The organism is Neobacillus sp. SM06, from assembly GCF_050496765.1.
Taxonomy (GTDB): domain Bacteria; phylum Bacillota; class Bacilli; order Bacillales; family Cytobacillaceae; genus JAEVLT01.
Genome location: NZ_JBNWEO010000007.1, coordinates 245,686 through 303,356, shown reverse-complemented (window position 1 = coordinate 303,356; position 57,671 = coordinate 245,686). Strand labels below are relative to the sequence as shown.

Here is a 57,671-nt window from a genome sequence, read left to right as displayed (position 1 = left end):
CACCCTGTTCGGGTGCGTGGATTGAAATTGGCTGTGTAACTAAATTTGGATAGCCGGTACGAGTCGCACCCTGTTCGGGTGCGTGGATTGAAATAACATAAGCAAGGACGTCTCTAAGCATTTGATCGGTCGCACCCTGTTCGGGTGCGTGGATTGAAATCGCAGGTGCAAGTCGTTGCCTGTGACCTGCTAGAGTCGCACCCTGTTCGGGTGCGTGGATTGAAATACTCATGTCAATCAACCTCCGACATGAATGTGATGTCGCACCCTGTTCGGGTGCGTGGATTGAAATAAATCCAAACGAATTGATGGTAAGACCAATTCAAGTCGCACCCTGTTCGGGTGCGTGGATTGAAATATCGTAATCAAGGTCTTCGATTGCCTTGCCTGTTGTCGCACCCTGTTCGGGTGCGTGGATTGAAATGAGAGGGCGAACTAGTCAAATGGAATCGTTTGACGTCGCACCCTGTTCGGGTGCGTGGATTGAAATAAGGATGACAATATCCAAAACAAATAGCAGAGAGGTCGCACCCTGTTCGGGTGCGTGGATTGAAATAAATACTCATATCAGAGTATCACGCGGCTGTTTTAGTCGCACCCTGTTCGGGTGCGTGGATTGAAATAACAATTTCATGCACCGGAATTGGATGGATCAAGGTCGCACCCTGTTCGGGTGCGTGGATTGAAATTCTAACCTCCTTAATTTCGCAATCCAACAGCTACTGTCGCACCCTGTTCGGGTGCGTGGATTGAAATCATAGAATACGATCCTTTTATCTGTTGCAAAAAGGGTCGCACCCTGTTCGGGTGCGTGGATTGAAATCAAGCCAAGGAAATGTGCTAGCGGTTGCGGACTTGTCGCACCCTGTTCGGGTGCGTGGATTGAAATTGTCTGCCCCTGTCGGTGTAGGCGCTTGTTGGCGTCGCACCCTGTTCGGGTGCGTGGATTGAAATGAATAGTCTTGAGCATTTTGACGGAAAAGAAGCGGCGTCGCACCCTGTTCGGGTGCGTGGATTGAAATGATTCAACCTCGACAAATGAATGAGTGCCAATAAGTCGCACCCTGTTCGGGTGCGTGGATTGAAATAATAAAAAATATGGATATCAAATAAAAGACTGGGTCGCACCCTGTTCGGGTGCGTGGATTGAAATCGAAAGAAACGGTCTTGCGTAAAAGAGTTTTCGTCGTCGCACCCTGTTCGGGTGCGTGGATTGAAATAGCCACGCGTTGTTGACGTGCCTGTGCTCATTAGTCGCACCCTGTTCGGGTGCGTGGATTGAAATAACAAGCAACGATCCAGCAACAAGCGCCGATCACACGTCGCACCCTGTTCGGGTGCGTGGATTGAAATTTGGACAACATTATTCTTTGGAGGTTGGGTTGCAGTCGCACCCTGTTCGGGTGCGTGGATTGAAATACTTATGGTGTTTGTAACCTCACAACAGTCAATGTCGCACCCTGTTCGGGTGTGTGGATTGAAATAATCCCCTATAACGGGTCATCTGTTTTGTTACATGTCGCACCCTATTCGGGTGTGTGGATTGAAATCTATATCGAAAACTACGAGAGTACCAAAATTACTGTTTACCCTATACGTGGTTGAAACGAATCATTAAACTAAATGATTGCTGCTTCATTTTCATATCTACTACGGGTGCATGGATTGAAATCATAACAGGTTATCTGCTTTATTCGGTGCGTGGATTAAAAATAAAAAGGGTTATTTTATTGTCTCACAGTAAAAATTCATAGTTTACAAAAAAATGTTAATTATAAGAAGGATATCGGCTGATTATTCTGCACAAAAAACGATGAGTGAAAACGTATTCATAATTGCTTAAGTTTATAGGAAAGTTAGTTTTTATATCTCGTATGCTGCGGCCTTAATTATACTACGAGTACAAATGATTGCTATATAAATGGAATTAAAGGATTTTAAGAAAATTTGTCCAATTCTTATAGGTAAATAAAACCTTTAGGAAGGCGGACACATAATGAAAATCCTTCAAAATGAAAACATGGATTCAATTCAGGAAGTTAAAGCTTGTATGCATGGTTTAAGGGATCTACGGATGTTTAAACGTTATCAGGCTATCCTCATGCATTTAAAAGGACGGACTTATGTAGAAATCGCTGACCTTTTAGAATGTACGGAGCAAACTATATATAACTATGTTCGAGCCTATAAAACTAACGGTTTGGAGGGATTAGTTCCCGGACAATCTCCCGGACGCCCTTGTCAACTAACAGAGGAACAAGAAAAGGAACTCTATCAGTTAATTGTTGAAAAAAAGCCAGCTGCTGTTGGATTTCCCGCAGAAATGAATTGGACTTCATTTCTTGTTCGCGATTGGATTAAGCAAACATTTGACATTGTTTATACGGACCGGGGTGTAAGGAGATTGTTGACTCGTTTGGGATTTAGTTACACAAAACCAACGTATACCCTAGCAAAGGCTGACCCCGAGAAACAGGAAGCGTTCAAACAAGAATTTGAAACGATTAAAAAAAATGATGAATGACGAAATTGATCGAATTCTGTTTCAAGATGAATCCATGATCAGGGACTACCAAGCTTTAGCCAATACATGGTTTCCTAAAGGGCAACAAAAAGTGATACCTACTTATGGAAAACATCACGGGGTTAAATTAATTGGTACCCTCGATTACGAAACAGGCGAAGTGTTTGTCACAGAAGAAGAACACTATGATGCTCAAGTTTTCCTATCTTTTCTTGAAAAAGTTGTAGTCAGATACAAGGGTGAGAAGATTGTAATGATACTGGATAATGCTAGAATCCACCACTCGAAACTGATTCAACCTTTTCTCGAAGCCCATAAAGATCATCTGCAACTTGTTTTTCTCCCACCATACAGCCCAGAGTTAAACCTAATTGAAGGACTGTGGGGATGGTTAAAAAAATCAATTATTTATAATGTTTTTTATAAAACGGTAGAAGAAATTAGAGTGGCTGTCCAGACATTCATTACACAAATCAATAAAGACCCTATGAAAATCGTTAATCGTCTATGTCTTAAGCTTTAACTATTGACTCAATTACACCTTTAGCCAGATTGCCAGGATCGGATTGAGCAATAAATAGCCTAAAACGATATTCGACAAACTCCGATGATTGCAGGTATATTGTGCTTAAATTTTGTAGAATATTGTCATTAATCTAGGAAATCGTTACAGAACCAAATTGTTTAGTTCCATATATATAGTATATTTTGTTTTAACCGGCATTGCAGTTAAGACGAAAGCATAGGGAATTATTACATAGAAGGATTAAGCGATTGCTATAAAAGTACTCTAAAATAAACAGAACTATTTTAGGCTAGGCAACTAGATTGAGAATGGAAGTAGTAGAATTATAATCATTGTTATAAAAATTCATGATTAATCGTTTGTAATTTAAAAAGGTATTTTTGGAGGAACGAATAGTAAAATCCCCTCGCAAAGTAGTAAGAGTTGCGAGGGGATTCATGTAATCCATTAGTATATAAGTCGTTTATTTTATCCCTTTCATAAACCCCTGAAGTTTCGGTGAAAGGGCGAATAAAATGATGCCTAGCACGATGGATGCTGCGCCGATGACGCCGAAATAGGTCATTTCGGTTGCGGGGGTGTAGAATTTAACGAGCTGCGCATTGAGCGCTTGGGCAGCAGCGTTGGATAAAAACCATAGGCTCATGGTTTGCGCTGAGAAAGCGGCCGGGGCTAGTTTGGTTGTTGCTGAGAGACCGACCGGTGACAAGCTCAACTCCCCGATCACAACAATAAAGTAACTAAGCACAAGCCATAATGGATTGACGAGGGCATCCTTGCCGCCAATGTAGGCTGGTAACAGGATGACCAGGAACGATAATCCCGCAAACAGCAGCCCAAACGAGAATTTTTGCGGAATCGTTGGGTTGCGATCGCCCAATTTCACCCAAATTGAACCGATGATCGGTGCCAGTATAATGATAAACAATGGATTTAATGATTGGAACCAGGCTGGTGAGATATGGATTCCGGCAAAGTCCAGCTGGGTACGTTTATCTGCAAAATTTGCAAGAATGGTTGAACCTTGTTCTTCAATCGCCCAGAACATCACAGATGCAATAAAAAGTGGAATATAGGCGATAATTCGCGGACGTTCTTCACTAGTTGTTTTCGGGCTGCGATACATGACGACAAAATAAATGATCGGAATAACAAATCCTAAGATTCCAATAAGGGTAATAAAGGATTCCACAGTTAAAATACCTGCAGGGATCGCAACTGCGATGAGAATGGCAAGAAGAACAACCCCAATTGCAAATTGAGTAAAAACCTTTTTCTTTTCTGACGGTGAGAGCGGATTGGCAACAGTCGTTCCAGCCAGTCCTAAACTTGACTTCTTTGTAAAAACGAAAACTAAAAGTCCAAGGAACATCCCGATGGCAGCCAAGCCAAAGCCTAGGTGGAAATTATATTTCATTCCGATTGTTCCGACAATTAACGGTGAAATAAAGGCTCCAAGGTTGATCCCCATGTAAAAAATGCTGAACCCTGCATCGCGGCGAACGTCTTTTACACTATACATTTCTCCTACAACCGTCGACACGTTTGGTTTAAGCAAACCGGTACCTAGCACAATAAGGATCATAGAAACAAAAAACATCGTAAAGCTTCCCGGAATGGCCAAGGCGATATGGCCAAGCATGATGAGGATTCCGCCATAAAATACGGCTTTCGACGTACCGAAAATCCGGTCAGCCAGCCATCCGCCAATAACTCCGGACATGTACACCAATGATCCATAAATAGACATAATGGCAAGGGTAGTTTGCTGGTTAATCCCAAGACCACCTTTGGATACTTCGTAGTACAAATAATAAACTAGAATTGCTCTCATCCCATAATAAGAGAAGCGCTCCCAGAATTCTGTGAAAAACAGTGTAAATAACCCTTTAGGATGTCCGAAAAACCCCGTTTGTGGGACGCTTTCCACAATTTTCTGTTTATTCAGGTCTGACATCATACAACCTCCTTTTTTCTATATCATACTATACGTTTAATAGAGATCGCTTGTCAATTGTTCTTCTTTCCTCTCAAAAATTACCAATAGGTAAATGTTCTCATTTCTTTTGAGACATACTTTTAATCCATTTGTAACATTCCTGGTACATTGATTTGGTATAAATGGGGTATAGGAGGATTTTATATGCCAAATTTTAAGCGTATGGTTCTTACCGTAATGACAGGTGCATTGTTCATTGGCGGCACTACTTCCGTATTTGCACAATCATCTGCACAAGATTTACAAAACATTCAGCAAGACCTTAACCAAAAGGCACAAGAAAAGCAAGCTGTTAGCAACGAGATTAGCAGCATTCAACAAGAAATGAACTCTCTGAATACATATATTTCTCAAAATCAAGCGGCAATGGCTGAAACACAAAAGCGGATGGCTGCTGCCAATCAACTGATTGAAGAGAAAAAAGCAGAGATTGTTAACTTAGAAGATACGATTCTTTCCCGCAAGGATGTTATGAAAAAACGGCTCGTGGCACTCCAGCATGATAACAACCTTACACTGGCTATTAAAGTGTTCTTGGATTCAAAAAGTTTGAATGATTTCATTCAACGGGCCAGTGCAGTAACGGCACTTTTTAGCGCAGATAAAAATATTCTGGATGCCCAACAAGCAGACCTTAAAAAAATTGAAAATGATAAAAAAGAAATTGACCGCCAGCAGCAAACGCTCGTTGAGGAGCAAAAAACGTTAGCTCAGCAGCAAGCAGAGTTAAGCCAGAATTTGCAAAAGCGCCAGGATGCTTTGACGGCGATGCAGGCGAAATACAATCAAATAGATCAGCAAATGGCTTTGGCAGAGCAACAAAAAGCTAGCATTCAAGCAGAGCTGAAGGCTGCCCAAGACCGAATTCGTCAAGAACAACAAGCGGCAAAACAGCGAGCTGCCCAAGCAGTTGCAGCCATGCCGGTTCAAGCCAGTGCACCGGCACCGGTTCAGCAAGCGGCGAACGGGCAAGAGCTATATGTCACAGCAACGGCCTACAGTCCAGAGGAATCGGGAGCAATCACGACACTGGGCTATAATATTAAAGCCAACCCGAATATGAAATTGATTGCCGTCGATCCGTCTGTTATTCCGTTAGGGAAAAAAGTATGGGTTGAAGGGTACGGGATTGCGATTGCCGGGGATACTGGCGGCGCCATCGTCGGCCATAAAATTGATGTGTTGATGCCAACGAGAGCGGCTTCGTTAATTTGGGGAAGAAAAACGGTAAAAGTTGTTGTTTTGAATTAATACGATTACAATAAAAATAGATGACTGAATGGAAAAACTGCCTCTTAACCAAGGCAGTTTTTCTTTTACGAGGAGGGGGTTCGGTGCACCATCGAGTTTGGACATTTGTAAACCTAGCGTTGATTGGCTTTTCGATCGTCTATATTTGGTTTTTTCGGCCGCATACTACTTCTGTGCTAGTATGGAGCCAGCTTTTTGCCCAGGCGGCAATCCTGCTTTTCTTCATTAACATCAATATGTACTTTGTTTTCTTGCTGATTCGAAAAACGTCTGTACGGAAGGTAAAAATTCGTCTCGCCAAAATTTCACGGTTTTTAATGAAATGGCATATTAAAATGGCGTTACTCGGGACACTGGCAATCGTCGGGCATGCCGCGATCAATCTCAGCAAATTGGCTCCGATCATCGGATTTTTTCATGTAAAAGTCCTAACAGGCTATTTTGCGTTTGCACTTCTGCTGGTGACCTTGTTTGCCGGGTATTTAAGGCATAAGAGGGCTTCGGGCTTTCGAAGGCGGTTTCATTTGATCAGTGCGATGATTTTTTTACTTGCTTTTCTTTTACATATGTTTACATGGGTGTAGAAAAAGGGGGAGTCGTCAATGTATATCGCAGGGCAGAAGGAAATGCAGCAGATGGATCACTTTACAATAGAGAAGTTGGGCTTGCCGGGCGTCGTCTTGATGGAAAATGCAGGAGCAAGAGTGGCGGAAGAAATCGTCGCGAGCGTACCGTGTGGAAATCCCCGGATTCTTGTTTTGGCAGGCGGCGGGAATAATGGCGGGGATGGTTTCGTGATTGCCCGGAGGCTGGCTGATTTAGGAATGGAGGTTCTTTTATGTTTGCTCGTTGACCCAGAACGGATCAAAGGGGATGCCAAAATTCACTTTGACGTCTATGTCCATCGCGGTCTCCCGCTTTTATTTTTCCCAAAAAGTTCTCTTACAAGTATTGCGATTGAATTGCAAAAAGCGGATCTGATTGTCGATGCTATGTTAAGCACGGGAGTTGCTGGCCCTTTGCGTGAGCCATTTAATGAAATCATTCCAATGGTAAATGCGGTTGCAGCCAAAAAGCCCGTCATTGCAGTGGATATTCCGTCAGGTGTGAATAGTGAAACGGGGAGAGTAGAAGGCGGAGCGGTTAAAGCGACAAAAACGGTTACGTTTGTTTTTCCGAAAAAAGGTTTTTTCCTGAATGAAGGTCCGCAATATGTCGGGGAATGGAAGGTGGCAGATATCTCCGTTCCGCCTTCGATTGTGCAAGAATTGGGCTTGAAGATGCCGAAGTTATTGACGGAATCAACAGTAAAAGCGTCTGTACCTGTTCGTCCATTAAGCGGTCACAAAGGGACGTTTGGTCACGCTCTCATGATTGGCGGTTCGCGGCAGTATGTTGGTGCACCGATTTTTGCAGCGAAGGCAGCGTTGAATGCTGGAGCGGGTCTTGTTACATTAGCTGTTCCAGAAGGGATTTATCCTTTGGCCGCTGCCCAAAATCCGGAATCGTTGTTTTTGCCCCTGCCAGAGGAAAATGGTCATTTTTCGAAAAAAGCGCTTGCTGAACTTGTTCCGAAGCTCGATCAGTTTGATGCGATTGCCATTGGGCCGGGAATGAGCCGGTTTCAAGGAGGAGAAGAATGGCTTCGAACATTGATTGGTTCATTGACGGGCCAGCCGATTGTTTTGGATGCAGATGCGTTGTACTTAGTCAGAAACAACTTGGCATTGATTCGGCAGTACAAAGGAGCTGTTCTTTTTACCCCGCATCCGGGTGAAATGGCGCGTTTGGTTGGGAAAACGGTGAAGGAAGTCGAGATGGAGCGGATTGAAGTAGCGAAGAGCTTTTCGGAAAAGCATCATGTATTTTTGCTGTTAAAAGGCCATCGCTCGATCATTGCTGCTCCACATGGCGAGGTGTTCGTTAATCCGCTCGGCCATGATGCGCTTGGAAAGGGCGGCAGCGGCGATGTTTTAACCGGTGTTGCGGCTTCGTTTCTTGCCCAAGGTGCAAAACCGATCGATGCCCTAGTTGCGGCTTGTTTTTTGCATGCAAAGGCCGGGGAAGCCCAGGCGAAAAAAGTTTCCCATTATGGAGTGACACCCAGCGATCTTATTGAAGGCGTGAGGGAGGAATTAAATCGGCTATTTCTGTAGTTTCCCGTTTTTCGAAAAAAATGGTGGCGTGGCACAATCAGGTGGCCGCAATTCTTTTTTAGTAAGGCCGGCGCAAAGCCTGAAAAAGCGTGAAAAAAGGAGCCGCGGTCAATAAAAAGCGTTTAGAGAGCCTGATGAAGCGAAAAAAAGGTGCGAACGGTCAATAAGAGAGGTTCATAAAGCCCATGGAAGCGGAAAAAAGCTGGTGACGGTCAATAAGAAAGGTTCATAAAGCCCATGGAAGCGGAAAAAGGCTGGTGACGGTCAATAAGAAAGGTTCATAAAGCCCGTGGAAGCGGAAAAAGGCTGTCGACGGTCAATAAGAAGGGTTCAAAAAGCCCGTTGAAGCGGAAAAAGGTGTGAACGGTCAATAAGAAGGGTTCATAAAGCCCATGGAAGCGGAAAAAGGCTGGTGACGGTCAATAAGAAAGGTTCATAAAGCCCGTGGAAGCGGAAAAAGGCTGGTGACGGTCAATAAGAGAGGTTCATAAAGCCCGTGGAAGCGGAAAAAAGCTGGTGACGGTCAATAAGAAAGGTTCAAAAAGCCCGTGGAAGTGGAAAAAAGGTGCGAACGGTCAATAAGAGAGGTTCATAAAGCCCGTTGAAGCGGAAAAAGGCTGGTGACGGTCAATAAGAAAGGTTCATAAAGCCCATGGAAGCGGAAAAAAGCTGGTGACGGTCAATAAGAGGGGTTCATAAAGCCCATGGAAGCGGAAAAAAGGTGCGAACGGTCAATAAGAGAGGTTCATAAAGCCCGTTGAAGCGGAAAAAGGCTGGTGACGGTCAATAAGAAAGGTTCATAAAGCCCATGGAAGCGGAAAAAAGCTGGTGACGGTCAATAAGAGGGGTTCATAAAGCCCATGGAAGCGGAAAAAAGGTGCGAACGGTCAATAAGAAGGGTTCAAAAAGCCCGTTGAAGCGGAAAAAAGGTGCGAACGGTCAATAAGAAGGGTTCATAAAGCCCATGGAAGCGGAAAAAGGCTGGTGACGGTCAATAAGAAAGGTTCATAAAGCCCGTGGAAGCGGAAAAAGGCTTTCGACGGTCAATAAGAAAGGTTCATAAAGCCCGAAGAGGACTCAAATGGCTGTAAATGGTCAATAAGAATTATTCTCAACTCAACCGACGCCTCAAAATAAAAATTAAACCAACAACAAAAGGCTCCTCTTATCGTAAGAGGAGCCTTCAAACAGTATAGCTATTATTTTTTCAACTTAGCCCATGTTGCGTCAAATGCTTTTTCGGTTTCTTCTTTTGATTTTTGGCCGCCGACATATGCTTGAAGGGCTGCACCGAATTCTTGGCCTGCACCATCAGGATATTTCATAAACTGCCAAGAGTAAGTTTTGCCATCTTTCAAGTATTGTTGAAGCTCGGCACCTAGAGGACCAATGTCTTTCGGATCAGCTGTGATCGTTTTGAATGCCGGGATATACTTAAAGTCTTTGACTAAAGCTGTTTTGCCTTCTTCAGATGAAACCATCCAGTTTAAGAAGTCTTTTGCTGCTTTTTTGTCTGCTTCAGGAGCTTTGTTGTAAACAACCCAGTTACTTGGCACGTCTAACATGAGTTTATCGGCTTGCGCAGGATCATCTGTTAAAGCAAGTGGAATGAAGCCAACTTCCATGTTTGGTGTAAGTTTATCAAGCATTGGCTGGATCCAGTTACCTTGCTGAATCATTGCTGTTTCGCCTTTTGCAAATTGGGTTACTTCTGTATTGTAGTCAGTTGTTAATGGATTTTTGTTGCCATACTTAATCGTTAAATCCAGAAGTTTAAAGTAATCATCAAAATATTTGTTGCCTGTTATTTTTTCTGTACCGTCGTTAAGGCCTTTGATAAATTTATTCGGATCTGCCTGGTAGGCAAATGGAACGTTTAAGCCATGGTTTGCCAGTACCCACCATTCAGCATAACCAACGGAGAAAGGTGTAATTCCGGCAGCTTTTAGCTTTTTAGCCGCATCTTCTAATTGAGTGAAGGTTTTAGGTAGATCTGTAATGCCAGCTTTTTTAAATAATGCTTTATTGTAGGCGAATCCATAACCTTCAAAGTTAACAGGCATACCGTAAATTTTTCCGTCTAAGGTTGTTGGTGTTAAAGCATTTGGATAAGCATCTTTTACCCAAGGCTGATCGGATAGATCTTCTAATTTATCTTTCCATGTAATCACATCTTGATATCCTTGACTTGTAAAAATATCTGGCGCTTTATTGGAAGCAAATTTTGCTTTTAGAGCTGCTGCACCATCTGCGCCGCCGCCAACTGTTTCAATATTGAAAGTTACATTTGGATGCGTTTTTGTATACTGATCTGTTAATCTTTTCAACTGGTCAGCAATTTCAACTTTTCCTTGGAAAATATCAACGACTACTTTTCCGTCTTTGCTGCCGCCGTTATTACTTTTGTTACTTGATGCGTTGTTGCTTGAACATGCAGAGACAAACAGTAGTGATGCTGAAAGTACCCCTGCGACTAATGCCGTTTTTTTAATAGTAAAAGCCATGGTTTTCCCTCCTGAAATTTGTTTCTTTTTATAATTGACCCCTGTTGGCTGCCGCTTTTTTCAAAAGAAGGGCTGCAGCCGGCAGAGAGTGAACCCGAAAATTCATTACTTAATGGAACCGCTTGTAATCCCTTTAATAATATGTTTTTGCATCGCAAAGAAGAAAATCAACAGCGGTACAATTCCCATTACTAAAGCGGCCAACGCTAAATCCCACTGTTTCGTATATTGGCCAAAGAAGAAGAAGGTGGCCAATGGAATGGTTCGAAACTCAGGATTTTGCAACGTAAGGGATGGCAATAGGAAATCGTTCCAGATCCATAGGCTGTTTAGGATAACGATTGTAACTGTAATCGGTTTCAATAGTGGGAAAACGATTCGGAAGAATACGCCAAATCGGGAACAGCCATCAATGATTGCTGCTTCTTCCAACTCCAACGGAATTCCCTTAATAAAACCGTGATACAAAAAGATCGTCATTCCGGAACCGAAGCCAAGATACATGATGACAAGACCCCAAATGCTGTTTAAAAGTCCAAGGTTTCCGGCTGTTTTAATCAGCGGAATCATAATCGACTGAAACGGAATGATCATCGCCGCAACGAAAGTCATAAAGATGATATTGCTGATTTTCTTTTTTGTTCTAACCAGCATGTAGGCGGCCATTGAACAAAAGATGACAAGAACAACATTGCTTGCGACGGTAATAATTAAAGAGTTGCTAAACACCTTTAAATAATCCAATTTTTCAAAAGCACTGACATAGTTTTGAAATTGCATTACTTTTGGCAGCGCTGATGTATTCGATAAAATATCGGCAAATGGTTTTAAGGAGTTTGAAAGAATGTAATAGAATGGTACCAAAAACACGAGTCCAAGCAAGACAGCGAAGATTTCGCCAATAAAGGTTTTGCCTGTATATCGGTTTCCCATTAGGATTCAACCTCCTTTTTCTTCGAAATGGTTACTTGAAGAATGGTAATGGCTGCAACAACGATGAAGAAAAGTAACGCTTTTGCTTCACCAAGACCATAGCGATTGTTGACAAATGCTTCAGTATAAATGTTAAGCGCTAACATTTCGGTCGATTTAAATGGTCCGCCGTTTGTCAGCGACAAGTTTGCATCAAAAATTTTGAAAGATGATGCTGTTGTTAAAAATAAGCTGATCGTAATGGCTGGTGCGACAAGCGGCATTGTGATATGGCGCAAAATTTGCAATCGATTGGCACCATCAATTTTCGCTGCTTCAATTAATTCCTGCGGTACATTTTGCAATGCCGCAACATAGATGATCATGATATAGCCGGCACCTTGCCAAACGCTGACGATCACAATTCCCCAGAAAGCAGTGTTGGCGTCGCCTAACCATGCCAAGTTGAAAAGGGGAATGCCTGTTAGCTGGCCAATGGATGCAAATCCTTTAATAAAGATGAACTGCCAGATAAAACCGAGCAACAGTCCGCCGACCATGTTTGGCATGAAGAAGATCGTACGCAGCACATTGCGCGTTTTTAATTTTTGCGTCACAAGAAGCGCTAACGCAAAACCGATGACGTTTGTTAAAATGATGGCAACCACCGTATATTTGGCGGTTAGGATAAAGGAACTCTGAAATTGCTTGTCCTGAGTAAATAGATATTTAAAGTTATCCAACCCAACCCATTTTATGGAACCGGTTACACCGTTCCAATCAGTAAAGGAATAGTAGATACCAGTTAAAAAAGGAACCAATACGATTAGTAGAAAGGCTAAAAATACAGGGCCGACAAAGATCGCAAAATAACCTGCATCCTTAAGTTTCTTGCTGTTAAAGGAAGAAACCGGCTTGGCAGCCTTTGTTTCCATTTCCGTAAAAACTGTGCTGTTTACGTTTTCCAACTTGCTTTCGCTATTCATTGACTGCACCTCCTATACCTTCATTTTAATGATTCAGCCAGTTTATGAAACGGCTTACATTGACCAATAGGGTGGAAAATATTGAAGTGTTATATGACAGTCATCCAAATTGACCCGAGTTTCGTACGGACCCGCCATTTTTTTGCACCAAATTCTCCGTGGCCCATTGGTAGTGAAAGAAGGAATCCACATATGCTACAATGAAGAAAATCCGCTTAAAGGTACGGAAAAACAAGGAGGAAGGTTCGTTTGCTGATTAAATGAACCGAAGGACATGAAGTGGGGCATCCGCAAAAAATTAATTATCTTTTTAATGCTGGCAACTGTCCTTCCGTTCGGGACATCCATTGCCTTGTCTTATTATCAAACAACCAAATCGCTGAATAATCGGTTTGTGTCGACGAACCATGAGTTAATTCAAAAAGGGGAGGCGGAACTGAGTGTCTATTTGCAGGATGTCGCCCAAATGTCGACTGTTCTGTACCGATATACTCCGTTTATGAATGTGATGAGGGATGGAATTTCACAGGATATTGCGAATAATCAGGAAGAGGTTCGCCGGGCATTGGCCTATTTATTTAATTCACGTCCTGAAATTGAGCAAATGCATTTATATATTGACAAGGGAAGAGATTCTTACACCAACTATCACTCAAGGATTAGCGGCAGAGGAAAGTATGAGAATGTTTTTTCCCATCCTTACTATGCTCGATTGAAGCAATCGAATCAGTTTTCAATCATCGAACCGCCGCATAAAATCTATAGTTATAATCAAATGTCTGTCATTCCTGATTCTCAAAAGAAATACGTTTTAAGTTTTCACACGATTTTAAGAGATGTTCCCGCCAAGACTTTATTGGGCTTTCTATCGATCGATATCAATCTTTCAAAAATTCGAGCGATTACCGAAAGATTGTATACGAAAAACGTAGAAGACTTGTATATTATGGATCAAAATGGAGTTGTGATTTACTCTTCGAATGATAAGGAAATCGGACAAGCAAACCATGAAAAATGGTTTGAAAAGGTAAAAGTCGCACCGAAGGAAGGAAAAAGCCTTGAATGGAGAGATCCAAATTTTTCCGGTGTGATCGTGTATGATCCATTTCCCGCTCCGTATAATGGCTGGTACATTGTCAAAAGAATTCCGTATGATGTTCTTTACGAAAGCGCCAGAGAAACGGCTTTGATGAATATTTTAATTGGAATCATTACCATGGTCATTGTGTTGGTGGCAACGATGAGTGTTTCTTTTAAGCTTACGGCGCCAATCAAAGTGTTGATTGACAATATGAAAAAGGTGGAAAAGGGCAAATTTGAAGCGGATTTTGATTCTCTCGGAAATGATGAAATCGGCATGCTCGGAAGGCATTTTAAGTTGATGATTGCAAAAATCAATGAACTGATTTTACGAGAATATAAGCTCGAGATAGAAAATAAAGCTTCCCAGCTGCGGGTGCTGCGCTCGCAAATTAACCCGCATTTTTTATATAATGCATTTCAATCCATTGGAACGCTTGCGCTTAAGTCAAATGCGGTGCAAGTGTACTCCTTGCTGACAAAATTATCGTCTATGATGCGTTATAGTATGAATATGAAGGAAGATATTGTGAAATTGAGTGCGGAAGTGGAACATGTAAAAGCGTATCTGCTTTTGCAAAAACAGCGGTTCGAGGAGCAGCTGGAATTTGAAGTGAATGTACAAAAAGAAGCAGAAACCATCTTTGTGCCGAAAATGATTTTGCAGCCGATTGTGGAAAATTGCTTTAAACACGGTTTTGATCAATTGCTGGAACAAGCGTTCATTCAAATAACGGCCATGTTGCAAGGCGAAAACGTTCAGATCACTGTCTTGGATAATGGGAAAGGAGCCGGTGAAGAGCAGCTGAACTTATTAAAGGAACATTTAATGTTTGACAAACCTGAGACTGCCAGCAACCGGGAGGCAATCGGATTAAAAAATATTTACGACCGCCTGCAGATTTATTATCGCAATCAAGCAAAATTGACAGTGGCTGCCAGAGAGGAAGGCGGGTTTTCTGTAACCATCGTCGTTCCAAAGGAAATGCCAAAAGGGGTGAAACCAGAGTGAAAGTGTTACTAGTCGATGATGAAAAACATGTTCGTGAAGGAATGAAATTGCTGGGAGCTTGGGAGCAGAACGGGGTTGATGACATCCTTGAAGCGGGAAATGGCGAAGAGGCGGTTCGTCTAATCGAGGAGTTTCGGCCAGAAATTATTTTTACAGATATGAAAATGCCGCGAATGGATGGTACCCGATTGTTGGAGTGGATGAAAGAAAATGCCCCTACAAGCAAGACGATCGTTGTCACCGGTTATGATGACTATCATTTTATGCGCAAAGCCATCCACTTTGGCAGTTTCGATTATTTATTAAAACCGATCGATCCGGAGATTTTGAATGAAACGCTAGAGAAAGTGGTCAACGAATGGAAAAAAGAAGAGGCACAGCGGCAGACACATATGAGCAGCCATCAATTAATAAATGAAATGAAACCGGTCTACCGCGACCGGAAGCTTACCCAACTGATGAACAGCGACATTGCGACGGAAGATTTGTATGAAATGTTTGGTTTTCATCTGTCGGGACATTACAATATTGGCCTTGTTAGGGTAAACGGGAAAACGATCGAATCGTTTCATGGAGATCGGGATTTAGCCTATTTTACCATTTTAAATGTTATTAATGAGATATTAATGCAGAAGCAATGCGGAATCGGGTTCCGTTATTTATCAAACAAAGGTGAAATCGTCATCATTTTTTGGGATCAATTGGATAAAGTGGCGGAACAGCTTGTGATGATTTACGAGACGATCAAAAAAGCATTAAATGTCTCTTGTTCGATTGCTCTTGGAAAACCTGTTCAATCAAGTGCGAAATTGCAAGAGTCGTATCTCCATGCGAAACAGCTGCTGGTTCACCAAAATGTCCTTGAAGAAAAGAATGTCAGGGTGTATCTTCAGGAAAGCACCCCGGAACCGCCGCTAAAAAGTTTGATGGCGTATTCTTCCAATATTGAACTGGCTGTCCAGACAGGGGAGCTGCGCGCATTCGAAGAGTTGACCCGGCAAATTGTAGCAGAGTATACGGAAAACCATTATTATACCCATTCCTCTCGCTTCGCTCGAGGCACAAAACGTAATGAAATATGTTTTGTGCCTTGAGCGTTATTTTATTAATCTATTGCCATAGGGATAACAATTAACTACAAATCACGTGGAGGTGAGTGGGCTGCTCCAGTTGTGGAGTGACCGCATTATTATATGTGTAGATTGTCTTTCCAAGCACAAATAAGTGTGTCTTCGAGCACGCAGACTTATCTTTGTATAAACATTACTCGTTTATAGCTGGACAATCAGTCAATGTTGTCTATCCCTATAATTTGTGAAAGGAGTTCTCCCTATGGCTTTAAAAATTGTTTACCCAATTTGTTGTGGAATCGATGTCCACAAAACCTTTGTTGTTGCCTGTATTGCTTCTACCAATGGCAAAGGGGTCACCACTTACAAACGCCATCGCTTTTCAACCTATACCAAAGGATTGAAAGAGCTGTCACAATGGCTTTGTGAAAATAACTGTAAGGATGTTTGTATGGAATCTACCGGGAAATACTGGATTCCTGTGTTTAATGTACTTGAAGATTCCTGTAACATCACTCTAGCCCATCCTAAATATGTCAAAGCTATCCGAGGCAAAAAGACCGACAAGAAAGATGCTAAATGGATCGCCGATTTATTTAAGCATGACTTGGTCGCTGGAAGCTTTATGCCACCGCTAGCGATCAGACAACTCCGTGACCTTATGCGTTATCGTTTTAAACTGACTAACTTTATGTCAAGTGAAAAGAACCGTCTACAAAACTGTTTAACCGTGTCTAACATTCAGCTTGGAAATGTTGTTTCAGATACCTTCGGTAAAAGTTCTATGAACATCATTGACAAGCTACTTGAAAATCCGTTAGATACCTCTTTTGACATAGAACCTTTAATCCACGGCTCCATGAAGGATAAACTTCCTGAATTGGAACTCGCCATTGACGGATTTATTACACCGGAACAGGCTGAAAAATTAAAGGTCATTAAACAGCACTATGAAGATTTAGAGTCCCGTAAGGAAGACCTGGAAAGAATAATTCTTTCTCTTGCCGCGCCCTACACAGAAGAAATCAACTTGATCTTAACTGTTCCATCCTTTAAAAACATCTTTTCCGCCATTGCCGTGGTTTCAGAAATAGGTGTTAATATGGACGTGTTCCCAACAGCTAAGCATTTATGTTCCTGGGCAGGACTAACACCCACAAATAATGAGAGTGCCGGCAAGAAAAAGTCAGTAAGAATTTCGAGAGCCGGCTGCTATATTAAGCCACTATTGGTACAATGTGCTACTGCTGTAGTGAAAAGTGAAAAGCATCCCGAAATTCGAAACCGCTATTTAAGGCTCAAAAAACGCCGTGGTCACAAGCGAGCTATTATTGCAATTGCCCGAATGCTTTTAACCGCTATTTACAACATTCTTAAAAAGAAAGAACCGTATAATCCGGAATTATATAAAAAAGCCGATGTTCTTCCAGTAAACCGTGAGATCACGGTTGAACAAGCGATTTTATTAGCTAAAAGTCAAGGTTTTCGAGTGATGACAGCTGTAACTACTTGATAAGTTAGTAATACAAATATTTCCAATTCAGTCATCGATTGATGGCTTATTTGTCATGCCCATTTTCTTATTGGGTAACCGTGAGTTATATTTCAGACTTTATCCTATGAACAACTGCTCCATTTTGAAAATGAATATTTGCTCATTAGCAATAGATGGTACAAAAAATATCAGATTCCGATAAGAATAGCTGACCAGTACGAAAAACGGGTGGATTTGTTTTTTGACAAAAATGGCACTTTTCAGTTAGAGAATTTCAAGCAACGAAAATTACGGGAGATTGCTGTTTTTTTGAAAAAAGTAAAACGGATAGCGGCACAAAAAACGAACAATGTCATTGATGAAATTGAAAAGTATTTGCAAGCCAATTATGATCGTGACGTTAAATTGCAAGAACTTTCCGACCACTTTTACATTAGCAGGGAATACATTTCGCGAAAATTCAAGCAGGAATTTCATGTGAATATTTCGGATTATCTCTTGAACATCCGCATGGAAAAGGCGAAATCACTGTTAAAAAACAGTCAGTTAAAAATCTATGAAATCGCTGGGATGATCGGCTACCAGGATGATAAATATTTTCGCAAAGTGTTCAAGAAGCTTGTCGGCATCACCCCAAATGAATACCGGGACAAGCATTCATTGCAGTAAAGGGGAGCAGCCCTTCCGTTTATCGGGACGAAGAGAGATCTCGGTTATTGCTCTCCCGATTTTCTGAGCTTGGATCTTTTTTGTCATTTTCCCATGAGATTTGGCTTGTATGTGGAAACGGCTCCATCCATTTTCTCACCCTTCCAGTTCAATATTTTCCACCATCTGTGTCAATGTAAGCCGTTTCATTAATTTTTTCATTCTCTAAAATAAAAGGTGTGGCAGTAAAAGGAGTAATTAGTTGCCGCGCTGAACAAAAAAATCCAGTGGTTCGGGTATCCATAGGACGATTGCTGAATTTTTGCAGGAGGAAGGATTTGCAGCAAGAACAGCTACTTTGGATGAGCCGGAACATGGCTTAACAGACCACCTGAAATCGGTGCTCATTGAGGAACCGGTTTCAGAAATGTGGTGGGTGTAAGTTTCATTGTTTTCCAGATTGAAAGGGCGAACAAACTGTGACAGTGGCGGAATAAATTGTGAAAGTCGCGGAATCGGCGCCGCATCTGGCGGAATCGGACGGAAAAAGTTCGGGAACCGGTGGAATCAGCGGAAAAAGTTGCGGAATTCGTTCGGGAACCGGTGGAGTCAGCTGGAAAAAGTTGTCGAATCGAAGCGGAACTGGCGGGATTCGTGGCAAACGCTGCATATTTAGTCAGCGAATTTGTAGAATGAATAGAGAACCACAAGCGATTTTTAAAAAGAGGTGTTCAAATGAACAAAAAATGGTGGAAAGAAAGCGTCGCGTACCAGGTTTATCCGCGAAGCTTCATGGATAGCAATGGCGACGGAATTGGTGATCTAAAAGGGGTCACGTCCAAACTTGATTACTTGAAAGAACTCGGAATTGATGTTATTTGGCTTTCGCCGATGTACAAGTCGCCGAATGACGATAATGGCTACGATATTTCCGATTATCAGGATATCATGGATGAATTCGGAACGATGGATGATTTTAACGAGCTGCTCGAAGGCGTCCATCAACGCGGGATGAGATTGATTTTGGATTTGGTCATCAACCATACGAGTGATGAACACCCGTGGTTTATTGAATCGCGTTCTTCAAAAGACAATCCAAAGCGCGATTGGTATATTTGGCGGGACGGCAAAAATGGAAAGGAGCCAAATAACTGGGAATCGATTTTTAGCGGGTCGGCCTGGAAATACGATGAAGAAACCGACCAGTACTTTATGCATATTTTCTCCGAGCGGCAACCGGATTTAAACTGGGAAAACCCAGAAGTCCGCAACGCCTTGTACGATATGGTAAACTGGTGGCTTGAGAAAGGAATCGACGGCTTTCGGGTGGATGCCATTTCCCATATTAAAAAAGAACCGGGTTTCCCGGATATGCCGAACCCTAAAAACTTGGACTATGTTCCATGCTTCCCGAAAATGATGAACGTCGAGGGGATTGATGAATTTTTAAACGAATTTACGAAGAAAACGATTAAAAATTATGACGTCATGACGGTTGGGGAAGCAAATGGTGTGGGGCTTGAAGATGCCGATCGCTGGGTAGGCGAAGAAAACGGCTATTTTAATATGATTTTCCAATTTGAGTTTTTGAATTTGTGGGACAAAGCGGCAGATGGTTCGGTTGACGTCCGTGCTTTGAAAAAGAATTTGAGCAAATGGCAGACCGGTTTGGAAGGCAGAGGCTGGAATGCTTTGTTCATTGAAAACCATGACCAACCGCGCAGAGTCTCAAGTTGGGGTGATGATCAGAAATATTGGAAAGAAAGTGCCAAAATGCTGGGCGCCATGTATTTTTTCATGAAGGGAACCCCGTTTATTTACCAGGGACAGGAAATCGGCATGACCAATGTTCAGTTTCCTTCGATTGAAGATTACAATGATGTCGGAATGGTTAACTTTTACAAGGTGGAATCTGCAAAAGGCCGTCCACATGAAGAAATCATGCAGGTCGTTTGGGAGAAAGGGCGGGATAATTCCCGAACACCCATGCAGTGGGATGCAACAAATATGGGCGGATTCACTACCGCTGACAAAACTTGGCTGAAAGTAAATCCGAATTATCTGGAAATTAACGTTGCTGAACAGTTGCAGGATTCCGATTCGATCTACCATTTTTATAAAAAAATGATCCAGCTGCGGAAAGAAAATCCGCTGTTCGTCTATGGAACATATGAATTGCTGCTTCCAAACCATCCAAGATTGTTTGTTTATATCCGCCAATATGGAAGCAAAAAGGCCATTGTGATCAACAATTTTAGCAAAAAGTCTACACGCTTTAAAGTTCCATCAAGCGTTCCCTATGAAAAATCAGAACGGATATTAACTAACTATCCAGTAGCTGAACAAAAACTGCGGAAGGAATTCACGCTGAAACCGTATGAGACAAGGGTATATTTATTGAAATAATCAGTGGTGGATTCTTCATTCCCACTGTCCGTTAATGCGGGAGAAACACTTTGGGGGCAGTCGTGCCTCCTCTTTTTTTGCTAAGAATATTCTGTAAACCTATTGGGGTTTAGTTTATCCTATTGTGGAGGTAAAAAAGATGTCACAACTAAATCGTGCTGTTCCTACAGAGCAGCCAGCCTATAAAATCCCTATTGAATAAATGGAAATACGGATAAATAAAAATTTTGCACGGATAAAAAAGGAAAATTCTAGAAATAGATAGAGGGGTTTTCGCGGAAAAAGGTCTGGAGATAGAAAAATGGGTTAAAATCTGGATGGTATAAATTAGAAATGCGGATAAATTGAAATTTTGCGCGGATAAAGGCTCAGAGCAACACAACCAGTAAGGAAGTCAACTTTTTATTGGGAAATTTGCATCCTGATTACTTCATGGCCGCAACTCCGCCGATGGTTCGTGCTATAATAGGTAGATACAGATTCCACATATCCTCTTTGCTTATCAATCTATCAATCTTTTTAATAAAAATGAAAAGGAGATGGTGATGATGGGTTTGATGAAAAAAGGGATGACGATTCTTCATTTTGACGATACGTATTATGAGCAGCAAAGGCTGAGGAAATTTCCGCATGAAGAAATTGATTTTGAAAAACTGCAGCACGTAAATCTATATTGTGAGCTCGATTCCCTTAAAATTTTGCAAAAAAAATTGCAGAAAAGAAATGAGAAGGGGATCACCTTTATCGGCAGCGGAAACTATCATTATGTTAGTTTTTTATTTTTAAAAGAAATCACAAAACCGTTTACCCTCGTATTATTCGACAATCACCCTGATCTTGGAACGGTCGCGGAGCAAGAACAGAATTTGCTTTCCTGCGGCACTTGGGTATCTTATGCATTAAGAGAACTGCCACTCTTGCAGCGCGTTGTCATTATTGGACCCACTACGGCCATGCCACATCAAGCTTTCGACTCCCGGGTTGTCATTTTTCCATTCGATGGTAGCCATCACTACTCACGAAAATCCATTCTATCTGCCATCCACACAGAAACTGTATACATCAGTATTGATAAGGATGTCTTAAACCGTTCAGAAGCTGTGACCAACTGGGATCAGGGGATTATGAACAGTGAAACGTTGCTGCACGATCTTGCCTTTATTTTGAAAAATAAACAAGTTGAAGGCATGGATGTTTGCGGGGAGGAACAGATTTCGCCGGTGCAGGCGTTTCTGCCGGATTTCCAAAAGGTGATCCGCAAAAATGAAGAGGCGAATATAAACATATTGGAAACCTGTTTAAAAGCGGGTGCGGTGCAAACAAGGGGTGCATAATGGGACAAATTAGTCAGTTGGCCGACAGCATCAAGTTGTGGATCGGTTGCGAGCCCAACAAGAGGTGGAAAAATAGTAAGCAGGTGCGGGAATGAAGCTAAAGACAGGTATTGGGCTTGCCCTTTGCATTGTACTAATTGCAGCGGGAATCTCTTTTTGGCTGCAAAAGAATCAGCAAATCGATAAGATTGAAAATATTCAATATGGAGACAAACTGGAACAGAAACTCGATATTTATATGCCTCAAAGGATTCCAATAGGGAAAAAACTGCCGGTGATCCTTTATGTTCATGGCGGGGGATGGACAGGGGGAAATAAGGAAAATGTCGCAGAAAAGCCGAATTTTTTTATAAAAAAGGGCTATGTCTTCATTTCCATCAACCATCGTCTCTCGCCAAAAGCTACATATGAGGAAATGGCAAGCGATGTGGCTCTTGCGATAAAATGGGTGGACAGCCATGCGGGTGAGTATCAACTCGATCGTCGCAAGATCAATTTGATGGGGCATTCTGCCGGCGGCCACTTGATCATGTTGGTTGGCACCAACCCAAAGTATTTGCAAAAGGCTGGGCTGTCGCCCCAATCAATCCACTCGATTGTCAATTTGGAGGGACCTGTTGATCTGGTTGAATTCATTCAGTGGCTGGGGAGTTATAAAAAAGTATTCGGAGCGGATCCAAAGGTGTGGAAGCAAGCATCTCCTTTAGCGTATGCGGCTGAAAAAAATCTCCCGCCGATGCTGCTGGTCACAAGGAGAGCGGCTTCAGTTGCCGGTTTTGTGAAGAGAACACAGCTGGCGGGTAACCGGGTGGAAGTCTTTGAAAGCAAAACCCTTACCCACAGCGAAGTGACAAAGCTGCTGGGGGACAGCCATGCCTCGGGTGAAGCGAAGGAGATGACGTCTGCTGTGGAGACCTTTTTAAAAGACAAAAATTAGGTAGAATGGTTGATGCCAAGACCCGTCAACCGGAAAAAAAGGGAGGAAAGGTCGTTGATCGCCTGCCTCAACGCCCATCAACCGGAAAAAAAGGGTGTAGCGGTCGATAAGCACCTGCCTCAACGCCCGTCAACCGGAAAAAAAGGGTGAAGCGGTCGCTGAGCGCCATCGTTTCCCGTCAAATAAAAAGAAACCAGCAACTGTGAGTTCAGATCGAGTGCTATGTATAATAATGGAGTCACCATGAAAAAGAAAAAAGCACGGTTTGACCATAGGAGCCAAACCGCGCTGCGTCAAACAGTTACGCTCGAACCTAAGTCAGCTAGCCAAACTGCGCTGCGTCAAACAGTTACGCTTGAACGTAAGCCACGGCTACGCACGCTTGAACGTAAGCCACAGTTACGCTTGAACGTAAGTCAGCTCGCGAAACCGAGCTGCTGCTTCAGAAGGGTCGACGGATAACCCCATTTCATTCAGCGTTTCCCCAATTAAGACAATTGCTTTTTCAAGCATTTCTTCTGTTGCATTGCCCATGTGGCCGATGCGGAACGCTTTGCCTGCCAAGTGGGCAAGCGCGCCTGCGACAATCACGCCTTTTTCAGCTAACGCCGAACGAAACACTGAATCGTTTACCCCCTCAGGGTAGAGAATACAGCTTAACGTCCAGGCCGCATCGCTTTCTTCAGCCAGCGCGCGCATACCGTAGATGGCCAACGCGCCTCTGACTGCTTTGCCCAGTGCCTTGTGCCGCTTGTGCCGCTGCTCCATGCCTTCTTCCAAAACAAGCCTCATACCTTCATCATAGGCATAAATGAGGTTAACTGGCGGTGTGGCAAAATATTTTCCCGGGTCATGCATAATCGGAAGCCAATTGTAAATATCGCAATAGTAAGCAGGCACCCGTTCGATTTGCTTGCGGACTTCGAGGGCAGATTGGTTAAACGCGACAATGGCCAAACCTGGAGGAACGCCGATCGCTTTTTGTGAACCGGTTAAAACAATATCAATTTTCGCTTCCGGACTGCCATAGGTTTTGCTCATATCTTCTTCCATTGCCGCTGTTGCACAAACCCCGTCAAGGATGACAAGTGCACCGTGTTTTTTGATGATCGGAATAAGCGCTTCCAAATTGGCCGATACACCAGTCGAAGTGTCGGCATGGGTGATGGTGACCGCCTTGAAGGAACCATCAGCAAGCGTTTTCTCGACATCTTCCGGGTTCACTCGTTTTCCCCATTCAGATTGAATACAATCGACTTCGATTCCATAGGCTTCCGCCAATTTGCTAAATCGATCGCCAAAGTACCCTTGGCTGATGACCAACATTTTTTCCCTAGCCTGGACCGTATTGACAACAGCCATCTCCATTGCCAATGTGCCTGAACCGCTGATGACAAACACTTCACCGTCTGTTTTCAGCATTTCTTTTGTTTTTTCAATTGCACTGCGATAAATGGCGACAAACCGTGGATCGGTATGGCTCCGTGTTTCGGATGCAAGCGCATCGTAAATCGAATCGACAACCGGCGTCGGCCCGGGGATAAGCAGCATTTCCTTGTTCCGCATCTGTGCTTCCTCCTTATAAGAATCATAAAATTTATCTATAAACCTATTACTACTTCTATTTCGGATGCCTAAAAACCTGCTTTTTCAATCGAGCATTTCGGATAAATTCAAAGTGGCACCAGATCATGTATAATACAAATAAAAGGCGAATGGTGAGTAGCTAAAAAAATGGGGGAGCTGGGACAAGGTGAAAGGAAAGCTGAAACTGGTTACAGCGATGTTGATTTTTGGCAGCATCGGCGTGTTTGTGAAAAATGTAGATTTGCCTTCTAGCGGGATTGCGTTTTTGAGAGGAATGATCGGCAGTTTGTTCCTATTGATCGTCAGCGTCTTCCTGAAGCAGAAGAAGACATCTTGGGAGTCGCTGAAGAAAAATGGCTGGCTGCTGCTGCTTTCCGGAGCAGCGATTGGCTTTAACTGGATTTTTTTGTTTCAAGCCTATAAATATACAACTGTTTCCAATGCGACGTTAAGCTATTATTTTGCCCCGGTGTTTGTCATGATGTTAGCGCCGTTTGTGTTAAAAGAAAAACTGACGCCCGTCAAAGTGGGCAGCATTCTTACCGCGATGATCGGTTTGTTTCTTGTTGTCAACCTAAACAAAAGCGGAGCGGCCGGAGGAACCTACAACCATGCCATCGGGATTCTCTACGGCCTATCGGCTGCGGCCCTGTATGCCAGCGCCATTTTAATGAATAAATTTATTAAAAATCTTTCCGGATTTGAGACAACATTGATTCAATTACTGGTTGCCTCGCTCGTGTTGCTGCCGTACACTTTTTTCAAAGATCATTTGAATTTATCCGGCATATCCGCCCAGTCGGTTACTTTTATCGTTATGCTTGGAATCATTCATACGGGTGTTGCGTACTTTTTCTACTTTACTTCATTAAAGGAATTGAAGGGGCAGACGATCGCTGTACTCAGTTACATCGATCCGATTTCAGCGGTGTTGATTGCGGCTGTTTTTCTTGGCGAAAGTATGAGTCCACTGCAAATGATTGGCGGGGCTTTGATTCTTGGTTCTACCTTTGTAAGCGAACGAATCGACATGAACGCCGAGATGCTATCAGAAAACAAGGTTTAGACAGATTGGAACGGGAATGCATATGAAGGAATATTTTTATGAAAAATTGTTAAACATCAAGACGAGTGAGGAACAGCAAGGCTTTTATCCCTCTTTCCATTACCACCGCTACGAGCCGACTCCGTATTGTGCCCTTGAGGAATTGATGGCAAAGTACGAGTTAAGAGACAGCGACCGCATCGTCGATTTTGGCTCTGGAAAAGGGCGGCTCAATTTCTTTTTTCATTATGTTTCAGGTGCCGCGGCGATCGGCGTCGAAATGAATGAAATGCTTTACCAAAAGGCGCTTGATAATTTGAAACGGTACTGTAAAAAGACGAAGAAGATCGAATTTTTTTATGGTAAAGCAGAAGAGTATCCGTTTGACCCCCGGGACAATCGCTTTTATTTTTTTAATCCGTTTTCCGTTGAAATTTTTCGCACAGTCGTCAACAATTTGCTGCTTTCGTTTGAAAAATCACCAAGGGAGATGGAACTCATTTTGTATTACCCGGCAGATGAGTATGTTTATTTTTTGGAAAAATACTCACCATTTGAATTGAAGCTGGAAGTGGGTTTGCAAAATTTACTGAAACATGATCCATATGAACGGTTTTTAATTTACCGGTTTGGCTAACGAGTGAGGGAATGAAAATGAATGTGGCTGTATCGATTTTTCAGATGGTTTGGATGAGTTTCGTTCAATTGGTTTATTTGCTTGGTGTGCTGATTGCGTGCGGTCTTCTTTTGGGTTATCTTGAGAAGTTGTCCAATTGGCTGCTTGTTCGCGCCTTCGGACGAAAGGGTGTCATGCTGACGGCGTGGCTCGGGACTCCGGTTCATGAATTGGGGCATTTGCTGATGTGTTTTCTCTGGGGACACCGGGTAACAAGGGTGAAGCTGCTGCAATTGAACAGCCCGGATGGAGTGCTCGGCTATGTGGAACATGAATACAATCGCAACAGCCTTTACCAGCGGGTAGGGAATTTTTTTATCGGGGTGGGTCCGCTTTTTAGTGGAATTGCCGCATTGCTTCTAGGCATGTATTACTTGGTGCCGCAATCGTTCACGGCTTTTCAAACGGAGGTTCAGCAGCTTCTCATAACGGGGAACGTGAGCTTCAATGGATGGACGATTACGACAGGAGCGGCTTTGGTCATTGGCAAAAGTTTTTTTACAATGGAGAATATCATTCGGCCATCGTTTTGGCTTTTTTTGCTTGCGGCGATTAGCATATCTTCCCATATTGCTTTGAGCAGGGAAGATATGCGCAATTCAGCGAACGGCCTGGCAGCGATTTTTTTCATTTTGTTTTTGTTTAATGTGGTTGCAAAATTTTTCGGAATTCCTAGTGAGCAAGTGATTGGAAAAATTGCCGAGTACAATGCCTATGTGTTTGCATTCGCCACTGTAGCGCTCTTTTTTTCACTCTTAACCCTATGTTTGGCGTTTTTCTTCTATCAAATCAACGCGTTCCGCCGAAGACGATCAAATAGATGGGAGTAAAAAGGGTTATTTTTCCAAAAACAGTTGTTTTAAGCCGTCTTTTTCCTGATCAATTTCCTCAGCTGTCCGGATACCAAGCCTCCTGATCAGCGACAATGGGGGACACCAGCCTTGCAAGGCATGCTGGATCATAAATACACTTGCAGTTCCGGATACTAGCATCCATGCCCGATTTTTTGTCAGCCCATAAATGGAAGAGATGAGAGTAATGATTGACAAATTGGTCTCAAGCACCCGTTCAGTATCCCATTCAAAATCCAATTCTTCAAGCCGCTGTTTGATTTCCGTTTTATCCTTTTCTTTAAAAAGACGTATATTTTCCGCGATTTTCCTTTGAATTGCTTCATTGATATAATCCGGTGTATTTCCATTCACTTTGGTTGCTGTTGCTGGGAACAATTGATTGAACATGCTGATCCCTCCTTATTTTGTTCTTTCTATAGTATCAGTCAAACAGGTCAATCTTATTTAGGCAATAGCAATGACTGATTTGCGATTATCCCGGATTTTTTCCAATCAACGACATTTTTTAATTGACCTTTACGTTACGTAAAAGTGTATGGTGAAAATGGAAGGAGCTGAAGACGTATGGAATACACAGTGCAAAAACTGGCGGAGTTGGCGGGGGTCAGCGCGAGAACCATCCGGTATTATGATGAAATTGGAATTCTAAAGCCGGCTGAAATCAGTTCATCTGGTTACCGGAAGTATGGGCGCGAGGAAGTTGAAATTCTCCAGCAAATTCTTTTTTATCGCGAGCTTGGGGACAGCCTGGAAAAGATTAAACTAATCATAACTTCCCCTACTTTTGACGCACTTGCAGCACTGAAAACGCACCATGATCAGCTTCTGGAAAAAAGAAAGCAATTGGATTTATTAATTGCCAATGTTAAAAAAACGATTGCTTCAGCTGAGAGGGGAATAAAAATGACAGATCAGGAAAAATTTGAAGGCTTTAAAACGAAACTGATTGAAGAAAACGAAAAGAATTACGGAGAGGAAGTTCGTAAAAAGTTTGGTGATCAGGCGGTGGACCGCTCAAATCAAAAGATAAAGGGAATAACCCAGGAGCAATATGAAGTTGTTACGAAGTTAGCCGATGAAATTCTGGAAACCCTTTATGCCGCCTATCAAACAGGGGATCCATCCAGTGATCTTGCGCAAAAAACAGCTGATTTGCACCGACAGTGGCTAAGTTTTTATTGGGATGTTTACACGAAGGAAGCACATGTTGGAATTGTACAAATGTATGTGAGTGACGAACGGTTTAAAGACTATTATGACAAGGGCCAACCTGGAGCCGCAGAATTTTTGAGAGATGCAGTGCTGACCTATACAGGAATGAACATCTAATTCACCCGTTAAGGGTGTTTTTTTTACGAAAAATTTACAAGAAAGCTGAAAGGATTGCTTTATAATTAATTGTGGCAAATCAGACAATTTTAAAGGTGGCAAAATGAAAAAACTATTCGACTATCTTCGCTTTTTGCATGTAAATCGGGAACGGTTTTATCAGGAATACAGCCGTGAGCGGGAGCTTAAAACCTTAATGAATGCCAAAAAAATAACGACCTTTTTTCAACCGATTCTTTCACTGGGGCATGGCGCCACGATGGGTTTTGAAGTTCTCAACCGTCCTGATCGTTCACCGCATTTCCCGACAACCGAAAAGTTTTATGACTATGTAGGAAGCAGTCGGGCTGTTTTTGGAATCGAACAATTTCTGCGGAACCTTTCACTTGAACGATACTCAAGGCAAATTGAAACGTCTCCCCAATTTCAAGGAAAGTTGGTATTTTTGAATATCCAGCCGCAAGTGTTGGCCGATCCTTCTTACAGAAGCGGAAAGACGTTAGAACTTTTGGATCGTTATGGTCTATCCCCAGATCAAATTGTGTTGGAATTAACGGAAAAAGAAGCCGTTATTGATTATGAACAATTTGAAAAAATCGTTGGCCACTACCGCCGCCAAGGATTCCGGATTGCGGTAGATGACGCCGGGACGGGGTATAACAGTTTGAAAACATTAGGCTATTTAAAACCGGAGTTTATTAAAATTGATAAATCGCTGATTCGAAAGATTGAAGAACACCCGACACAGCAGCACTTGGTTGAACTGCTGCTGGAGTTTGCTTTGCAATCGGAAACCTTAGTGATTGCTGAAGGAATTGAAACCATATCAGAATTGCGGTTTTTACAAAACCTAGGAGTTCAACTTGGACAAGGCTATGCCCTTGGCCATCCTGAACAAGAGTTAGTCGAAGGAAAGCTGCCATTGTCAAAGCCGATTATTCGCAAACAGTTAAGCTGAAAAATTGTTTTGCTACAAGCGTTTAAATGATTGCATTATAGCGGCTAGGTCGGTTAGAGTAAGTAAGTATGATACCATTTTTAGGAGCTGCACGAATAAGGAGGAAGTCACATTGTTTCATTACATTACAGCCATCATTTTGGGAATGGTCGAAGGTCTGACTGAGTTTCTTCCTGTATCCTCTACAGGGCATTTAATTTTAGTAGGAGATCTTCTCAACTATACGGGGGAAGCATCGAAAACATTTGAAATTTTTATCCAACTCGGATCCATTCTTGCTGTTGTTGTTGTCTATTGGCGGCGTTTCATTGTATTGATCGAAGGAGTTTTTTCAAAAGAAAAGCGCCAAGGCTTAAATTTTATTCACGTCATTTTAGCGATGATTCCGGCGGTTGTCATTGGCTTGATTGCCCGTGATGCGATTAAAGCGTATCTTTTTTCGCCAACAACTGTATTAATTGGGCTCGTTGCCGGTGGTATTTTAATGATTGTTGCCGAAAATCGAAAAAAACCCAACCCGACCACCGATCTGGATTCATTAACCTATCGACAGGCTTTTGTGGTTGGTTTGTATCAAGTTTTAGCACTGTGGCCAGGGTTTTCTCGCTCAGGTTCAACGATTGCCGGCGGTATTCTTGCAGGGACAAGCCATCGCGTAGCTGCGGATTTTACATTTATTGTTGCGGTGCCAATGATGGTCGCAGCTTCCGGACTTGATTTGGTAAAAAGCTACAAATATTTATCGCCAAGCGATATTCCATTCTTTGGAGTCGGTTTTATTACCGCGTTTATTGTTGCCTTAGTTGTTATTAAAGTGTTCTTGAAGCTTATTTCGAAAATAAAATTGAAGCCATTTGCCTATTATCGTTTTGTCTTAGCAGTCGTTTTCCTTCTGTATATGTTAGTGAAATAGTGGAATCAAAAAAGCTCATCCGGACTGGGATGAGCTTTTTGTATGGAATGGATAAAAAAACGGAAAGAGCGTAATGGAGTCCTGTATTAGGTTAAAGGAAAACAATGGTATTTCATACAAACGGCAATAATGATTGACTTTAATGGCAAACCAATTTATAATCAGAAAATGTAACGTATATATGTAAGGAAATCTAACATAATACTTTCTGTTCTAAAGTTAACTAGTAGTCGTCTTAAAATAAACAAATAAAAGTTTACTATGTTAGGGGATGTAACATGATTGCGGTAAATGATTATTATCAAAATCCTGTTTTTTGGTTCTCTTCCAAGCAATTAATTGAGGCGTTAGAAGCAATCAAAGGCATGAAACAAAATGAGATTGACATCATTAAAGAAAAAATTAAGCAGTTTGAGCAAAAAAGAAGATCGCATGAAGTTTGGTACCAGTCACTTTCTCCGGTGCGGAAATTTTTTGCTGGTCGGCCGCCGGTTCACCACCAAGCTGTCGAATATCTCGTCAATGTCAAAGATCGATTTCAGCAAATTGAACAAATCAATCGGAAACTTGCTGAAATCAATGGATTGATCGAAAAGATTCAAGAAGAACCGGAAATGGAACGAATCGTTTTGGCAAATGATATAATCGATGAGCTTAGACGATGGGTGGATCAAGGGGGAATGACAGAATGACCATTCAAGCACTGCAATCAGGCCTAAATACCATTTGGGTTGTGCTGACGGCGGCAATGATTTTATTAATGGAGGGCGGTTTTGCTTTATTAGAGGCAGGCTTTGTCCGTTCGAAAAATAGTGTGAATATCATCATGAAAGTATTCGCTGATATTACGATTGGCACCTTAAGCTATTATGTTCTCGGGTTTGCACTCATGTATGGGGCCGACTTTCTATCTTTTATCGGTAAAAACGGCTTTTTATTAAAGGGGGATTTCTCCCATTTGGATTTGCCGGTTTCACTTGACACATTCTGGTTATTCCAGGCGGCGTTTGTCATTGCCGTTATTTCGATTGTTTCTGGTGCGGTAGCAGAAAGAATTAATTTCCGGGCATATATCCTTTATGTCGTCCTGATGACAGCTATCATTTATCCAATTGCCGGTCATTGGGTATGGGGCGGCGGTTGGTTGAGCAAATTGGGCTTTCAGGATTTCGCCGGTTCGGCTGTGATTCATGCTTTAGGTGGTTTTTCTGCGCTGGCGGCCGCAATCTTAATTGGACCAAGAAAAGGGAAATTCAATCCGGATGGAACGAGTTCAATCGCCCTGCCCAGCAACCTTCCTTTAGCATCGGTTGGCGCCTTTTTACTCTGGTTTGGCTGGTTTGGTTTTAACGCTGGAAGCACTCTGCAAGCAACGGATGTGCGGATTGGTCATATTGCGATTGTGACGATGTTGTCGGCTGCAGCAGGAGGAGCGGTCACACTGATTTACACCCTGTTCCGTTACGGTCGTTCGGATGCGCCATCTGTCATTAACGGTTCCCTTGCAGGACTTGTCGGAATTACGGCAGGCAACGCTTTTGTCAGCGACTTATCTTCCATTGTGATCGGTATTGTTTCAGGGATGTTGATGATGGCGGCAACGGACTGGTTGGAAGCGCGAAAAATTGATGACCCGGTTGGTGCGTTTCCCGTCCATGCTGTCTCAGGGGCATGGGGAACAATCGCAGTCGGTCTGTTTGCGACAAAAGACGGCTTGCTGACAGGCGGCGGCTGGCATTTGTTAGGTGTGCAGCTTCTTGGCCTGGTTGTCCTTTGTGCCTGGGGCTTTGTGTTTACATGGTTCGGACTGAAACTCATAAAGCAATGGGTGCCGATCCGCGCGACGAATGAGGAAGAGGAACTCGGCCTCGACGTCAGTTATCACGGCATTATGGCAACCCACAGCATGCCCGAATTTTTAAAAGTAGAAGAACCGATTCGCGAGAAAAACTTACAAGAAGAATAACTCATAAAAACAGAGCATTGGAGTATACTTGTGCTCTGTTTTTTGTATTCCAGATCTTAGGAAATCTCAATGGAGATGAATGTTCTTATCCGTGCGATTTTGAATTTTATCCGTTGAAATTATCAATTTATCCGTGAACTTTCCCCCTTTATCCATGGAATAAGTCCATATATCCGCGAAATATATCCGTATCTCCGTTTTTCCAAAATAGGAAATCAGACTTTTCAATGAGAGTACTTTTCGGAATCCTTTCCTTTTTTTATGAAAAAATCATTTTCTTCATTTCTATATAAATGGAATTAAAGGATTTTAAGAAAATTTGTCCAATTCTTATAGGTAAATAAAACCTTTAGGAAGGCGGACACATAATGAAAATCCTTCAAAATGAAAACATGGATTCAATTCAGGAAGTTAAAGCTTGTATGCATGGTTTAAGGGATCTACGGATGTTTAAACGTTATCAGGCTATCCTCATGCATTTAAAAGGACGGACTTATGTAGAAATCGCTGACCTTTTAGAATGTACGGAGCAAACTATATATAACTATGTTCGAGCCTATAAAACTAACGGTTTGGAGGGATTAGTTCCCGGACAATCTCCCGGACGCCCTTGTCAACTAACAGAGGAACAAGAAAAGGAACTCTATCAGTTAATTGTTGAAAAAAAGCCAGCTGCTGTTGGATTTCCCGCAGAAATGAATTGGACTTCATTTCTTGTTCGCGATTGGATTAAGCAAACATTTGACATTGTTTATACGGACCGGGGTGTAAGGAGATTGTTGACTCGTTTGGGATTTAGTTACACAAAACCAACGTATACCCTAGCAAAGGCTGACCCCGAGAAACAGGAAGCGTTCAAACAAGAATTTGAAACGATTAAAAAAAATGATGAATGACGAAATTGATCGAATTCTGTTTCAAGATGAATCCATGATCAGGGACTACCAAGCTTTAGCCAATACATGGTTTCCTAAAGGGCAACAAAAAGTGATACCTACTTATGGAAAACATCACGGGGTTAAATTAATTGGTACCCTCGATTACGAAACAGGCGAAGTGTTTGTCACAGAAGAAGAACACTATGATGCTCAAGTTTTCCTATCTTTTCTTGAAAAAGTTGTAGTCAGATACAAGGGTGAGAAGATTGTAATGATACTGGATAATGCTAGAATCCACCACTCGAAACTGATTCAACCTTTTCTCGAAGCCCATAAAGATCATCTGCAACTTGTTTTTCTCCCACCATACAGCCCAGAGTTAAACCTAATTGAAGGACTGTGGGGATGGTTAAAAAAATCAATTATTTATAATGTTTTTTATAAAACGGTAGAAGAAATTAGAGTGGCTGTCCAGACATTCATTACACAAATCAATAAAGACCCTATGAAAATCGTTAATCGTCTATGTCTTAAGCTTTAACTATTGACTCAATTACACCTTTAGCCAGATTGCCAGGATCGGATTGAGCAATAAATAGCCTAAAACGATATTCGACAAACTCCGATGATTGCAGGTATATTGTGCTTAAATTTTGTAGAATATTGTCATTAATCTAGGAAATCGTTACAGAACCAAATTGTTTAGTTCCATATATATAGCAAAAAAATCCTAGTTTGAAAGAACGAAATTCATAAAATTTTTCCTTTATTTTCATTAAGTGATCCTTTACACTTATTTTGCAGGGGCATATCATCTAAGGTGAAAGCGGTACCTATCATTTGCTCTATGAAATGGACAAATTTAGTGCAAAATAAAAACAAACAGCCTAGAACAGCCAGTTTGTCGAATAGTACATACTTACAAATAACTATTCCCAAATAGCGGGATAGTTTTTTTATTTAAAAGGTCATGGAGGGAAAAGTATGAAGTTGACGATTGGAAAAAAATTATATGCCGGTTTTTTGTCCATTGTTTTACTGCTTGGCGTTATTTCGGGGATAAGTTTTGTACAAATTTCGTCAGTGGATGGCATATATAATCAGTTGTTAAAAGACCGAGTACAAAAAATGCTGATTATTAAAGACATGGTCAGTGCCATGCAGAAGCAGCAGGCGGCATCAAGAGGATTTTTAGTAATGGCGACGGATAAGGAAATGCAAAGTTATTATCAGGCGAAACAGCAGTACGATGAAATCAGCAAATCGCTGGAACCGCTGATTAAACAGGCAGAAGACCGAGCGATGTTCAATGAACTGCAGAGCATTGCAGAGAAATATGATCAGGCAAGCCAGCAAGTATTTCGCTTAAGAAAAATCAACGACCCAAGATACCAAGATGAAATGAACACAAAAATGGCACCGCAAACGGAAGCATATAGTAAAAAATCGCAAGAATTCGTCCAACGCCAACAACAAAAGCTTGACCAAGAAATTCAAAATACGTCAAAAACGGTTATGTGGGTAAAAATTATCATTTTAGCAGTTTCCATTGTTTCTTTAGCCATTGCAGTAACGATTGCTTTTAGCATTGGCAAAGCAATTACCAGACCAGTAAAAGCGGTGAATGCCCAGCTCAAAGAGATTGCAGAGGGAGAGGCCGATTTAACGAAAAAAATCGCGGTAAAGTCCAAGGATGAAATGGGAGAATTAGCTGAGAATTTTAATAAAATGCTTGCAAATCTTCGTACATTGATTCAGCATGTAGCGATCACGACAGACCAGGTTGCAGCATCGTCCGAACAATTGACGGCAAGCGCCGATCAAACCTCAAAGGCTACCGAATCAATCGCTTCATCGATTCAAGAAGTAGCAGTAGGCTCGGAAAAACAAGTTACGAGTATGGAAGAAAGTTCGAAATTGATTAACCGGATGGCTCAAGGAATTCAGTTGGTCGCAAACAATGCGCAAAATATGACCGACTCAATGGTTCAGACAAATACGATTGCGGCAAATGGAATTGTCTCTGTTGAAAAAGCCGTGAAGCAAATGAGCGAAATCCATAGCAATGTCGAAAAATTAAGTGGGGTTATCCAAGGTCTTGGCGAAGGTTCAAAGGAAATTGGACAAATTGTCGAGGTGATCTCCGGTATTGCCGCACAAACGAATTTGTTGGCATTAAATGCTGCGATTGAAGCAGCAAGAGCTGGTGATCAAGGCCGGGGATTTGCCGTTGTCGCCGATGAGGTGCGCAAGCTGGCAGAGCAGTCTGCTTCATCTGCGCTGCAAATAGCAGAAATGATCAAAACGATCCAAATGGAGACTGAAAAAGCAGTCGAATCAATGCACTTTACGTTTGCAAAAGTAAATGATGGGATTGAAGTGGTGAACCAGGCCGGAACATCGTTTGGAACAATCAATCAATCGATGAACCATGTTGCCGGACAAATGGAAGAAGTGACTTCATCTGTGCAACAAATGGCAGCTGGGGCAGAACAAATTGTCCAAGCCATTGAAAATGTACGAGGAATTTCTGAGGAAGCAGCTTCCGGCACGCAAAATATTTCCGCTGCGGCGGAGGAACAATTAGCTACCATGGAGGAAATTGCTTCATCATCTAAATCATTGGCCGACCAGGCAGAAAACCTGCAAACGCTGATTAGCCGATTCAAAGTATAAAAAGGGCGCCGACCTTCTTTTATGGAGATCGGCGTCTTTTTGGCTAATTTATATCTATAAATTCTGAACGCACGACGTGCAGGATAAGGAATTCTTCGGCAGCTTCATCATGGCACGAAGGAAAAGTTCCAGCTTTTTCGAGGATGCCCTAGTCAGGAGAAAGGCACAAGACGTGCGCACTACTGGCTTCCTTAATGCCCGATTCTCGTATTTTTCAGGGTAAAATGGTCATTACTGTCTTTCCGAATGCCCGATTCTCGTATTTTTCAGGGTGAAAGGGTCACTACTGGCTTCCTTAATGCCCGCATCTCCTAATTTTCAGGCCTAAGCGGTCATTACTAGCTCCCATAATGCCCGCATCTCCAATTTTTCAGACCGAAGCGGTCATTACTAGCTTCCGTAATGCCCGCATCTCCAATTTTTCAGGCCTAACCGGTCATTACTAGCTTCCTTAATGCCCGATTCTCGTATTTTTCAGGGTAAACCGGTCATTACTAGCTTCCGTAATGCCCGCATCTCCAATTTTTCAGGCCTAAGCGGTCATTACTAGCTTCCGTAATGCCCGCATCTCCAATTTTTCAGGCCTAAGCGGTCATTACTAGCTCCCGTAATGCCCGCATCTCCAATTTTTCAGGCCTAAGCGGTCATTACTAGCTCCCATAATGCCCGTATCTCCAATTTTTCAGGCCTAAGCGGTCATTACTAGCTCCCGTAATGCCCAATTCTCCTAATTTTCGGGGCGAAATGGTCATTACTAGCTCCCATAATGCCCAATTCTCCTAATTTTCAGGGTAAAATGGTCATTACTAGCTCCCGTAATGCCCGCATCTCCAATTTTTCAGGCCTAACCGGTCATTACTAGCTTCCCTAATGCCCGATTCTCGTATTTTTCAGGGTAAACCGGTCATTACTAGCTCCCGTAATGCCCGCATCTCCTAATTTTCGGGGCGAAATGGTCATTACTAGCTCCTGTAATGCCCGCTACTCCAATTTTTCAGACCGAAGCGGTCATTACTAGCTTCCGTAATGCCCGCATCTCCAATTTTTCAGGCGAAAGCGGTCATTACTAGCTCCCATAATGCCCGCATCTCCAATTTTTCAGGCCTAAGCGGTCATTACTAGCTTCCGTAATGCCCGATTCTCGTATTTTTCAGGGTAAACCGGTCATTACTAGCTTCCGTAATGCCCGCATCTCCAATTTTTCAGGGTAAACCGGTCATTACTAGCTCCCGTAATGCCCGCATCTCCAATTTTTCAGGCCTAACCGGTCATTACTAGCTCCCGTAATGCCCGATTCTCTTATTTTTCAACGATTGGTAGAAAACAACGCCTCTGGCTCGAACAAGTCATGACGGAATCGATGCATGATTTTGTTAAAGCTATTAATGAAGCAAAGCCGCGTTGGTCTGCTGAAGGCGTGACCCTTCGATTAGGAATGGAAGCAGACTATTTTCCAGGTAGTGAGCAGATGCTGAAGGAATTAGTGGGAATATATGAATGGGATTATGTGATTGGCTCTGTTCACTATATTTATGGATGGGGATTTGATAATCCAGACACACAAGATCATTTCGAAAATTATAATCTGGAGAATTTATATAGAGATTTTTTCATGATGGTGGAAAAGGCCATTCGCAGCAACATCTTTCAGTTTGTTGCGCATTTAGATAATTTAAAAGTTTTTAATTATCGTCCCGATGAGCGCCTGTTGCTTCCTTACTACGAAAATATTGCTAAAGCCCTTGTCGAAACTGACACGGCGACAGAAATTAACGCAGGCCTTTACTATCGCTATCCAGTTCAGGAAATGTGTCCAAGTCCTACCTTTTTGGATGTGCTAATTAAAGCTGGCGTTCCGCTGACTACCTCGTCTGACTCCCATTTCCCGGATGATATCGGAGCTTTTATTGATGTAAATACAAGAACCCTGTTGGAAAAAGGAGTAACGGAGATTGCCACCTTTCAAAAGAAGAAGCGGATTATGAAACCAATAAAGGACAGTCATCCATTCTAGTAATGGGTGACTGTCCTTTACAGATACGTGATTAAATATGCTTGCAAAGTGTAGTTAGTAGAGAGCAGAATAGTAAAAAATGAGGTTTAGTTAACAAATCTTCCAGCTTCACGCCCGTTGTTTTCCCAGTATTCATTCCGCAAATGAACTTTTTGGATTTTTCCGGAAGCGGTTTTCGGCAATTCTTTCACAAACGCCACGCTTGTGATGGCTTTAAAATGGGCCAATTTTTCCTTGGAAAACGCGATGAGTTCTTGTTCAGTCACGTTGTGGCCATCCCTTAAAACCACATAGGCGTGCGGGGTTTCTCCCCACTTTTCATGCGGTACGGCAATTACTGCGGCTTCCAGTACGGAAGGATGTTCGTATAACACACCTTCGACCTCAATGGATGAGATATTTTCGCCGCCGCTGATAATGATATCTTTCTTGCGGTCAACAATATCAATATGTCCAAACGCATCAACGGTCGCCATATCCCCTGTATGTAGGTAGCCGTTGCGAATGGCTTCCATCGTCGCTTGTTCATTTTTCCAATAGCCTTTCATCACACCGTGGCTGCGTGTGACAACCTCGCCGATTTCTGTGCCGTCGTGGGCAACTTCCTCTCCATGCTCATTGACTACTTTGACTTCACAGCCGATCATCGAATAGCCGGCTTTTGCTTTGATCCGGTATTGCTGCTCGAACGGCAAATCTTTCAGATGCGAACGAATCGTTGAAATCGTGCTTAGCGGGGAAGATTCTGTCATCCCATATACTTGAATAAACTCCCAGCCGAGCTCTTGTTCAACCCTTGTGACAAAAGCAGGCGGCGGGGCAGAACCAGCAATGACAACCCTTACATTTTGTTCGATCTGAGGAGCATTCTTCTCGTAAAACTGCATGAGTGAATTCAAGACAGTTGGTGCCATATGCATGATACTGACTTTATGGCGCTCCAAAGCCTGAAAAATAGTTTCCGGGGAAGCCTTTCTTAAGCAAACTTGGGATGTACCGTTTGCTGTATAGTAGAATGGCGAACCCCAGCCATTGACATGAAACATCGGCAGAACATGGAGCAGAACATCTTCATCCGTGATGCGTAAATGATGCATCGATGAAAGGGCATGCAAGTAATTGTTTCGGTGGGTAAGCATCACACCCTTTGGATCCCCGGTTGTGCCGCTTGTATACAAAAGTGTACAGACATCATCTTCATCAAGAACTTCCCGGTTAAAAGCTTCGCTGCTGTGCCGTAAGAGCCATTCATCATAATCAGTCTCTTCTGTTAGCAAGTCTTTATAATGAACAACAATTTTTTCGACCGTCTGCAACTGATTTTTTATCGGCACAATTAAGTGATACAGGTCTTGGTCGACAAACAGAACCCTTGCTTCGCTATGGTTTAAAATAAACAAATAATCTTCGGGTTTTAAGCGAATATTTAACGGAACAATGATTCCGCCAAGTTGAAAAACGCCGTAAAAGCCCTCAAGCATTTCAACTGTATTGGGTGCGAGATAGGCAACCCGGTCGCCTTTTTGAATGCCAAGACGTTTCAAACCGTGTGATAAGCGGTTTACACGATCATTTAATTGTTCGTATGTAAACGCGCGATCATCACAGTAAATGGCTTCCTTTGTCCCATAAAGCGAAACGGCTCTGTCTAAAAAGTGTGTAAGGACTAATGGTACATTCATTTGGTTTCCTCCCAAGAGATAATTTCAGAATTGAGTAAATTTTACCACAGTTACAGAACTGTTAGTGTCGAAAAATGTCTGTTATACAACAAAAAATACTCTGACATTTCAAACATTTAAAAAGGAATTCTTGATAAAATAAAGTGAAGGGAGAGGGGAGTGGGGGTTTGGTCAGAAAAATTAAAAATCATGAGTTGGAGCTGCTGAAACGGGAACTTTATTTTCTAGAGACAAATGGAACAATCACAAGCAGTAAAGTAAATGAGATTGTCAGCCTATATGAAGCAGAAGAACGATTTTCTTTTACCAAAACGCTTTTGTATGTCGGTTCGATTTTGGTCGGTGCCGGAATTTTAAGTTTTATTGCCAGCAATTGGGCGGATATTGGAAAAACAGTGAAGGTTTTATTGATCTTACTGGTATACATTGGCTCGATTTTTGCAGGTTTTAAACTCGAACAGCATTATCCGAAAACATCCAAAAGCTTGTATTATCTTGCGGTGATCGTTTTCGGAGCCGGAATTTTTCTTGTTGGCCAAATGTTTCACTTTGGTGGCGATTTTCAAAATGCTTTTTTGTGGTGGTCGCTTGGAATTCTGCCGCTTGCCTGGGTGCTTAAGGATAAACGAATTCTGCTTGCAGCAGCGTTATTTGCCTTGATCTATTTGTTCAACAGCACGTATTTGAGCGGGGCGGTGATTCCGTATTGGATTCTTCTCTGGATAGCGGCTATTTATGTTTTGAATGAACGAATAGGCTATTCTAGGCTTACTGGCTTTGTGTCGGGTATGTTGATGTTGACGTTTATTGGAACAGTCATGAGCTATATGATTGGAGACAATGCAGCAGATGGGTATGTCTACGGGATTGTTTATTTGCTAATTGGCGTTTTTCTGGCGATTGGCAATGCGAAATTTCGGCAGGCAACGATTTTTCTTGGCCACTTAACCCATGGCGGAGCAGCATTGATGCTCTCGTTTCAGGATCGTTGGCCATTTGATTGGCTTTACCTTCCATTTTCGCTCCTGTACCTTTTGTTTGTCCTGTTTTTAATCAAAAAAGGAAGCCTGCTCAATATTGTTATTTTATGTGTACTGATTTTCCGTTTCTACCTGGATATTTCGTTTGCTTTTTTGCCAAAATCGTTTGTTTTTATTTTCGGAGGCCTGCTTTTGTTAGGATTTGGCTTTTATTTTGAAAAACAACGGAAAAAGGCAGGGGGTGGAGGGAATGAGTAAGCGAGCAAAGCAGTTGATTCTTGCAAGTGCCGTCCCTATTCTCGTCTTGCTGGGCATGGCGGTTCTTCCTCTATACACGCTGTTAAATGGAGTAGAGATTATGCTGCAAACAAGGCCGGTTGATCCGTCAGATCCATTTCGTGGTGACTATGTGAACCTTAGCTATCAAGCCGAACAAGTGCCAAAGGAGCTTGTCGAAGCCGATGTTGTAAGGAAAGTAGAGCACGGTTCAGGTCAAGTTCCGGTTTATGTTCTTTTGGAAAAAAAGAACGGTGTTCATGTTCCGGTAAACGTTTCGCTGAAGAAACCTGCATCTGGAATCTATTTAAAGGGCAGGCTGGACTACATAAGTCCAAGTGAAAACCAGAAAGTTGTTGCGTATATTCAGTATAGCCTTGATAAATACTTTGTTGAAGATGACACTGGCCGTAATTGGGAAGATGCGGCGTCAAAAGGCGGCTTGTTGGCAAAAGTTAAAGTATTCAACGGGTATGCCTACCTAACAGATATTGTAAAATAGGGAAAAAGGGGGACGGTGCTTATGTTTTTTACCCGCTAGAAACAAGGTATTGTCCTCATTTTTATGGTATAATAGGGAACAAATACTGAATTGGGAGGCTGATGGAATAATGCAGAATGATCTAATAAAGCCAACTGAGTTGCTTATTCTGGATAAAAAGAAGTCGATAAAAGGGGAAGTTTCCCGCGCAGTTTTTTACGGCAGAAGCAAAGTGGCTGTTGTAGAAACTCCGGAAAATGGAACGTACTATTTGTGCTACTATAAAAATCGGCTCATTATTGGCGGCCAATTGGAACTCGTCGAAAAGGCCACTTTTATTGAGCGAGCGTTTCATGACGGGATTGTCCTTCATTCGCCTCACCCGTTGTTATCGGCTTTCATTCCAGACTTGACGGTTTCGATCCCGAATCGAAATAAGCTCTTCACCCAGCTTCAAGTTGATTTTTCCCCGCAAGAAATTGCCTATATTGCCACAACGCTTGATTCCTTTTATACAAAAGAATACCTGGCAAAACTGATCGAAAAGTTATTTTTCCACTATCGCTGCAACGGCAATTTCAAGAAGTCGTTTCAAATTCTGCAAATTTTAACAGCATTTCTTCCAGATTTGCAATCTGCCCGTGAGCGACTCCATTCCCAGGAGTTTTATTCCTATCAAAAATTTTACCACTCCACAAGTTTACCCACTATTTTGCAAGAAGACCCTCTCTATGTTGACGTGCACTGTTTTAAAAATCGTTCAGATCCTGCAATTCGATCGTTGTTAAAAGATCTTCTTACGTCCAAAAATTCCTTTGTAGAATTGCTATTGCTTTGGTTAGAACAAAGTGACCAAAACGAGCTCGATGGTTATACGCGAATGGCGCTGCAACTGATTTCCATGCCGGAATGGATTTTTATTTTAACAAAAGTGGGATTGAATCCCTTTCAACTGCTGCCTGAAGCCCAGCGAGCAATTGAAAAAATGCTGCAAAATGGCAGCTATGAGACAGCCGCATTACAGTTACTCCCATTCATCGATGATCTTCCGGAAAATTACGAGCTCATTTTGAAAAAATTATGGGAAAACATAAATGCCGAGTTTGTTGCAGCCCATTTGGATCAATTTCTGTTGATTCTTGAAAAGGAAAGCCTTGCTGGCAATGAGCTTCAAGCGGAAGATAAAATTTACCAGCTGGCAGTGAGTTTGTTTCGCCAATTTGATTTGAAAATGGTTTACGAAAAAATGCTGCCAATTAAGCCATATTTGCCTCAGTCTTTTCACTTGCGAAAATTGGCGAAGATGCTGGAGTTGGAAGAAAATCCGGATCAGATGATGGAACTTGGCGACTTGTATATGGAATTCAACCAGTGGGATCGAGCGATCGACTGCTATTTTTGGGAAATGGAGTTGAAACCACAAGACCCCGAGCCCGTTTTAAAAATTAGTAAATGTTATCAGCAAAAGGGCATGTCCGATGATGCGAAAGTTTATCAAAAAATCTTTCAGCAGTTAAAAAATAATCAAACGGACGGTTCGCTTGCCCAGTAATCACAGAATCGCGAAAAGATCTCATTGACATGAGGTCTTTTTTTCGTTTTCAAGAGGGTTTACGTTGCTCGCAACAGGGTGGGGATTACTTTTTTTAGGGAAAATCGCTGGTTTGTGAACGGGATTCTGCCTAGAATGGTCATTATTCCGCCTAAGTAGTGGCGAATTCCGCCTTCAGTCCCCTTTTTTCCGCCTACATCCCTAACAATTCCGCCTAGCCATTGCTAAGCATACTCATCCGTTCGATTTTCCTAGACTAATAAAGTTTCCGCCCTACGAAAGAGATATTTATACAAATAAATGGCAGGCAAAAAGAAATTTCCAAAAAAAGCTTTTCTTTTGGAATGACATGACCTATAATCAAACTGTATTATGAATAATAGTACACTTAGTACAGATTGGGGGTTACTATGTTTGAGCTTGATTTGAGAAGCCGGAAACCCATTTATGAACAATTGGTTGATAAGTTAAAAGAATTCATTATAAATGAAGTGCTTAAGCCGGATGAGCAGTTGCCGTCCGTTCGCATGCTGGCGCAGGAATTGACGATTAACCCGAATACGATTCAAAAAGCGTATCGGGAACTTGAAAATCAAGGTTTTATTTATTCCGTAAAAGGAAAAGGCAGTTTCGTGAGTCTAAACAATCAGAAAAAGGATGGGGAGAAAATTTTGTTCGTCAAGAAAGAGCTTGAAAAATTGATCTTGGAAGCTTTTTACCTTGGATTAACAGCAAAGGAATTGATCGAATTTATCCAAGAAATCGATGTGGCAAAAGGGGGAGGCGAACCAAATGATTGAACTAAAAAATGCAAGCAAGAAGTTCGAAAAATACGAAGCATTGAAAAATGTCAGCATGACAATTGAAAAAGGATCCATTTTTGGTTTAATCGGATCGAACGGCGCTGGGAAAACGACTTTACTGAAATTACTGGCAGGAATTTACCGCCAGGAAAGCGGAGAAATTTTGGTCAACAAGCTGCCAATAGTCGAAAATCCAGCCGTAAAACAGAAAGTTGTTTTTATTCCTGATCAGCCTTCTTTTTTGCCGCACTATACGGCCAGGCAAATGGCCCAATTTTATAGCAGTCTTTATCCAAGTTGGGATGCCGAACGGTTTCTAAAACTTGCGGAAACTTTCTCTTTTGACGTGAACAAAAGATTGCATACTTTTTCGAAAGGCTGGCAACGGCAAGCTGCTTTTATCCTTGCACTTTCAGCCAAGCCGGAGATTTTGCTGCTCGATGAACCGCTCGATGGTTTGGATCCGGTAGTAAGAAAAAAAGTGAAAAACCTGCTGATTCAGGACGTTGCTGACCGGGAAATGACGATTCTGATCTCTTCCCATAATCTGCGTGAAGTGGAAGACCTTTGCGATCAAGTCGGCATTATTCATAATGGTCAAATGGTGTTAGAAAAAGAGCTGGATGAACTGAAATCCGATGTACATAAAGTTCAGGTTGCCTATCAACAAGGCTTTCCGCAAAGTCTGCTGAAAACTTTGAATGTCCTTTATAAGGAAAAGCGCGGAAGTGTCACGCTGCTCATTGTTCGTGGAAAGGAAGAAGACGTTGCCAAGCAGATCCGAGAGACCCATCCGCTTCTTTTTGACTTGCTGCCGCTCACACTCGAAGAAATTTTTATCTATGAAATGGGGGATATCGGCTATGCTATCGAAAATATCATGGTTTAACAAAGAACTCGCCGTTCAAATTGGACGCAGCGCCGGTTGGATTTCGATTGTTTATTTTCTCGGTCTGCTAATTGCCCTGCCGATTCGGATCATGATGATGTACTCAGATAAACAAAGTCTTCCATTGCAAAAAATCAATAATTTATTTCAACCTAACTTTTCTTTCCAGCTTCCATTGCTGATTACGATCCCGGTTTTAATGGCGATTTTCTTATTTCGGTATCTTCATGTAAAAAAAATGGCAGACCTGATGCATAGCATCCCGATGAAAAGAGAAAAGCTTTTTCATCATTATGCGATATCTGGAATTATCTTGCTGGTTTTGCCAATTGTCGTGATTGCTATCATCCTTTTGCTCACCCATTCAGTAATGGATTTAGGAGCATATTTTACAAAAAAAGATATTCTTGATTGGGCTGGTATGACCATTCTTATCAATCTGATCCTTTATGCGGTTAGCGTTTTTGTTGCAATGATGACAGGGATGTCGATTGTCCATGCGGTTCTGACGTACGCGGTTCTTGTCTTTCCGGTCGGAATCACGGTTTTAGTATTGTTTAATTTATCCATTTTATTGTATGGCTTTCCAAGCGATGTTTTCTTGGCTAAGCAGTTAGAGAAGATATCACCGCTCACTTATGCAACCGTTTTGGATCGAAAGCCTTTTATATGGAGTGTAGCAGCAATGTATGGCGGGATTGCACTTATTCTGTACTGGCTGTCGCTTTGTTTTTATAAAAAAAGGAAGGTTGAAGCAGCGTCTGAAGCGATTGCCTTTGTAAATTTGCGGGCAATTTTCAAATATGGGGTCACTTTTTCAGTAATGCTTGTGGGCGGTGCGTACTTTCAACAAGTTTCTTACAACAGCCTCGGCTGGGCAATCTTTGGATATGTGATCGGAGCGGCTGCTGGCTATTACCTTGCTGAAATGGTGGTACAAAAAAGTTGGCGGGTTTTTGGCAAGGTGAAAGGGCTCGCGATTTATCTGGTTGTTTTCATACTTGCCACGGTCGCTGTGAAATCAATGGGCTTCTACGAAAATCGGATTCCCTCACAGGCGGAGGTAAAAAGCGTCCTTTTAGGCAATAACCCAATGTTCTTAAGCCCAATTGGTTCGAATGGGGGATATTACCCGCCGTTGCCAATGAAAAGCCAAGCGAGTATTGAGGCTGTGCGAAAATTACACCAGCAAATTGTTGCCAACCAAAACATTAATCGACAAAAAGAAAATCATAAAGAGGACTTGGTTGTAAAATATGAATTTAATGATGGCAGTACGATTCTGCGGGAATATAGAGTGGATAAACGTCTGTACGAAGATTCTTTTAAAGACGTGTATCAAACTGAAGATTACAAGCGGTCCATGAATGAAATTTTCCGAATCAAGCCCAATGAGGTGCAGTCGATTTCGATTTTTGCCAATAGTTCGGATGGCCGCAAAGTAATGATCTATGAGCCAGCAGAAGTTAACCAACTTTTCGAACGGTTAAAAGAGGATATCTTGTCTGAAACGTATGAGGATAGTCTTTATTTTGCGAACCGGGGATCGTCGATTCAAATTGATATCGGAAAAGAGCGCTCTGTATCCTTGACCTTTAAGCCAACATATCACCGGGTAGCAGCATGGCTACAAGAGAAAAGTCTCTTAGATAAAGCAAAAGTGACCGCGGATGATCTGGAGTCAATGGTTGTGGCAAAGAATGATTTCGGGAAGGAGTATGACGCAAGAGTAATTGAAAAGAAAGTGGAAAACAACCCCAGCGCATTCCGGATTACTAATAAAGGACAGCTGGAGATGGCGCTAAACCAAGCAGGTGTGCGTCCGGCGGATTATGTTGCCCTCTTATATTATAAATGGAGCAAGCAGCCGGAAATCTTTTATTTTGATCAAGAACACGTTCCTGATTTTGTCAAAAAGGTGCTGGAATAGGGTGGAGATATGGAAGTGATTCATTTCAATCAACTGTTCTCTCAGTATTACCGGCGGGTGTTTTCTGTTGCCTTCTCGGTGGCAAAAGATCGTTTTCTCGCCGAAGACATTGTACAGGAAACGTTTTTGAAGGCCTATCAAAAATTGGACACGCTGAAAGATGTCTGCAAAATCGGTGCTTGGTTGTCCGCGATCGCCGTCAGGACGGCAATCGACGTTTTACGGGCAGAAAAACGCAAAAGCGGATTGGCGGGGGATTCTTCTTTGATGCAAAAAGTATACGAGCAAACAGCGACAAGAATGAATACGGAAGAGCAAGCAGCTGTTCGGCTTCTACAAGAAGAATTATTTCAATCCATCAATCTTTTGTCAGCCGACTACCGAAATGTCTTGTTGTTAAACATTCACAACGGTTTAAATGAAAAAGAAATTGCCGAATTGCTGCACTTGAAACCCGCCACCGTCAAAACCCGTCTATACCGGGCAAGACAGCAATTGAAGCGGGCTGTTTTGGGAGAAGAGATTGCCTAAACAAACGGCAGGTGACGGCCTATCACCTGCCTTCGTATTTGAATGTTTTCCGCCAATTTATTTGCAATACAATTCTTTTCCAATAGATATGATGTGCTGTTTGAGCTTCGGGTTACTAATTTGCTCGTAATGCAAAAGATCAAAAAAGTAAGGGAGCAGGGATTCCTCGTTTAATTGATCGGCCAAACGGGAAATTGTTCCTGGTGTGATATTGGTTCCAAATAGGGCAATATCTACATCAGATCCTTTTTTGTAATTTCCTATCGCCCGGCTGCCAAAAACTACGGCTTTCTCAATTTCTTTAAAACCCTTCAATGATTCCTGTAAGTATTTTACGTCTCTATCCAACAATCCAAACATAGAATCATTCCGAAGAAGAAAGACAAAAAATCGTGCGCTGCAATCCTGCTTTTTGTACTAGGTATCAAGATTAGTTTTTCGATAAGTTCCAATCTTGAAAAAGGCCTAAGAATCTCATTCATTAAGGATGATAAAAAAGTACAGGTTTACTTATGAATGAGTACGGATAAATAATGATGGAAAGGCAACCTTATATACGAATAAGGAATAAATGGGAGGAATTTCAAATGGAATTAAAAGATTATGGGGCAAAGCCATTTGTAACAAATATTGAAGAAGCAACGGTTCAAAACAATAGCTTTCGGACAGCTTTATGGACAGGACAAAAACTTCAACTAACCTTAATGTCTATTGAAGTAGGAGAAGATATTGGTTTAGAAGTTCATCCGGATCATGATCAATTTTTGCAAATCGAACAAGGGAAAGGGCTTGTTCAAATGGGAGCAAGTAAAGACAATCTGGATTTTGAAGAAAATGCCGAGGAGGACTATGCCATCTTTGTACCCGCGGGTAAATGGCATAATGTTACGAATACGGGTGAGAAACCGCTAAAACTGTATTCTATTTATGCACCGGTTGAACATCCTTTTGGTACGGTGCACGAAACAAGAGCTGATGCAATGGCTGCAGAAGAAAACATTGAATAATAGTGCTTAAGATAAATTTAAAATAAAGGTTCCAATTGAAATAGAAACTGAATAACGAATCCTAAACGAGCCAGTGCATGAAGATCCGTCTTTTTGTACTGGTTTTTTATTTTTGAGATAGAAGATTGTGCATCCAAACGCTCTCGTTACGCTCAGCCGTACTGATGACGCCGACAAGCGTTTGAATGGCAGCCTTGCACATAAAGCATAGTGTATGAAAGGGGTTTCAAGTCAAGCGGATGAAAAAAATTGCTGCTTGATTTCTGATGCTAATTAAATTAATATCTAATTAGATATATATTAAAGTAGGTGAATCCCAATATGCAAGTAAACAAACTAGTTGAGTTTCATAAAGCGGTGGGTGACCTGACGCGGATTCGGATTATTGCTTTGCTGCAGCAAGGCTCGCTGCATGGCCAGGCGATTGCTGGGAAACTGAGCCTTAAGCCGCCAACGATTACCCACCATATTGCCAAACTACGGGAGGTTGGGCTGATCAAAGAACGCCGGGAGAAAAACACAATCTATTTTTCGTTAAACACAAAAATACTGGAAATGAGCGCTCAGGCGATTTTAACGGTAGGGGTTTCCAATAAAGAAATGCTCGTAACCGGAACAGAGCGGGCTGCGATTATCGAAAACTTTTTCACAAAAGATGGAAAATTAAAAAACCTTCCAGCGCAACGGAAGAAAAAGCTGGTTGTGCTCGCACATATTGCGGAAAGATTGGAATTTGGAAAGGTTTATCAAGAGAAAGAAATCAATGAGTATTTAACGCAATATCATGAGGACTACGCAACGCTACGGCGCGAGTTGATTATGTGCCATTTTATGTATCGTGAAAACAATCAATATGAACTGAACCCCACAGAATTATGGCTACATAGTGAATAGGATGCCTACAACGAGCATCCGTTTTTTTTACTTAACTAATTCGATATATATTTAATTAGATGATTGTTAAAGGAGGTGAAAAAAATTGATATCTTATTTAAAAGAAGAAAAACAGTACGCACGGTTATTTTTAGCAGGTGTGATAAATGGAATAGGAGATCGTTTTAGTTCGGTAGCTGTGCTGGCGACGCTTCTATATTTAACAGGGTCAGGATTTGCCGTGGGGTTGACGTTGGCGATTCGGCTGCTGCCATATTTACTATTCGGCCCGATTGGCGGAAAGTTAGCTGACCGTTTTTCTCGAAAAACGATCTTAGTTATTACAGATCTTATGCGTATCGGTTTTGCATTGTCCTTTTTATTGGTTAACACGAAAGAAGAGATTTGGATCATTTATGTCAGTTCGTTTTTTTTAGCCGCAGGGGAAGCGATCTATGCTCCGGCGAGGAAATCGGCCATTCCTCAACTGGTGAAAAAAAGCCATCTCGTTCAGGTGAATAGCTTGGAACAGGTTATGCTCGGGATTGTCCTTATTGGCGGTGCTTTTTCAGGCGGAATTGTTTCGGCCATTTTTGGTGCCGGTGTGACTTTTTGGTTCAATGCAGCTTCCTTTTTAGGTGCAGCTGCCGTTATTTCAACCATTCATTTTCCCGAAAAGATTATGGAAGAAGAGAACCATTTTGAAGCTTCAGTTGTTCCGCTTAAGAAAATCATCGCGATGTCCCTGCCTATTCAAATCCTTCTTTTGGGAGAAGTATTGATTGCAGCGATAAATGGGATTGACAATGTTCTAATCAGTGTGTATGCGGTCGATGAGTATCACCTTGGCGAAGCAGGGGTAGGCCTTTTCTATGGGGTTTTGGGAATCGGATTAATGGCAAGTTTTACGGCTGCAAATCGATTGCACAAACATCTTCTTGTTAAGGGTTTAACGGCCTTTTTTCTCGAAGGAGTATTTCTTGTTGCATTAAGCCGAACCCACTTAGTTATTTTTGCTGTCCTTATTTTTGGTTTTGCTGCATTCATGTCTGGCATCAGTAATACATGTTTTGATACGGTACTTATGAAAGAAATTCCAGAGGAACAGCAAGGCAGGATTTTTGGATTAATGGCCACCATTTCAAATACGATTTTAGGCGGATCAATGTTTCTGGCAGGACTATCGCTGAACAAACTTCCTCCCCGATCATTAGGTTTTATGGGGGGAATTGCCTTTATGTTGGCTGCAAGTTTCCTGCTAGCTGTTTTTCTGGTTAAATCTCTTCATAAGAAAGAAGGAAAACGCTGACACAAATTTGAATTATTTTAAATAAACAATTTTAAAGGAGTGTCAATCGTGTTTATTCGCCAGCCGTTTGATGAGTTCCTCGGTTTTCAATATGAACGATTAAATAAGGACAGTATTAAAATTGTCATGCCAATCCAATCATTATTTTTAAATAGCGTTGGGGTCATTCACGGCGGGATTATTTCTTCACTTGCAGATGTTGCGCTCTGCAATACCCTTGGAGCAACAGAGGATGGAAAGCAAAAAGCGGTCACCGTCGATTTGGATGTGACTTTTATAAAAGGAGCGAAAGGCAACAAGTTGGCAGCCATTGCCAAGTTAGTAAAAACAGGAAGAAGCCTTTCTCATGCCGAGTGCCATATCTATGACGATCAAGAAAATTTAGTAGCAAAGGCAAAAGCGATTCTCTTTCATACACAAAACGATTAAATTGAAAATCCGGTCGCCGAAGTGAAAATTCGGTGATTTTTTTTAGCTAATCAGAATTTACATCCATAAATTCTGAACGCATAAGGGCAACTATGCCTCTGTCTTCGCCAAAGGCTCGCCAATCGGCAAGTTTTCTTTAAAAAAAGTATCTCAATAATCCATTCTTTTCTGCCTACATGTGCACCAATTCCACCCAGCCATTCAAACCGTAACCAATTCATCTAAAAATAAGATTAAATTCATCTAAATAATATATTGTTACTATGAATCAATGTCTTTAAAATGCTATATTAGAATACTTTTCACTTTTAAATAAATAATCTGAAAGAAAAGGAGAGGCCTATTCGATGAAAAAAGTTAGTTTAGCATGGCAGATTTTTATTGGCTTGGCTCTTGGTATTGTGGTCGGTGCGGTTTTTTACGGAAACCCGAATGTTGAGACCTACCTGCAGCCGATTGGCACGATTTTTATTCGCCTCATTAAAATGATCGTCGTTCCGATAGTTGTATCCAGCTTGATTGTTGGCGTCGCGGGTGTTGGCGACATGAAATCGCTAGGAAAAATTGGCGGGAAGACGCTGCTTTATTTTGAACTGATCACGACGGTTGCGATAGCTGTCGGTCTTTTGGCCGCAAATGTTTTCCAGCCGGGTGCGGGAGTCGACCGTTCCCATTTGACAAAGACAGACATTAATAGTTATCTGGCAACAACAAAATCAACCGAATCGCATTCCATGATTGATACGTTTGTGAATATTGTGCCGACGAATATCGTTCAATCACTGGCAAATGGCGATATGCTGGCAATTATTTTCTTCTCCGTTATGTTCGGCTTGGGGGTTGCGGCAATCGGGGAAAAAGGCCAACCGATATTGCGCTTTTTCAAAGGCACTGCGGAGGCAATGTTCTATGTAACCAATCAAATTATGAAAGTTGCGCCTTTTGGTGTTTTTGCCTTAATTGGGGTGACCGTTTCGAAATTTGGGGTGACCTCTCTAATCCCATTAGGCAAACTGGTACTCGTCGTTTACGGATCGATGATTTTCTTTGTTCTCGTTGTCCTTGGCTTAACGGCCAAGCTGGCAGGCTTCAATATTTTCAGTCTGCTGCGTTATTTAAAGGACGAATTAATTTTAGGCTATTCAACCTCCAGTTCGGAAACGGTGCTTCCGAAGATTATGGAAAAAATGGAGATGCTCGGCTGTCCGAAGTCGATCACTTCTTTTGTGATACCAACAGGCTATTCGTTTAACCTGGACGGCTCGACATTGTACCAGGCGATTGCTGCCTTGTTTATTGCCCAGATGTATGGAATTCACATGAGTATCGGTCAGCAAATTACTTTGGTTCTTGTTTTAATGGTGACATCAAAAGGAATTGCCGGCGTTCCCGGTGTATCGTTTGTTGTTTTGCTTGCCACATTGGGAAGTGTTGGGATTCCGGTTGAAGGCCTTGCCTTTATTGCAGGAATCGACAGGATTCTTGATATGGCACGTACGGCGGTGAATATTGTTGGAAACTCCCTTGCGGCCATTGTCATCACGAAATGGGAAGGCAACAAAGTAAAAGCACCACAAGAGCAACAGCGTGTTGCCTAAAAAAACTCCCGGTCAGTTTTCTGGCCGGGGGTTTTTCCGATTCACCAAATGGTAGTAAACGATAAGAAAGGATTGCATAAAAAAGTAAATCGGGAATGACCAACACATCCGATAGCCTTTACTAAAATGGTACAAATCAATTTGCACTGCGAACCACTCAACCAAAAGGGCAAAACCGGAGCCTATGAGAATGAAAACAAGATTCATCCATCCTTTTATTTCCCATTTTACATAAAAATAGAGGAAGAAATAACTGACTGGCCCCATCGTTATATAGGATAGGAAATCAAAAAACTGGTAATTGGAACTGTCATTTACATCGTAAAAATCCCATGGACCAACACTGATCGTATGGTCGAAAAAAGTGATAAAACTAACACCATAAAGATAGAAAGCCGTTGCCTTTAACGGAGTAAAGATCTTTGGCATTTTCCAAAAGAGAAAATGCAATGAAACGAATGCAATGATGACAAACCATTCATTCCAATCAAACGAATTTTCATATACGATGGTCATATCGTCATTGCTCCTTTTTTGTGATAATTTGAGCAATGAAAAGGCTGCTTGCAATATAAGCACTGTGAAAAAGAACCGGAAAAGCAATCTGCCATTTTGTATAGCCAATTACCCCGAAGTAAATATGAATATAGTCGATTGCGAGGCTAGAGAACAAGTATGCCGCCAAAAGAGTGCTTTTTATTTTCAAAGAATCCGAGAGAATGAATGCGTTTACAAAAATAAGAACAATAATTGGTAGGATGACATCACGGTATAACGGAAATGCCAAGAATAAATACGGATCGTCCGTTAGTTTTAGCTTGTTTATATTCATCGCAGCAATTGTCATCAAGTTGGTTGTCAAAAGGGTAAGTGCCATAAAAAGAATGGAATTTTGCAAAAAATTTAAAGCCTTCTTTTGGTAATAGAAAAAATGACCAATTATCATTGTTAAAGCAATTGAAAACGGAAGTCCCATACAATCATCCTCATGATTTTTTATTCAGTATTTCCATAGTGAGGAAAAAATAATAGGAATAGGAACTTACCTTATCATATTATTCTTAAAGGATAGCAGTAGAAGCGGTCTAAATTTTTTCAGAAAAAGAGCAATCGATACAACAAAAATGGTTCAAAAAGAAGGAAAATTGTCCTAAATTATCGAATGATTTAGATATTAGTCGAGAACCCTCGTGACTTCAGTCATGAGATGAATCGACTTCGGACAAGGGTTAGCTTATGCTAACTCAATTTTCTGACATCTCTTTCGTGGCTAAAACCACATATGATATTTAAATAGTTGTCATGCTGGCAACCTTCTATTTTTCAGTTAAGGAGACACACCTGTGGTAGGCATAGAAAAACTTTTGCTCAATATCTTGTTTTTTCTTGTATCGATTCTCATTTATTTTGTACTGGAACCGAGTCAGAAATGGAAGAAAACCACTATCGGTTTATTGTCAACCTTGGCGATTGTTTTGTGCATGACATTTCCATTTTCGATTTTTCCGGGATATTTTTATGACTTGCGTATCATTCCTTTCATTTTGGCCAGCCTTTATGGCGGCTATCAGGTTGGATTGTTTGCGACAGTCATTTTATACATTTACCGGTTCTATTTAGGTGGGGATGGGTTTTTCACAACCGTGATTGCGTATACAGTCTTGACAGCCGTTACCTGCTATTTCGTGCCCAAGTACCGGTACTATTCTCGTCTCCGTAAAATGCTTCTCTCGATGGGGTTGGCCCTTTTTGCATCCTTGTCAGTCACAATTGTCAGTTATTACCGGATGGTAGGTTTGGACACCGGAAATAGCGAAAAAATATTCCTCTTTTTTGTAGTATATTGTATTCTTCATATTTTCAGCATTTGGTTGTCTGTTTTTCTAATCGAAACATTCCATGAACACATGAAATTGAGAAATGAAATTCAACAGGCTGAGAAAATGCAGGTGTTGGGGGAACTGGCAGCATCCATCGCTCATGAGGTTCGAAATCCGTTGACTGTTGTCCGGGGATTTATCCAGCTGCTTAATACTCCCCAAGAGGATGAGAAGAATCGGTATTTTCTAAAAGTAGCAATCGATGAATTGGACCGGGCAGAATCGATTATTTCCGAATATTTATCCTATGCCAAACCGCAAATTGATAAGACGGATCGTTTGGACGTTGGTCATTTAGTCAATCATGTGGCGACTGTGATGTCTTCTTATGCTGCCGCCCGCCATGTCGAGATTGTTTTGCAGATCAAACACCCCCTTTTCATTAAAGCGGATTGGAATAAACTATCACAGGCATGTTTAAACCTTGCTAAAAATGGGATTGAAGCGATGACACAGGGCGGAACTCTTTCTATTTCAGCTTACAAGTCACAAAACAAGGCAGTGATCGAAATTAGGGATACAGGATTCGGCATGACAAGGGAAGAACTAAGCCGGTTGGGCCAGCCATTCTACTCCACTAAAGAAACAGGAACGGGATTAGGCTTGATGGTGAGTTACCGGATTATTCAAGCTATGCACGGCCGGATCGAGGTTCAAAGTGAAAAAGGAAAAGGAACCGCGTTCAAACTCATTTTTTTTGCCGAAAGGATTGAGCAAGAGGCTTAAAGAAATTTTTTAGAAAAACCATTTTGGAAAATCTACAAACATAAAAAACCGCCGTCTGCTCATTTAACAGGCGGCAATTTTCATTCGGCATTTTGAAAAATGGAAGCTAATTCAATAGTAAAGTTTTCAAATAAATGGACGGGCACTTGATCATCCCGGAAAAAAATGCTTTGGTGTTGGAAAACTGAATTTTTCAGTAAATAAATATCAACCGTTTCGTTAGAGGGATCGACAATCCAGGACTCTTTCACACCGGCTTTTTGATACCGATTGAATTTAACCAATTTGTCCTTTTTCACGGTTGATTTGGAAAGAATTTCGACAACGAGATCAGGAGTACCGACAATCCGTTTTCCTGAATTTTATTGGGGTCACAAACGACAACAAGATCGGGTTCAACCCATTCCTTAATGTTCGTGATGTTATTGTCTTTTTCAGAAAAGCATACATCAAGAGGAGACCCGAATCCCTACATTGCTTGCCGCGCAAATAGATGTTGAATTCGGTAAGAAGCTCCCTTTGAATGGCTTGATGCTTTGTTGAGGGGACATGTTGAAAATCTGACCATCAATCACTTCGTATCTTGCCTCATCCCCCATTATCCGGAATAGACATCCAATCACCCTCCTATAGGAAAAGTATAGCCTAAAAAAGCAACTTTTCCAATTGGATGAAGATTGTACTGAATCGACCGTTTTTCGAGAACAGGGAAAGCAATGGGAAATACTGAGTATGAGAAGACTTTCCCTTTGACAATTATCGTCTTCTCTGTTTTTTAAAAATCAAAGCGTATGGTTGTCCACACTCTGACATGAAAAAATTAACATACGTCAATTTGGTGAATTCGCATTGTTCGAAAATCTCTTTTTTGCTATTTTTAAAGGAGAGATAGTAGCTGATGTAGGAAGTGCATACATGAAAAATTACTGGTATGAAAAAAACATGCTTAAATGGATTATTATCTTTATTTTGCTTATTTTAATTGAAATAGCTGACGAGTTAGAACCGTTTCTTCCTAAATCATTTGAATTATTTGCACATGCCTCACTTGTTGTGGTATTGATCACAATCATTATTTTTTACTCATTTTTAAAAGGGCTACAAAAGACGACGACGGAATATGAAAAAAACGAACAGAAGTTATCAAGCATCTTTGATGCCCTTGATGTAGCCCTTTGGTCGCATGACTTAAAAAATGACAAGCTTTTCATCTCATCTGGGATTGAAAAGTTGTATGGCTACAGCCTGGATGATTTTTATAAAGATCGGGATCTTTGGAAGAAAGTGATTGTGCCTGAGGATCGTCATGTATTAATCGAACGGGAACAGATGCTTCGCTCAGGACAGGCAGTAACGAGCACATATAGAATTATCCGCCCGGATGGAGAGATTCGCTGGATTCAAGACCGAGGCATTCCTTTTACAGATGACAATGGACAATTGGTCGATTTTAACAGTGTCTTATTTGACATAACTGATCGAAAAGAAAGCGAAAACCTCTATCGCAGTTTGGTCGAAATGTCCCCAGATATTATCGCGGTTGTCAGCAATGAGAAAATAGATTACATCAATAAGGCTGGGTGTCAGTTGCTTGGTGCTTCATGTCCAAGCGAGCTCATTGGTCAATCCTTGTGGCAGTTTGGTCCAAAGAAAATTGTGGCAGAAGTTCAGGCACAAGAAAAGGCAGTCGATCTGGGAGCGGTGAAGCGTACTCATTTTGAATTTCAAGTAAAAAAACGGGATGGTTCCTTCATTGACGTTGAAATGTCGACAATGGGAATTATCTATGCAGGGAGAGCAGCCAGGCAAATTGTTGCTCGTGATATATCCGAGCGGAAGGAAGCGGAAAAAACGATTAAACAGCTGGCCTACTATGATACATTAACAGGCTTGCCGAACCGCAATAAATTTCAGCACTATTTTGACGAAGTGCTAAATGAAAAAGGCAAACAATCATTGGCGATCTTATTTTTAGACCTTGATCGCTTTAAAATGATAAATGATATTCAAGGACATTTCATTGGTGATCTTGTTTTGCAAAAAGCAGCAAATCTCCTTAAATCAGCAGTTGAGCACCATGATATGGTATCCCGTCATGGCGGGGATGAGTTTATCATTTTATTGGAAAATGCCGAAAAGCCAAACGTTACACGGGTGGCTCAGCGGATTTTAGCTGAATTTTCGACACCGATTGTGGTAAACGACCAAGAGTATTTTGTGACGCCAAGCATTGGAATCAGCATGTATCCGCATGATGGCAATGATAAAGCAACATTGTTGAAAAATGCGGATATGGCGATGTACTTTGCAAAGGAAAAAGGAAAAAACAATTTTCAGTTCTATTCTAAAAAGCTTGATCGAATATCGAAGCGGAAGATTGAAATGGAAAATGGTTTAAGAAGAGCGTTGGAAAAGAATGAATTACTACTCCATTATCAGCCGCAAATTGATTTATCGACCGGCAGACTGGTTGGGATTGAGGCATTGGTTCGCTGGCAGCATCCAAAGCATGGCTTAGTTCCGCCAAATGAATTTATCCCCTTAGCTGAAGAATCAGGATTAATTGTACCAATTGGTAAATGGGTACTAAGAACGGCTTGCGAGCAGGCGGAAAAGTGGAGAAATTCCGGATTCGATGACTTTTCCATTGCAGTCAATATATCCGCCCGTCAATTCCAAGACGAACATTTTGTTCAATCCGTTGTCGAGATCTTAGATGAGGTTGGCTTTTATCCCGGTAACTTAGATTTAGAGATAACCGAAAGTATCATGCAAAATTTCGAAGAATCGACTTTGATCTTAACTGAATTAAGGGACCTCGGCATCCGCTTATCCATTGATGATTTTGGCACAGGCTATTCGTCTTTAAGTTATTTGAAACACCTTCCGATTAATAAAATAAAAATTGATAAATCGTTTGTTGATGATATTGACCAGCATGAAAGTCAAGGAGCGATGGTCAAAACGATCATTGACATGGGGCACCATT

46 protein-coding genes, 2 pseudogenes and 1 CRISPR repeat array (2 of these 49 only partly in view) are annotated in these 57,671 nt (G+C 41.8%); of the genes and pseudogenes, 37 read left to right on the top strand and 11 right to left on the bottom strand.

Features of this window, described 5'->3' with window-relative positions; translation table 11 throughout:
* A CRISPR array of direct repeats spans window positions 1–1,550; the repeat unit is 32 nt; unit sequence GTCGCACCCTGTTCGGGTGCGTGGATTGAAAT (it extends 1,786 nt beyond the left edge of the window).
* Between the two features lie 470 nt (window positions 1,551–2,020).
* Window positions 2,021–3,047, top strand: a protein-coding gene (locus ACQYAD_RS02535) for an IS630 family transposase (protein WP_430235185.1) whose coding sequence is annotated in 2 segments (ribosomal slippage) — window positions 2,021–2,493 and window positions 2,492–3,047 — 1,029 coding nt in all. Because the reading frame shifts where the segments join, the coding sequence is not laid out codon by codon here.
* Window positions 3,048–3,513: 466 nt separating this feature from the next.
* Here ACQYAD_RS02535 and ACQYAD_RS02530 read toward each other — a convergent pair.
* On the bottom strand, window positions 3,514–5,007 hold the full coding sequence (locus ACQYAD_RS02530; RefSeq protein ID WP_430235169.1) for a peptide MFS transporter: 1,494 nt from the start codon (window positions 5,005–5,007) through the stop codon (window positions 3,514–3,516).
* Window positions 5,008–5,193: 186 nt separating this feature from the next.
* Here ACQYAD_RS02530 and ACQYAD_RS02525 point away from each other — a divergent pair, with 186 nt between their 5' ends.
* From ACQYAD_RS02525 to ACQYAD_RS02515, 3 genes are all read left to right on the top strand, one after another.
* Entirely contained in the window at window positions 5,194–6,300 is a 1,107-nt protein-coding gene (locus ACQYAD_RS02525; protein ID WP_430235167.1) for a 3D domain-containing protein, read from the top strand.
* A gap of 83 nt (window positions 6,301–6,383) precedes the next feature.
* Window positions 6,384–6,884: a hypothetical protein gene (locus ACQYAD_RS02520; RefSeq protein WP_430235165.1), complete on the top strand. Its 501-nt coding sequence runs from the start codon at window positions 6,384–6,386 to the stop codon at window positions 6,882–6,884.
* Window positions 6,885–6,902: 18 nt separating this feature from the next.
* Window positions 6,903–8,456, top strand: coding sequence for an NAD(P)H-hydrate dehydratase (locus ACQYAD_RS02515; protein ID WP_430235163.1), 1,554 nt, complete (start codon window positions 6,903–6,905; stop codon window positions 8,454–8,456).
* A gap of 1,199 nt (window positions 8,457–9,655) precedes the next feature.
* Here the strand turns inward: ACQYAD_RS02515 and ACQYAD_RS02510 are convergent.
* The 3 genes from ACQYAD_RS02510 to ACQYAD_RS02500 all read right to left on the bottom strand — a co-directional run bounded on the left by ACQYAD_RS02510 (window position 9,656) and on the right by ACQYAD_RS02500 (window position 12,807).
* Complete coding sequence (locus ACQYAD_RS02510) at window positions 9,656–10,960, bottom strand: ABC transporter substrate-binding protein (protein ID WP_430235161.1); 1,305 nt, start codon at window positions 10,958–10,960, stop codon at window positions 9,656–9,658.
* 105 nt (window positions 10,961–11,065) lie between these two features.
* A complete protein-coding gene (locus tag ACQYAD_RS02505) occupies window positions 11,066–11,893 on the bottom strand; it encodes a carbohydrate ABC transporter permease (protein WP_430235159.1) in 828 nt (275 codons plus the stop codon).
* Window positions 11,893–12,807: a carbohydrate ABC transporter permease gene (locus ACQYAD_RS02500; RefSeq protein ID WP_430235211.1), complete on the bottom strand. Its 915-nt coding sequence runs from the start codon at window positions 12,805–12,807 to the stop codon at window positions 11,893–11,895. The genes ACQYAD_RS02505 and ACQYAD_RS02500 overlap by 1 nt, the downstream gene beginning before the upstream one ends.
* A gap of 325 nt (window positions 12,808–13,132) precedes the next feature.
* Here ACQYAD_RS02500 and ACQYAD_RS02495 point away from each other — a divergent pair, with 325 nt between their 5' ends.
* The 8 genes and pseudogenes from ACQYAD_RS02495 to ACQYAD_RS02460 all read left to right on the top strand — a co-directional run bounded on the left by ACQYAD_RS02495 (window position 13,133) and on the right by ACQYAD_RS02460 (window position 22,840).
* Window positions 13,133–14,950: a cache domain-containing sensor histidine kinase gene (locus tag ACQYAD_RS02495; protein ID WP_430235157.1), complete on the top strand. Its 1,818-nt coding sequence runs from the start codon at window positions 13,133–13,135 to the stop codon at window positions 14,948–14,950.
* A complete protein-coding gene (locus ACQYAD_RS02490; protein WP_430235155.1) occupies window positions 14,947–16,044 on the top strand; it encodes a response regulator in 1,098 nt (365 codons plus the stop codon). The genes ACQYAD_RS02495 and ACQYAD_RS02490 overlap by 4 nt, the downstream gene beginning before the upstream one ends.
* Before the next feature lie 238 nt (window positions 16,045–16,282).
* Complete coding sequence (locus tag ACQYAD_RS02485; RefSeq protein ID WP_430235153.1) at window positions 16,283–17,533, top strand: IS110 family transposase; 1,251 nt, start codon at window positions 16,283–16,285, stop codon at window positions 17,531–17,533.
* Window positions 17,534–17,632: 99 nt separating this feature from the next.
* Window positions 17,633–18,184, top strand: a pseudogene (locus ACQYAD_RS02480) (helix-turn-helix transcriptional regulator); the annotation flags it as partial.
* Between the two features lie 427 nt (window positions 18,185–18,611).
* Complete coding sequence (locus ACQYAD_RS02475) at window positions 18,612–18,839, top strand: hypothetical protein (protein ID WP_430235151.1); 228 nt, start codon at window positions 18,612–18,614, stop codon at window positions 18,837–18,839.
* A 59-nt stretch (window positions 18,840–18,898) separates the two neighbouring features.
* Entirely contained in the window at window positions 18,899–20,569 is a 1,671-nt protein-coding gene (locus ACQYAD_RS02470; RefSeq protein ID WP_430235149.1) for a glycoside hydrolase family 13 protein, read from the top strand.
* 548 nt (window positions 20,570–21,117) lie between these two features.
* Window positions 21,118–21,903, top strand: a complete 786-nt coding sequence (locus ACQYAD_RS02465; protein ID WP_430235209.1) for an arginase family protein — start codon at window positions 21,118–21,120, stop codon at window positions 21,901–21,903.
* 91 nt (window positions 21,904–21,994) lie between these two features.
* Window positions 21,995–22,840, top strand: coding sequence for an alpha/beta hydrolase fold domain-containing protein (locus tag ACQYAD_RS02460; RefSeq protein ID WP_430235147.1), 846 nt, complete (start codon window positions 21,995–21,997; stop codon window positions 22,838–22,840).
* 399 nt (window positions 22,841–23,239) lie between these two features.
* Here the strand turns inward: ACQYAD_RS02460 and ACQYAD_RS02455 are convergent, their stop codons facing one another.
* Complete coding sequence (locus tag ACQYAD_RS02455) at window positions 23,240–24,406, bottom strand: pyridoxal-phosphate-dependent aminotransferase family protein (RefSeq protein WP_430235145.1); 1,167 nt, start codon at window positions 24,404–24,406, stop codon at window positions 23,240–23,242.
* Between the two features lie 187 nt (window positions 24,407–24,593).
* Here ACQYAD_RS02455 and ACQYAD_RS02450 point away from each other — a divergent pair, with 187 nt between their 5' ends.
* From ACQYAD_RS02450 to ACQYAD_RS02440, 3 genes are read left to right on the top strand one after another with little or no spacing between them, the layout of a single operon-like run.
* Window positions 24,594–25,493 carry a DMT family transporter gene (locus ACQYAD_RS02450; protein ID WP_430235143.1) on the top strand — a complete coding sequence of 300 codons (900 nt, stop codon included), beginning with the start codon at window positions 24,594–24,596 and terminating at the stop codon, window positions 25,491–25,493.
* Between the two features lie 22 nt (window positions 25,494–25,515).
* Window positions 25,516–26,109, top strand: coding sequence for a class I SAM-dependent methyltransferase (locus ACQYAD_RS02445; RefSeq protein WP_430235142.1), 594 nt, complete (start codon window positions 25,516–25,518; stop codon window positions 26,107–26,109).
* Window positions 26,110–26,126: 17 nt separating this feature from the next.
* Window positions 26,127–26,978 carry a hypothetical protein gene (locus tag ACQYAD_RS02440; protein ID WP_430235140.1) on the top strand — a complete coding sequence of 284 codons (852 nt, stop codon included), beginning with the start codon at window positions 26,127–26,129 and terminating at the stop codon, window positions 26,976–26,978.
* A gap of 6 nt (window positions 26,979–26,984) precedes the next feature.
* Here the strand turns inward: ACQYAD_RS02440 and ACQYAD_RS02435 are convergent, their stop codons facing one another.
* Window positions 26,985–27,389: a DUF2892 domain-containing protein gene (locus ACQYAD_RS02435; protein WP_430235138.1), complete on the bottom strand. Its 405-nt coding sequence runs from the start codon at window positions 27,387–27,389 to the stop codon at window positions 26,985–26,987.
* Window positions 27,390–27,566: 177 nt separating this feature from the next.
* Here ACQYAD_RS02435 and ACQYAD_RS02430 point away from each other — a divergent pair, with 177 nt between their 5' ends.
* The 8 genes from ACQYAD_RS02430 to ACQYAD_RS02395 all read left to right on the top strand — a co-directional run bounded on the left by ACQYAD_RS02430 (window position 27,567) and on the right by ACQYAD_RS02395 (window position 37,736).
* Complete coding sequence (locus ACQYAD_RS02430) at window positions 27,567–28,331, top strand: MerR family transcriptional regulator (protein ID WP_430235136.1); 765 nt, start codon at window positions 27,567–27,569, stop codon at window positions 28,329–28,331.
* Between the two features lie 103 nt (window positions 28,332–28,434).
* On the top strand, window positions 28,435–29,289 hold the full coding sequence (locus ACQYAD_RS02425; protein WP_430235134.1) for an EAL domain-containing protein: 855 nt from the start codon (window positions 28,435–28,437) through the stop codon (window positions 29,287–29,289).
* A 112-nt stretch (window positions 29,290–29,401) separates the two neighbouring features.
* Window positions 29,402–30,202 (top strand): undecaprenyl-diphosphate phosphatase, encoded by an 801-nt coding sequence (gene bacA / locus ACQYAD_RS02420; RefSeq protein ID WP_430235132.1) that lies wholly within the window; start codon window positions 29,402–29,404, stop codon window positions 30,200–30,202.
* A gap of 278 nt (window positions 30,203–30,480) precedes the next feature.
* Complete coding sequence (locus ACQYAD_RS02415; RefSeq protein ID WP_430235130.1) at window positions 30,481–30,894, top strand: hypothetical protein; 414 nt, start codon at window positions 30,481–30,483, stop codon at window positions 30,892–30,894.
* Window positions 30,891–32,168 carry an ammonium transporter gene (locus tag ACQYAD_RS02410; RefSeq protein WP_430235128.1) on the top strand — a complete coding sequence of 426 codons (1,278 nt, stop codon included), beginning with the start codon at window positions 30,891–30,893 and terminating at the stop codon, window positions 32,166–32,168. Before ACQYAD_RS02415 ends, ACQYAD_RS02410 begins: the two co-directional genes overlap by 4 nt.
* A gap of 392 nt (window positions 32,169–32,560) precedes the next feature.
* Window positions 32,561–33,587, top strand: a protein-coding gene (locus ACQYAD_RS02405; RefSeq protein ID WP_430235185.1) for an IS630 family transposase whose coding sequence is annotated in 2 segments (ribosomal slippage) — window positions 32,561–33,033 and window positions 33,032–33,587 — 1,029 coding nt in all. Because the reading frame shifts where the segments join, the coding sequence is not laid out codon by codon here.
* Window positions 33,588–34,030: 443 nt separating this feature from the next.
* Window positions 34,031–35,722 (top strand): methyl-accepting chemotaxis protein, encoded by a 1,692-nt coding sequence (locus ACQYAD_RS02400; RefSeq protein WP_430235126.1) that lies wholly within the window; start codon window positions 34,031–34,033, stop codon window positions 35,720–35,722.
* Window positions 35,723–37,070: 1,348 nt separating this feature from the next.
* Entirely contained in the window at window positions 37,071–37,736 is a 666-nt protein-coding gene (locus ACQYAD_RS02395; protein WP_430235124.1) for a histidinol-phosphatase HisJ family protein, read from the top strand.
* A gap of 86 nt (window positions 37,737–37,822) precedes the next feature.
* Here ACQYAD_RS02395 and ACQYAD_RS02390 read toward each other — a convergent pair whose 3' ends face one another.
* Window positions 37,823–39,418 (bottom strand): long-chain-fatty-acid--CoA ligase, encoded by a 1,596-nt coding sequence (locus ACQYAD_RS02390; protein WP_430235122.1) that lies wholly within the window; start codon window positions 39,416–39,418, stop codon window positions 37,823–37,825.
* A 167-nt stretch (window positions 39,419–39,585) separates the two neighbouring features.
* Here ACQYAD_RS02390 and ACQYAD_RS02385 point away from each other — a divergent pair, with 167 nt between their 5' ends.
* The 7 genes from ACQYAD_RS02385 (at window position 39,586) to ACQYAD_RS02355 (ending at window position 46,860) form a co-directional block, all read left to right on the top strand.
* Window positions 39,586–40,656 (top strand): DUF2157 domain-containing protein, encoded by a 1,071-nt coding sequence (locus ACQYAD_RS02385; protein ID WP_430235120.1) that lies wholly within the window; start codon window positions 39,586–39,588, stop codon window positions 40,654–40,656.
* Entirely contained in the window at window positions 40,649–41,176 is a 528-nt protein-coding gene (locus ACQYAD_RS02380; RefSeq protein WP_430235118.1) for a GDYXXLXY domain-containing protein, read from the top strand. Before ACQYAD_RS02385 ends, ACQYAD_RS02380 begins: the two co-directional genes overlap by 8 nt.
* Window positions 41,177–41,285: 109 nt before the next feature.
* On the top strand, window positions 41,286–42,707 hold the full coding sequence (locus ACQYAD_RS02375) for a hypothetical protein (RefSeq protein WP_430235116.1): 1,422 nt from the start codon (window positions 41,286–41,288) through the stop codon (window positions 42,705–42,707).
* A 410-nt stretch (window positions 42,708–43,117) separates the two neighbouring features.
* Window positions 43,118–43,507: a GntR family transcriptional regulator gene (locus ACQYAD_RS02370; RefSeq protein WP_430235114.1), complete on the top strand. Its 390-nt coding sequence runs from the start codon at window positions 43,118–43,120 to the stop codon at window positions 43,505–43,507.
* Window positions 43,500–44,399: an ABC transporter ATP-binding protein gene (locus tag ACQYAD_RS02365; protein ID WP_430235112.1), complete on the top strand. Its 900-nt coding sequence runs from the start codon at window positions 43,500–43,502 to the stop codon at window positions 44,397–44,399. The genes ACQYAD_RS02370 and ACQYAD_RS02365 overlap by 8 nt, the downstream gene beginning before the upstream one ends.
* Entirely contained in the window at window positions 44,374–46,329 is a 1,956-nt protein-coding gene (locus ACQYAD_RS02360) for a DUF6449 domain-containing protein (RefSeq protein ID WP_430235110.1), read from the top strand. Before ACQYAD_RS02365 ends, ACQYAD_RS02360 begins: the two co-directional genes overlap by 26 nt.
* Window positions 46,330–46,338: 9 nt before the next feature.
* On the top strand, window positions 46,339–46,860 hold the full coding sequence (locus ACQYAD_RS02355; RefSeq protein ID WP_430235108.1) for an RNA polymerase sigma factor: 522 nt from the start codon (window positions 46,339–46,341) through the stop codon (window positions 46,858–46,860).
* A 57-nt stretch (window positions 46,861–46,917) separates the two neighbouring features.
* Here the strand turns inward: ACQYAD_RS02355 and ACQYAD_RS02350 are convergent, their stop codons facing one another.
* Complete coding sequence (locus tag ACQYAD_RS02350; RefSeq protein ID WP_430235106.1) at window positions 46,918–47,220, bottom strand: nucleotidyltransferase domain-containing protein; 303 nt, start codon at window positions 47,218–47,220, stop codon at window positions 46,918–46,920.
* A 230-nt stretch (window positions 47,221–47,450) separates the two neighbouring features.
* Here ACQYAD_RS02350 and ACQYAD_RS02345 point away from each other — a divergent pair.
* The 5 genes and pseudogenes from ACQYAD_RS02345 to ACQYAD_RS02325 form a co-directional block, all read left to right on the top strand.
* Window positions 47,451–47,867, top strand: a pseudogene (locus ACQYAD_RS02345) (cupin domain-containing protein); the annotation flags it as partial.
* Window positions 47,868–48,188: 321 nt separating this feature from the next.
* Entirely contained in the window at window positions 48,189–48,761 is a 573-nt protein-coding gene (locus ACQYAD_RS02340) for a metalloregulator ArsR/SmtB family transcription factor (RefSeq protein ID WP_430235104.1), read from the top strand.
* An 85-nt stretch (window positions 48,762–48,846) separates the two neighbouring features.
* Complete coding sequence (locus ACQYAD_RS02335; protein ID WP_430235102.1) at window positions 48,847–50,049, top strand: MFS transporter; 1,203 nt, start codon at window positions 48,847–48,849, stop codon at window positions 50,047–50,049.
* 48 nt (window positions 50,050–50,097) lie between these two features.
* Window positions 50,098–50,478, top strand: coding sequence for a PaaI family thioesterase (locus ACQYAD_RS02330; protein ID WP_430235100.1), 381 nt, complete (start codon window positions 50,098–50,100; stop codon window positions 50,476–50,478).
* Between the two features lie 347 nt (window positions 50,479–50,825).
* Window positions 50,826–52,076 (top strand): cation:dicarboxylate symporter family transporter, encoded by a 1,251-nt coding sequence (locus ACQYAD_RS02325; RefSeq protein ID WP_430235098.1) that lies wholly within the window; start codon window positions 50,826–50,828, stop codon window positions 52,074–52,076.
* Window positions 52,077–52,088: 12 nt separating this feature from the next.
* On the opposite strand, the gene ACQYAD_RS02320 is transcribed toward ACQYAD_RS02325, so the two are convergent.
* Window positions 52,089–52,592, bottom strand: a complete 504-nt coding sequence (locus ACQYAD_RS02320; RefSeq protein ID WP_430235096.1) for a hypothetical protein — start codon at window positions 52,590–52,592, stop codon at window positions 52,089–52,091.
* Between the two features lie 4 nt (window positions 52,593–52,596).
* Window positions 52,597–53,052, bottom strand: coding sequence for a hypothetical protein (locus ACQYAD_RS02315; protein ID WP_430235094.1), 456 nt, complete (start codon window positions 53,050–53,052; stop codon window positions 52,597–52,599).
* Window positions 53,053–53,419: 367 nt separating this feature from the next.
* Here ACQYAD_RS02315 and ACQYAD_RS02310 point away from each other — a divergent pair, with 367 nt between their 5' ends.
* Window positions 53,420–54,682, top strand: coding sequence for an ATP-binding protein (locus ACQYAD_RS02310; protein ID WP_430235092.1), 1,263 nt, complete (start codon window positions 53,420–53,422; stop codon window positions 54,680–54,682).
* 80 nt (window positions 54,683–54,762) lie between these two features.
* Here the strand turns inward: ACQYAD_RS02310 and ACQYAD_RS02305 are convergent, their stop codons facing one another.
* The gene (locus ACQYAD_RS02305; RefSeq protein WP_430235207.1) at window positions 54,763–55,029 is read right to left on the bottom strand and encodes a Uma2 family endonuclease; all 267 of its coding nucleotides are present in this window, start codon (window positions 55,027–55,029) and stop codon (window positions 54,763–54,765) included.
* A 568-nt stretch (window positions 55,030–55,597) separates the two neighbouring features.
* On the opposite strand from ACQYAD_RS02305, the gene ACQYAD_RS02300 reads away from it, so the two are divergent.
* Window positions 55,598–57,671: the 5' portion of an EAL domain-containing protein gene (locus tag ACQYAD_RS02300; RefSeq protein WP_430235090.1), read on the top strand. 161 nt of this gene lie beyond the right edge of the window; the window shows 2,074 of its 2,235 coding nt (coding positions 1–2,074); the start codon lies at window positions 55,598–55,600; its stop codon lies off the right edge, out of view.

Coding starts and splice junctions, on each gene's coding strand:
- ACQYAD_RS02525 (WP_430235167.1), top strand. CDS start 5,194: ATGCCAAATTTTAAGCGTATGGTTCTTACCGTAATGACAGGTGCATTG.
- ACQYAD_RS02515 (WP_430235163.1), top strand. CDS start 6,903: ATGTATATCGCAGGGCAGAAGGAAATGCAGCAGATGGATCACTTTACA.
- ACQYAD_RS02315 (WP_430235094.1), bottom strand. CDS start 53,052: ATGGGACTTCCGTTTTCAATTGCTTTAACAATGATAATTGGTCATTTT.
- ACQYAD_RS02505 (WP_430235159.1), bottom strand. CDS start 11,893: ATGGGAAACCGATATACAGGCAAAACCTTTATTGGCGAAATCTTCGCT.
- ACQYAD_RS02430 (WP_430235136.1), top strand. CDS start 27,567: ATGGAATACACAGTGCAAAAACTGGCGGAGTTGGCGGGGGTCAGCGCG.
- ACQYAD_RS02440 (WP_430235140.1), top strand. CDS start 26,127: ATGAATGTGGCTGTATCGATTTTTCAGATGGTTTGGATGAGTTTCGTT.
- ACQYAD_RS02435 (WP_430235138.1), bottom strand. CDS start 27,389: ATGTTCAATCAATTGTTCCCAGCAACAGCAACCAAAGTGAATGGAAAT.
- ACQYAD_RS02410 (WP_430235128.1), top strand. CDS start 30,891: ATGACCATTCAAGCACTGCAATCAGGCCTAAATACCATTTGGGTTGTG.
- ACQYAD_RS02500 (WP_430235211.1), bottom strand. CDS start 12,807: ATGGAAACAAAGGCTGCCAAGCCGGTTTCTTCCTTTAACAGCAAGAAA.
- ACQYAD_RS02510 (WP_430235161.1), bottom strand. CDS start 10,960: ATGGCTTTTACTATTAAAAAAACGGCATTAGTCGCAGGGGTACTTTCA.
- ACQYAD_RS02360 (WP_430235110.1), top strand. CDS start 44,374: ATGCTATCGAAAATATCATGGTTTAACAAAGAACTCGCCGTTCAAATT.
- ACQYAD_RS02445 (WP_430235142.1), top strand. CDS start 25,516: ATGAAGGAATATTTTTATGAAAAATTGTTAAACATCAAGACGAGTGAG.
- ACQYAD_RS02485 (WP_430235153.1), top strand. CDS start 16,283: ATGGCTTTAAAAATTGTTTACCCAATTTGTTGTGGAATCGATGTCCAC.
- ACQYAD_RS02340 (WP_430235104.1), top strand. CDS start 48,189: ATGCAAGTAAACAAACTAGTTGAGTTTCATAAAGCGGTGGGTGACCTG.
- ACQYAD_RS02530 (WP_430235169.1), bottom strand. CDS start 5,007: ATGTCAGACCTGAATAAACAGAAAATTGTGGAAAGCGTCCCACAAACG.
- ACQYAD_RS02460 (WP_430235147.1), top strand. CDS start 21,995: ATGAAGCTAAAGACAGGTATTGGGCTTGCCCTTTGCATTGTACTAATT.
- ACQYAD_RS02350 (WP_430235106.1), bottom strand. CDS start 47,220: ATGTTTGGATTGTTGGATAGAGACGTAAAATACTTACAGGAATCATTG.
- ACQYAD_RS02375 (WP_430235116.1), top strand. CDS start 41,286: ATGCAGAATGATCTAATAAAGCCAACTGAGTTGCTTATTCTGGATAAA.
- ACQYAD_RS02495 (WP_430235157.1), top strand. CDS start 13,133: ATGAAGTGGGGCATCCGCAAAAAATTAATTATCTTTTTAATGCTGGCA.
- ACQYAD_RS02455 (WP_430235145.1), bottom strand. CDS start 24,406: ATGCGGAACAAGGAAATGCTGCTTATCCCCGGGCCGACGCCGGTTGTC.
- ACQYAD_RS02355 (WP_430235108.1), top strand. CDS start 46,339: ATGGAAGTGATTCATTTCAATCAACTGTTCTCTCAGTATTACCGGCGG.
- ACQYAD_RS02425 (WP_430235134.1), top strand. CDS start 28,435: ATGAAAAAACTATTCGACTATCTTCGCTTTTTGCATGTAAATCGGGAA.
- ACQYAD_RS02370 (WP_430235114.1), top strand. CDS start 43,118: ATGTTTGAGCTTGATTTGAGAAGCCGGAAACCCATTTATGAACAATTG.
- ACQYAD_RS02320 (WP_430235096.1), bottom strand. CDS start 52,592: ATGACCATCGTATATGAAAATTCGTTTGATTGGAATGAATGGTTTGTC.
- ACQYAD_RS02365 (WP_430235112.1), top strand. CDS start 43,500: ATGATTGAACTAAAAAATGCAAGCAAGAAGTTCGAAAAATACGAAGCA.
- ACQYAD_RS02415 (WP_430235130.1), top strand. CDS start 30,481: ATGATTGCGGTAAATGATTATTATCAAAATCCTGTTTTTTGGTTCTCT.
- ACQYAD_RS02325 (WP_430235098.1), top strand. CDS start 50,826: ATGAAAAAAGTTAGTTTAGCATGGCAGATTTTTATTGGCTTGGCTCTT.
- ACQYAD_RS02390 (WP_430235122.1), bottom strand. CDS start 39,418: ATGAATGTACCATTAGTCCTTACACACTTTTTAGACAGAGCCGTTTCG.
- ACQYAD_RS02470 (WP_430235149.1), top strand. CDS start 18,899: ATGAACAAAAAATGGTGGAAAGAAAGCGTCGCGTACCAGGTTTATCCG.
- ACQYAD_RS02380 (WP_430235118.1), top strand. CDS start 40,649: ATGAGTAAGCGAGCAAAGCAGTTGATTCTTGCAAGTGCCGTCCCTATT.
- ACQYAD_RS02395 (WP_430235124.1), top strand. CDS start 37,071: ATGACGGAATCGATGCATGATTTTGTTAAAGCTATTAATGAAGCAAAG.
- ACQYAD_RS02400 (WP_430235126.1), top strand. CDS start 34,031: ATGAAGTTGACGATTGGAAAAAAATTATATGCCGGTTTTTTGTCCATT.
- ACQYAD_RS02465 (WP_430235209.1), top strand. CDS start 21,118: ATGGGTTTGATGAAAAAAGGGATGACGATTCTTCATTTTGACGATACG.